General features: G+C 73.4%; 40 protein-coding genes and 1 pseudogene. 8 read left to right on the forward strand and 33 right to left on the reverse strand.

Annotated elements, in window-relative coordinates; translation table 11 throughout:
* Window positions 1–4: 4 nt before the first annotated feature.
* The gene (locus tag ACH4LD_RS34445; protein ID WP_398058052.1) at window positions 5–1,639 is read left to right on the forward strand and encodes a phosphodiester glycosidase family protein; all 1,635 of its coding nucleotides are present in this window, start codon (window positions 5–7) and stop codon (window positions 1,637–1,639) included.
* A 235-nt stretch (window positions 1,640–1,874) separates the two neighbouring features.
* Here the strand turns inward: ACH4LD_RS34445 and ACH4LD_RS34450 are convergent, their stop codons facing one another.
* Complete coding sequence (locus tag ACH4LD_RS34450) at window positions 1,875–3,206, reverse strand: MFS transporter (protein WP_398058053.1); 1,332 nt, start codon at window positions 3,204–3,206, stop codon at window positions 1,875–1,877.
* Between the two features lie 106 nt (window positions 3,207–3,312).
* Here ACH4LD_RS34450 and ACH4LD_RS34455 point away from each other — a divergent pair, with 106 nt between their 5' ends.
* Window positions 3,313–3,810 carry a winged helix-turn-helix transcriptional regulator gene (locus ACH4LD_RS34455; RefSeq protein ID WP_398058054.1) on the forward strand — a complete coding sequence of 166 codons (498 nt, stop codon included), beginning with the start codon at window positions 3,313–3,315 and terminating at the stop codon, window positions 3,808–3,810.
* 219 nt (window positions 3,811–4,029) lie between these two features.
* Here ACH4LD_RS34455 and ACH4LD_RS34460 read toward each other — a convergent pair whose 3' ends face one another.
* Window positions 4,030–4,965 carry a LysR family transcriptional regulator gene (locus ACH4LD_RS34460; protein ID WP_398058055.1) on the reverse strand — a complete coding sequence of 312 codons (936 nt, stop codon included), beginning with the start codon at window positions 4,963–4,965 and terminating at the stop codon, window positions 4,030–4,032.
* Between the two features lie 133 nt (window positions 4,966–5,098).
* Here ACH4LD_RS34460 and ACH4LD_RS34465 point away from each other — a divergent pair, with 133 nt between their 5' ends.
* A complete protein-coding gene (locus ACH4LD_RS34465) occupies window positions 5,099–6,367 on the forward strand; it encodes an MFS transporter (RefSeq protein WP_398058056.1) in 1,269 nt (422 codons plus the stop codon).
* Window positions 6,368–6,622: 255 nt separating this feature from the next.
* On the opposite strand, the gene ACH4LD_RS34470 is transcribed toward ACH4LD_RS34465, so the two are convergent.
* Window positions 6,623–7,591 carry an alpha/beta hydrolase fold domain-containing protein gene (locus ACH4LD_RS34470; RefSeq protein WP_398058057.1) on the reverse strand — a complete coding sequence of 323 codons (969 nt, stop codon included), beginning with the start codon at window positions 7,589–7,591 and terminating at the stop codon, window positions 6,623–6,625.
* 271 nt (window positions 7,592–7,862) lie between these two features.
* On the opposite strand from ACH4LD_RS34470, the gene ACH4LD_RS34475 reads away from it, so the two are divergent.
* Entirely contained in the window at window positions 7,863–8,612 is a 750-nt protein-coding gene (locus ACH4LD_RS34475) for an SDR family oxidoreductase (RefSeq protein ID WP_398058058.1), read from the forward strand.
* Here ACH4LD_RS34475 and ACH4LD_RS34480 read toward each other — a convergent pair whose 3' ends face one another.
* Entirely contained in the window at window positions 8,613–10,301 is a 1,689-nt protein-coding gene (locus tag ACH4LD_RS34480; protein ID WP_398058059.1) for a tetratricopeptide repeat protein, read from the reverse strand. It abuts the gene before it with no gap.
* Between the two features lie 427 nt (window positions 10,302–10,728).
* On the opposite strand from ACH4LD_RS34480, the gene ACH4LD_RS34485 reads away from it, so the two are divergent.
* Window positions 10,729–11,142 carry a YciI family protein gene (locus ACH4LD_RS34485; RefSeq protein WP_398058060.1) on the forward strand — a complete coding sequence of 138 codons (414 nt, stop codon included), beginning with the start codon at window positions 10,729–10,731 and terminating at the stop codon, window positions 11,140–11,142.
* A complete protein-coding gene (locus ACH4LD_RS34490) occupies window positions 11,142–12,287 on the forward strand; it encodes an RNA polymerase sigma factor (RefSeq protein ID WP_398058061.1) in 1,146 nt (381 codons plus the stop codon). Before ACH4LD_RS34485 ends, ACH4LD_RS34490 begins: the two co-directional genes overlap by 1 nt.
* 45 nt (window positions 12,288–12,332) lie before the next feature.
* Here ACH4LD_RS34490 and ACH4LD_RS34495 read toward each other — a convergent pair whose 3' ends face one another.
* Window positions 12,333–13,397, reverse strand: a complete 1,065-nt coding sequence (locus tag ACH4LD_RS34495) for a hypothetical protein (protein ID WP_398058062.1) — start codon at window positions 13,395–13,397, stop codon at window positions 12,333–12,335.
* A 632-nt stretch (window positions 13,398–14,029) separates the two neighbouring features.
* Between ACH4LD_RS34495 and ACH4LD_RS34500 the strand changes: the two genes are divergently transcribed.
* Together ACH4LD_RS34500 and ACH4LD_RS34505 are read left to right on the forward strand one after the other, a co-directional pair.
* Window positions 14,030–14,863, forward strand: a complete 834-nt coding sequence (locus tag ACH4LD_RS34500) for a helix-turn-helix domain-containing protein (protein ID WP_398058063.1) — start codon at window positions 14,030–14,032, stop codon at window positions 14,861–14,863.
* A gap of 117 nt (window positions 14,864–14,980) precedes the next feature.
* Complete coding sequence (locus ACH4LD_RS34505; RefSeq protein ID WP_398058064.1) at window positions 14,981–16,027, forward strand: PhlD; 1,047 nt, start codon at window positions 14,981–14,983, stop codon at window positions 16,025–16,027.
* 226 nt (window positions 16,028–16,253) lie between these two features.
* Here the strand turns inward: ACH4LD_RS34505 and ACH4LD_RS34510 are convergent, their stop codons facing one another.
* The 28 genes and pseudogenes from ACH4LD_RS34510 to ACH4LD_RS34645 all read right to left on the reverse strand — a co-directional run.
* Window positions 16,254–17,405: a sugar phosphate isomerase/epimerase family protein gene (locus tag ACH4LD_RS34510; protein ID WP_398058065.1), complete on the reverse strand. Its 1,152-nt coding sequence runs from the start codon at window positions 17,403–17,405 to the stop codon at window positions 16,254–16,256.
* Entirely contained in the window at window positions 17,402–18,817 is a 1,416-nt protein-coding gene (locus tag ACH4LD_RS34515; protein ID WP_398058066.1) for a nucleotide pyrophosphatase/phosphodiesterase family protein, read from the reverse strand. The genes ACH4LD_RS34510 and ACH4LD_RS34515 overlap by 4 nt, the downstream gene beginning before the upstream one ends.
* Window positions 18,814–19,983, reverse strand: a complete 1,170-nt coding sequence (gene eboE, locus ACH4LD_RS34520) for a metabolite traffic protein EboE (protein ID WP_398058067.1) — start codon at window positions 19,981–19,983, stop codon at window positions 18,814–18,816. Before eboE ends, ACH4LD_RS34515 begins: the two co-directional genes overlap by 4 nt.
* A 3-nt stretch (window positions 19,984–19,986) precedes the next feature.
* Window positions 19,987–20,835, reverse strand: a complete 849-nt coding sequence (locus ACH4LD_RS34525) for a TatD family hydrolase (RefSeq protein ID WP_398058068.1) — start codon at window positions 20,833–20,835, stop codon at window positions 19,987–19,989.
* Window positions 20,835–21,479 carry an EboA domain-containing protein gene (locus tag ACH4LD_RS34530; protein ID WP_398058069.1) on the reverse strand — a complete coding sequence of 215 codons (645 nt, stop codon included), beginning with the start codon at window positions 21,477–21,479 and terminating at the stop codon, window positions 20,835–20,837. Before ACH4LD_RS34530 ends, ACH4LD_RS34525 begins: the two co-directional genes overlap by 1 nt.
* Complete coding sequence (locus ACH4LD_RS34535; RefSeq protein WP_398058070.1) at window positions 21,476–22,378, reverse strand: sugar phosphate isomerase/epimerase family protein; 903 nt, start codon at window positions 22,376–22,378, stop codon at window positions 21,476–21,478. The genes ACH4LD_RS34530 and ACH4LD_RS34535 overlap by 4 nt, the downstream gene beginning before the upstream one ends.
* Window positions 22,375–22,731: a hypothetical protein gene (locus ACH4LD_RS34540; protein ID WP_398058071.1), complete on the reverse strand. Its 357-nt coding sequence runs from the start codon at window positions 22,729–22,731 to the stop codon at window positions 22,375–22,377. The genes ACH4LD_RS34535 and ACH4LD_RS34540 overlap by 4 nt, the downstream gene beginning before the upstream one ends.
* Complete coding sequence (locus ACH4LD_RS34545; RefSeq protein ID WP_398058092.1) at window positions 22,728–23,600, reverse strand: SCO3242 family prenyltransferase; 873 nt, start codon at window positions 23,598–23,600, stop codon at window positions 22,728–22,730. The genes ACH4LD_RS34540 and ACH4LD_RS34545 overlap by 4 nt, the downstream gene beginning before the upstream one ends.
* 125 nt (window positions 23,601–23,725) lie before the next feature.
* Window positions 23,726–24,850, reverse strand: coding sequence for an inositol-3-phosphate synthase (locus ACH4LD_RS34550; protein WP_398058072.1), 1,125 nt, complete (start codon window positions 24,848–24,850; stop codon window positions 23,726–23,728).
* 124 nt (window positions 24,851–24,974) lie between these two features.
* Entirely contained in the window at window positions 24,975–26,303 is a 1,329-nt protein-coding gene (locus tag ACH4LD_RS34555; protein WP_398058073.1) for a ThuA domain-containing protein, read from the reverse strand.
* 12 nt (window positions 26,304–26,315) lie between these two features.
* Window positions 26,316–28,802: a PQQ-dependent sugar dehydrogenase gene (locus tag ACH4LD_RS34560; protein ID WP_398058074.1), complete on the reverse strand. Its 2,487-nt coding sequence runs from the start codon at window positions 28,800–28,802 to the stop codon at window positions 26,316–26,318.
* Between the two features lie 94 nt (window positions 28,803–28,896).
* A complete protein-coding gene (locus ACH4LD_RS34565; RefSeq protein WP_132787735.1) occupies window positions 28,897–29,895 on the reverse strand; it encodes a sugar phosphate isomerase/epimerase family protein in 999 nt (332 codons plus the stop codon).
* Window positions 29,896–29,909: 14 nt separating this feature from the next.
* Window positions 29,910–31,181 carry a Gfo/Idh/MocA family protein gene (locus ACH4LD_RS34570; RefSeq protein ID WP_398058075.1) on the reverse strand — a complete coding sequence of 424 codons (1,272 nt, stop codon included), beginning with the start codon at window positions 31,179–31,181 and terminating at the stop codon, window positions 29,910–29,912.
* A gap of 66 nt (window positions 31,182–31,247) precedes the next feature.
* A complete protein-coding gene (locus ACH4LD_RS34575) occupies window positions 31,248–32,288 on the reverse strand; it encodes a substrate-binding domain-containing protein (protein WP_398058076.1) in 1,041 nt (346 codons plus the stop codon).
* 17 nt (window positions 32,289–32,305) lie between these two features.
* The gene (locus ACH4LD_RS34580) at window positions 32,306–33,322 is read right to left on the reverse strand and encodes an ABC transporter permease (RefSeq protein WP_398058077.1); all 1,017 of its coding nucleotides are present in this window, start codon (window positions 33,320–33,322) and stop codon (window positions 32,306–32,308) included.
* Complete coding sequence (locus tag ACH4LD_RS34585; RefSeq protein ID WP_398058078.1) at window positions 33,319–34,836, reverse strand: sugar ABC transporter ATP-binding protein; 1,518 nt, start codon at window positions 34,834–34,836, stop codon at window positions 33,319–33,321. The genes ACH4LD_RS34580 and ACH4LD_RS34585 overlap by 4 nt, the downstream gene beginning before the upstream one ends.
* A gap of 389 nt (window positions 34,837–35,225) precedes the next feature.
* Window positions 35,226–36,407, reverse strand: a complete 1,182-nt coding sequence (locus ACH4LD_RS34590; RefSeq protein WP_398058079.1) for an ROK family protein — start codon at window positions 36,405–36,407, stop codon at window positions 35,226–35,228.
* A gap of 321 nt (window positions 36,408–36,728) precedes the next feature.
* Window positions 36,729–37,412 carry a TetR/AcrR family transcriptional regulator gene (locus ACH4LD_RS34595; protein WP_398058080.1) on the reverse strand — a complete coding sequence of 228 codons (684 nt, stop codon included), beginning with the start codon at window positions 37,410–37,412 and terminating at the stop codon, window positions 36,729–36,731.
* A 46-nt stretch (window positions 37,413–37,458) separates the two neighbouring features.
* On the reverse strand, window positions 37,459–39,537 hold the full coding sequence (locus tag ACH4LD_RS34600; RefSeq protein WP_398058081.1) for an allophanate hydrolase: 2,079 nt from the start codon (window positions 39,535–39,537) through the stop codon (window positions 37,459–37,461).
* Window positions 39,534–43,166 (reverse strand): urea carboxylase, encoded by a 3,633-nt coding sequence (gene uca, locus ACH4LD_RS34605; RefSeq protein ID WP_398058082.1) that lies wholly within the window; start codon window positions 43,164–43,166, stop codon window positions 39,534–39,536. Before uca ends, ACH4LD_RS34600 begins: the two co-directional genes overlap by 4 nt.
* Window positions 43,163–44,008, reverse strand: a complete 846-nt coding sequence (locus ACH4LD_RS34610; RefSeq protein WP_398058083.1) for an urea amidolyase associated protein UAAP2 — start codon at window positions 44,006–44,008, stop codon at window positions 43,163–43,165. The genes uca and ACH4LD_RS34610 overlap by 4 nt, the downstream gene beginning before the upstream one ends.
* Before the next feature lies 1 nt (window position 44,009).
* The gene (locus ACH4LD_RS34615) at window positions 44,010–44,921 is read right to left on the reverse strand and encodes an urea amidolyase associated protein UAAP1 (RefSeq protein ID WP_398058084.1); all 912 of its coding nucleotides are present in this window, start codon (window positions 44,919–44,921) and stop codon (window positions 44,010–44,012) included.
* Window positions 44,922–45,012: 91 nt separating this feature from the next.
* Window positions 45,013–46,617, reverse strand: coding sequence for an amino acid permease (locus ACH4LD_RS34620; RefSeq protein WP_398058085.1), 1,605 nt, complete (start codon window positions 46,615–46,617; stop codon window positions 45,013–45,015).
* A 121-nt stretch (window positions 46,618–46,738) separates the two neighbouring features.
* On the reverse strand, window positions 46,739–48,031 hold the full coding sequence (locus tag ACH4LD_RS34625) for a phosphatase PAP2 family protein (protein WP_398058093.1): 1,293 nt from the start codon (window positions 48,029–48,031) through the stop codon (window positions 46,739–46,741).
* Window positions 48,032–48,242: 211 nt separating this feature from the next.
* Window positions 48,243–49,010, reverse strand: a complete 768-nt coding sequence (locus ACH4LD_RS34630) for a restriction endonuclease (RefSeq protein WP_398058086.1) — start codon at window positions 49,008–49,010, stop codon at window positions 48,243–48,245.
* 189 nt (window positions 49,011–49,199) lie between these two features.
* A complete protein-coding gene (locus tag ACH4LD_RS34635) occupies window positions 49,200–49,697 on the reverse strand; it encodes a MaoC family dehydratase (protein WP_398058087.1) in 498 nt (165 codons plus the stop codon).
* Window positions 49,698–49,744: 47 nt separating this feature from the next.
* Window positions 49,745–50,755, reverse strand: a complete 1,011-nt coding sequence (locus ACH4LD_RS34640) for a hypothetical protein (protein ID WP_398058088.1) — start codon at window positions 50,753–50,755, stop codon at window positions 49,745–49,747.
* 167 nt (window positions 50,756–50,922) lie between these two features.
* A pseudogene (locus ACH4LD_RS34645) lies at window positions 50,923–51,156 on the reverse strand (oxidoreductase); the annotation flags it as partial.

The raw sequence follows: 51,156 nt of genomic DNA on the forward strand, positions 1-51,156 counted from the left end.
GCACATGCGTCAGATCCGTGTCCGGGGTGCCGAGCGGCGCTCCGCCCGTGTCCGGGCGAGACTCGCGACCGCCGTGGTGCTCGCCCTGACGGCCCCGGCCCTGCTGTCGGGTACGGCGCGGGCGGACGGTTCCGCGCACACCGCGGCGACCGAGCAGTGGACGACGCGGATCCTCGCTCCCGGGGTCACGGTCCGCACGGGTGTCGTCCAGCACCCCGGTGCGGAACACGCCTGGACGGTGACCGTGCAGGCGCCGGCGAAGACCCGGTGGACCGCGGACGACCCGGACGCGCCCGTCACCTGGGCCGAGGTCTCCACCCGCGCCTGGGCCGACGACACGGCGCGGAAGCTGACCGACGCGGGCCTGCGGCCACGGGTGGAGAGCGTCCGCTGGCCCCTCTACGCCGACACACCGCACGGGCTCATGGGGTACCGGGTCCGTGTCGGCCGTTTCGCCACCCAGGCGGAGGCGCGGACGGCCGCGTCGGCGGTCACCGCGGCCGGCTTCCGTACGGCCCTGTCCTGGACCGGGTACGACATCCAGGAGCCGGCGGACCGGGAGAACATCCACGTCGCGGTGATCGACCCGAAGACCTTCGACGGAACGGTCGAAGCCACGCACGACGGCAATGTGGCACAGCGGGAGACCACCTCGGCGGTGGCGCGCAAGCTGAACTCGCTCGTCGGGGTCAACGGCGGCTTCTTCGTGCTGTCACCGGGCGACGGCGTACCGGGCACCATGTCCGGGATCGGCGCCTACGACGGCGAGTTGGAGTCGATGGCGGCCGGCTCCCGCTCCGCGCTGGTCATCGAGGACGGCGGTCACCGGGTCCGGATCGCGGACCTGACGAGCACCGTCACCGCCCGGGCGGGCAAGGCCGCGTACCGGATCCAGGGCGTCAACCGGGTGCCCGGTACCGTCCGGGACTGCGGCCGGCCCGGCAGCACGCCCAGTGAGCTGCCCTGGCAGGACGTCACCTGCCGACTCGCCGATGACATGGTCCAGTTCACCGACGCCTTCCAGGCCGACCTGCCGACCGGGCCCGGCGCGCAGGCCGTACTGGACGCCACCGGGCGGGTCGTCTCCGTCGGTGCGCGGGGCGGTCGCGTCCCGGTGGGCGGGCACGTGCTGCAGGGCATCGGCAGAGCCGCCGACTGGCTGACGGCGCACGCCGGGCCGTCCGGCCGTGTCAGGGTCGACGAGGCCGTCCGCACGACCGACGGCCGGCGCGTCACGCTCGGGCCCGGCGATTCCATCGTCAGCGCCGCTCCGACGCTGGTGAAGGACGGTCGTATCGACATCGACGCCGCCGCCGAGGGCGTGGTCGACCCCGCGTACACCTCCTTCGGATACGCGTGGGCCGACGTCCGTCAGCCCCGCACCCTCGCGGGCGTCGACAAGCGGGGCCGGCTGATCCTCGCCACGGTGGACGGGCGGCTGACGAACGGCAGCGAGGGCTTCACCCTCTACGAGGCCGCCGCCTTCATGAAGTCGCTCGGCGCCGTCCAGGCGATGAACCTCGACGGCGGCGGCTCCACCGCGATGGCCGTGGACGGCACGCTGGTCAACACCCCGTCCGACGCCTCCGGCGAACGCCCGGTCGGGGACACCGTCCAGGTCCTGCCGACGGCTCACTGACCGGGGCACGGCCCGGCAACCGGCCGCGCCGGGCAGCCGGGGCCGGCCGGAAGGCGGTCCGCGAGGTCCGGCAGATCGGTCAGCGGCGGCACCCGCCGCCGCACCCTGGCAGGGGGACCTGGAACGGTCCGGTCCAGGCCGGTGTCCTCCGGCCCGGCCGCCCGAACGCGGAGGGCATCCGGCGCGTCCCCCGCCGCCGGCCCCACGGCGGCCGCGAGGGCGTCGTTCACGGGCTTCAGCCGCGCAGGCTCTCCGCGTCACGCGGAGGCGTCCCCGTGTGCCGGGTCGTCGCCCACAGGAGCAGGGCGGCGAGGCTGAACGACGCGCCGAGGGCCGTCACGGCCGGCCAGCCCGCCGTCGCGTAGGCGAGGGAGGAGCCGAGGGCGCCGAGGCTGCTCCCCGCCGAGTAGAAGACCATGTAGCCGCCGATGATCCTGCTGCCCGCGTCGGGCCGGACGGCGTGGATCAGGGTCTGGTTGGTGACGTGGACGGCCTGCACGGCGAAGTCCAGCACCACGGCGCCGATCGCCAGCGCCCACAGCGACCGCGGGGTCAGCGCGATCGGGAGCCAGGAGAGCGTCAGCAGGGCCAGGCCGGCCCCGGTCGTGCGCTGGGCGAACCCCCGGTCGTTCCAGCGCCCGGCCGCCTGCGCGGCGACGGCCCCGGCAGCCCCGGCCAGCCCGAACGCGCCGATCGCGGTGTGCGACAGCGACCACGGCGGACCGCTCAGGGGCTGCGTCACACCGCTCCACAGGGTGCTGAAGGCGGCGAACACCAGCAGGGCGAGCCCGCCCCGGACCCGCAGCAGCGGATCGCGGACGAACAGGGTGACGGTCGAGGCCACCAGCCGCCCGTACGACACCGGGCGCACCCTCGGGGACGGCGCGCCCGGGGGCAGTACCCGGCGCAGCAGCAGGGCGAGGACGGCGGTGGCACCCGCGGACGCCAGGTACACCGCCCGCCAGCCGGCGAGGTCGGCGAGGAGACCGGCGGCGGCGCGGGCCAGCAGAATGCCGGTGACGATGCCGCCCGTGACGGTGCCGACGGCGCGGCCGCGCCGGGCGGGCGGGGTCAGGGCGGCGGCCGCCGCGACCATCGTCTGGGCGACTACGGCGAGCAGCCCGACCGCGGCGAGCGCACCGAGGAGCGCCGCCACGTCCGGCGCCAGCCCGGCGGCCAGCAGGGCGAGTGCCAGCAGGCCGAGCTGGCCGGTGACCAGCCGCCGATGGCCGAGCAGGTCGCCGAGCGGTACGAGCGTCAACAGGCCGACCGCGTATCCGAGCTGGGTCACGGTGACGATCGCGCCGAGCAGCCCCGCGCCGAGCGCGAACCGCTCGCCCAGGGTCACCAGCAGGGGCTGGGCGAAGTAGACGGTGGCGACGGAGCTGCCGCAGGCCAGGGCGAGCAGGGGGATGAGCCGGGTGGGTGGCGCGGTCTCGGTCGCCGGAGCCGTGGGCGGTGCCGCGCCCGGCACCGCCCCCGCGGTGTGCGCTCCGTGGCCGCCGGTTGCCGTGGTTTCCCCGGCCCCGCCGCACCCGCCGGCCGTACCGGAGCACTGGATCGCCATGTCCGACCCCTCCCGATCGGTTGCATCTTGCTACCGACGTGACCGTAGCCGTGCGCGGTAGCATGTTGCAACCACGCCGGCCCGGGGTGGAGGAGAGGAGCCACGGATGGTCGCCCGCACCCGTTTCGACGCCGACCCCTGTCCCGTCGCCCGGTCGGTGAACGCCATCGGCGACTGGTGGTCGCTGCTGATCGTGCGGGACGCCTTCGACGGCAGCCGCCGCTTCGGCGAGTTCCAGCGCAGCCTCGGCATCGCCAAGAACATCCTCGCGACCCGGCTGCGCGCGCTGGAGCAGGCGGGGGTGCTGCGCGGCGAGCCCGCGCCGGAGGGCGGGTCCCGCCGCGAGTACGTCCTGACCGAGAAGGGCCGCGCCCTGTTCCCGGTGATCGTCGCCCTGCGCCAGTGGGGCGAGGACCAGTGCTTCACCTCCGGTGAGGACCACTCCCGGCTGCTGGACCGCCGGACCGGCCGCCCGCTGCGCCCCTTGCAGATCCGGGCGGCGGACGGACGGCTGGTGGGGCCGGAGGACACCGTCGTGCGGAAGGTGCGGGAGGCGGAGGGGGACGGGAAGGAGTCCTCGGGGGAGGTTGACGAGGTGAGCTGAACGGGGCCGTGGCGCGGTGAGGCGGGAGTGGTGGCCTCTCGTCGTAGCTGATGCGCCGGCCCTGTCGAGGTGGGTGTGCCGGCCGCGTCGTAACCGGTGTACCGGCTGCCTCGCAACCGGTGTTGTGCAGGCCGCCTCGCAACCGGTGTACCGGCCGCGTCGCAAAGGGTGCGGGCGGCCTCGTCGTAACGGGCTCTCCGCCGTGTCGTGGCCGGCGTGTCAGCGTGGGATCACCCAACCCGGCGTCCACGTCCCGGCCGTGTCGTGGCCGGCCGTCGTCGTGGCGAGGTGGTCGCGGAGGGTGGCCAGTGCCGGGTGGGGGTTGTCGCGGTGCCAGAGCAGTGAGTGCGGGTAGACGGGCGTTGGGTCGGTCACCGGGATGCGGCGCAGGCCGAGGCCGGCGGGCCAGACGAGCCGAGTGTGCTCGCCGATGAAGGTGGCCAGGGCCGGAGAGTCGGCGACGGTGTCGAGGAGCGCGTCGGAGCCGAAGTTGGGGCCGGTCGCCTCGATGGTGAGGCCGAACTCGGCGGCGAGGTCGTCGTAGTAGGCGGCCCACTCGGTACCGGCGACGATGCCGGGCATCCAGATCCGGTGCCCGGCGAGCTGGGCGAGGGGTACCGACCGGGCGCCCGCCAGCGCGTGGCCGGGGCCGGTGAGGAGCTGGAGCGGTTCGTCGAGCACCCGGACGGACTCGATGTCCTCGGGGAGAGGCCGGCTCGGCGCGGCGACGGCACGGAAGGACGCGTCGATCGTGCCGGAGCGGAGGGCGGCGACGGCCGTCTCGACGTCGAAGAGCATCACCACGTCCAGGTCGATCCCGGGGTGCGCGCGGTGGAAGCCGCGCATCAGGCCCGACGGTGCGACGCGTGAGGCGATCACGTCGACGCGCAGCGGGCGGTGGCCGGTGCGTACGGACGCGACCGCGCGCTCGGCGACGCGCAGCAGTTCGCGCGCGTGGGGCAGGAACGCCTGCCCGTCGATGGTGAGCCCCACGCCGCGCGGAGTACGCGTGAACAGCCGTACCCCGAGGGTGCGCTCCAGCGCGGCGATGCGCTTGGAGACGGCCTGCTGTGTGACCGCCAGTTCGGCGGCGGCCTCCTGGAACTGCCCCGCGTCGGCGGCGGCGACGAAGGTCCGGACGGTGTCGAGGTCCATGCCGACACCCTAGGGACACAACCAACGGTTGTGGCGGACGGCACCATGGTTGTTTGATCCCTGCTCGCCGTACTCGCTTTGATGCTCCCGGTCGCGGATCGGTTGTGCGGATGAGGTCGAGGGGACGTCGGGCATGAGGAACTCCCACTGGCCGGACCGTCTGCTCGGGCACCGGCTGGGGCGGCGGTTCGGCTGGCTCTGGGGAGCGTACGGGACCAGCGCGCTCGGCACCTGGCTCGCCTTCGGCGCCTTCCCGCTGATCGCCGTCCGCGTGCTGCACGCCGGACCGGCCGAGGTCGCGGCACTCTCCTCCGTGGGCGCAGCGGTGGGGGCGGCCGTGGCGGTGCCGCTCGGCCCGTGGGTGGAGTTCCGCCGCAAGCGGCCCGTGCTGATCGCGACGGACCTGGTGCGGTGCGCGGCCCTGCTGACGGTCCCCGTCGCGTTCGCGCTCGGCGCGCTCACCTTCCTCCAGCTCCTGCTGGTCTCGGTCGTCGTCGCGGCGGCCGACATCACGTTCCGCGCCGCCTCCGGCGCGTACCTGAAGACACTGCTGCCGGCCGAGGACCTGCTCGTCGCCAATGCGCGGTTCGAGTCCACGACCTGGACGACCACGATCATCGGACCGCCGCTGGGCGGCGCGGCGACCGGGCTCCTCGGTCCGGTGGCGACGGTGGTGGCCGACGCGGCCAGCTACCTGCTCTCGGCCCTGGGCCTTCGCGCGATGGGCGGGCAGGAGCCGCCGCCCGAGCGCCGGCGGACCGCGCGCATGCGGGCCGGGGACCTGCTCGACGGCTGGCGGTACATCCTCGCCGACGCGACGCTGCGTCCGCTGTTCCTCAACACCGCCTTGTTCAACGGCCTGCTGATGGCCGCCGAGCCGCTGCTGGCCGTCCTGATGCTCGGCCGGCTCGGTTTCGCGCCGTGGCAGTACGGCCTCGCCTTCGCCGCGCCCTCCATCGGAGGGCTCCTCGGCTCCCGGCTGGCCCGCCCGCTCGCCACCCGGTTCGGGCAGCACCGCGTCCTGGTCGTGTCCGGGACGCTGCGCGCCCTCTGGCCGGTCGGCCTGGCCTTCACCGGGCCGGGCACCGGCGGGCTGCTGGTGGTGATGGGCGTCGAGCTCGGCCTCATCTTCTGCTGCGCGGTGTTCGGCCCCGTCTACGCCACCTACCGCCTGGAGCGCACCGCGACCGACCGGGTCGCCCGCACGCTGACCGCCTGGACGGTGACGACCAAGGCCGCGACCGCGCTCCTGACGGCCGTCTGGGGCGTCCTGGGCAGCCTGCTCGGCCCGCGCACGGCCATCGGTCTGGCCGGCGCGCTCCTGCTGGCGACCCCGCTGCTGCTCCCGCACCGCGCGGCGACACCTCTCCCCGAACCGGAACCGACACCGAGCCGCCCCTGACGGACGACCCCGGCGGTCACCGCGACCGAGCCGCGCTGCGTCGTGTCGGGGCCTGGGTGCCTGGCGGTGGGGCTGTGCTGTCCGGCGTCGGAGCCGTGCTGGGGCTTCGGCCGGTAAGGGAACCGCCCCCGACCGCCGCACCCGCATCCACGCACCCGTACACGCACCCGCATCCACTGCCGCATCGGCACGCACACACGTCCGCACCCGCATCGGCACTCACCCGCATCCGCACCGCGTCCGGCGCCCATCGCCCTACGCGGTGGCGCCCGTGGACAGGAGCCGGCTGAGCCAGGCCGTGCGGGTCCGGCGGGCCGTGGTGGAGAGCTGTGCGGTCGGGTACAGCGCGTCGAAGCCGTGGAAGCCGCCCGCCCAGACGTGGAGTTCGGCCTGCCCGCCGGCCGCCCAGATGCGGGAGGCGTAGTCGGTGTCCTCGTCGCGGAAGACCTCGGCGGAGCCGGTGTCGATGTACGTGGTCGGCAGGCCCGACAGGTCGTCGGCCCGCGCGGGTGAGACGTACGCGGGTACCTCGTCGTCGCTCAGGTCGCCGAGGACGGCCCGCCATCCGAACTCGTTCATCTCGCGGGTCCAGACGCCGGGCCCGCCGGAGTACTGGCGGCTGGAGACGCTGGTGTTGCGGTGGTCGAGCATGGGACAGATCAGCATCTGCGCGGCGATCGCCGGAGTGCCGAGGTCGCGGGCCAGCAGGGTCACACCGGCGGCGAGGCCGCCGCCCGCGCTGGCGCCCGCGACGACGATCCGGGCGGGGTCGACGCCCAGTTCGCCGGCGTGTGCGGCGACCCAGAGCAGTCCCTGGTAGCAGTCGCCGACGAGGGTGGTGCCGCTGGCCTCGGGCGCGAGCCGGTGGTCCACGGAGACCACGACCGCGCCGAGGGCGTCCAGCCACTCCAACGGGATGTCGATCTGGGAGAAGCGGTCACCCATGACCATCCCGCCACCGTGGATCCAGTAGACGCAGGGTGCGGCGGTGGCGTCGGCGGTGTGCGCGGGGCTGAACACCGACAGGGGGATCGGGGCGCCGTCCTCGGCCGGCACGGTGATATCGCGCCGGTCGACCTGCCGGTGCGCGAGGAGCGACTCGACGGGCGTCGAGGGGAGCCGGCGCAGGTGCGCGACGACCTCCGGGCTGAGCCGGGACATGAGGGGCGTGTCCGCCAGCAGCTCACTCAGTTCCGGATCCAGGGCGGGCCGGGCCGTGGTCATGGGCGTTCCTCTCGTGCAGTGGTGCGGACGGTCGGGAGAGTGACTCCAGTCAACGCGTCCGGCCCGCCGGGACGTCAGACCGATGCTCGCTGCTTCTTGCACGATCCTCCTCTTCGGCCGCTGGACAGAAGGAGAGGATCGTGCAAGGGCCAGCGAGGATGTTTCTACTGTTTCCGCCACTCACGGGGGTTCACTGGACGCATCGATTCCTCCGCACGGCAGGAACATGCCTGTCGCTTCGCGGGCCCCACCTCACCGCAAGGGTCACAGCATGAAGACAGTCCTGATCACCGGCGCCTCCTCCGGATACGGCCGGGAGACCGCCCGCCACTTCCACGCACGGGGATGGAACGTCATCGCCACGATGCGCACCCCGCGTCCCGGCCTCCTTCCCGAGTCGGACCGGCTCCGCGTCATCGCGCTCGACGTGACCAGCCCCGACAGCATCGCCGCCGCGTTCGAGGCGGCCGGACCCCTCGACGTCCTGGTCAACAACGCGGGCATCCCCTCGATCGGCGTGTTCGAGGGCACCCCCATGGCCCGGGTGCGGGAGGTCTTCGAGACCAACACCTTCGGCGTGATGGCGACGACACAGGCGGTGCTGCCCCAGTTCCGCGAGCGCGGCTCCGGCGTGGTGGTCAACGTGACCTCCAGCGTGGTGCTGGGCCACATGCCCCTCTCGGCCGTCTACAAGGCGAGCAAGACGGCCGTCGAGGGGTTCACCGCCTCCCTCGCCCTGGAACTCGCGCCGTTCGGCGTGCGGGCGAAGACGGTCGAGCCGGGTGCCTGCCTGACGACCGGCTTCGCGGGCAGGGCGACCGGCGGGGGGTCGGTGGACGAGCTGGTCCCGGCGCCGTACGCGGCGTTCGCCAAGAAGGTCATGGAGGACTTCATGGGCCAGGACGTGTACACCGAGGAGAGCGACGTCGCCGGGACGGTGTGGCAGGCCGTGCACGACACGACCGGCCGGCTGCGCTTCCCGGCCGGTCCCGACGCGGTCCGGCTCGCCGAGGCCAAGTGATCACCCGCAGCAGCCGTGCCGGGGCGCGGAGTCTGCGGCGACGGTCGGGAGGCGGCAGAAGCAGGACGCCTCGACCGGTACGTCCGCCAGCGCGGCGGCGATCTTGAGCTGCTGGGCCACGATCCGTGCCTCCCCCTCCTTGCCGAGCCGCACCAGGCACTCGTGCAGACCGTGCAACGCCCAGACGTTTCCGGGGTGTTGCAGCGGGCGGGGGAGCGTGTCGTCGAGTCCGAGGTCGGCACGGTAGACGGCCTCGGCCTCCGCGACCAGGCCCTGTTCGAGGAGCAGGGCGCCGTAGGCGTGGCGGGTGGGCTGCATCCAGCCCCACGGCTCGTCGTACGGCAGACCGTCGTCCAGCTCGATCGACCGGCGCAGCGCCGCGAACGCCGCCTCGTACCTCCCCTTGCGGTAGTCCAGCTCGCCGTCCAGCATCTGTGCGGCGATGGCCAGGATGTCCGTACAGGTGTTGTTGAACAACATCCGAGTCTCCGGTACCCGGGCGACCGCCTCGTGGAACAGCGCCCGTTCCGTGTCGGCCTCGTCGGTCCGGCCCGTGGCCGAGAGGGCGACCCCGCGCGCGTAGCGCAGCATCGCGGTCGTGACGCAGTAGAGGTGGGCGTCGGCGGGCAGCGGCAGACGCAGGATGTCGTCCCAGCGGCCGAAGCGGATGAGCACGTGCACCCGCATCGCGAGGAAGCCCTCCAGCCAGTCCGCCATGGGCGGGCTCTCCACGCGCAGCAGCTCCTCGGGTACGGCGGCCTCCAGCCGGTCCGCCGTCTCGATCGCGTCCTGGAAGCGGCCGAGGAACATCGCACCGTAGATCTTGAAGTGGAGGTTGTGGCACCGGTACAGGGTGTAGAAGTTCATCTCGCCCGCCCTGGCACGGAACTTCTCGTCGGCCGCGATCGCCCCGGTGTTGTCGGAGACCACCCGGCGGTAGTCACCGCAGAGCACTTCCAGGTGGGACGGCATGTGCTGGAGATGGCCCGCGTCCGGCACCAGGCCGCGCAGCCGGTCACCGGCCGGCAGGGCGGCCTCGGGCGTCGGGGACATCTCCATCAGGTGGATGTACAGGTGGAGCAGCCCCGGGTGCCGTGCCCCGGCCCGGGTGGCGAGGGCCTTCTCCAGGACCGCCTTGGCCTCGGTGGTGCGCGCGCCGGGGGCCGGCCGGCCCGAGCGGATGTCCCAGAGCCGCCAGGGCGTGAGGTTCATCAGGGCGTCGGCGTGCAGGGTGGCCACGTCGAGGTCGTCCTCGGCCAGTCGGTGGGCGGCCCGCATGCTGTCGGCGTAGGCGGCGTTCCACACGGAACAGTCCTCGGCGTCCGGGGCCCGGGACCGTGGATAGCGGGCACCCAGCGCGCCGACGAGGGCCTGTTCGACCGGGGTGGCGCCGGCCGCCTTCGCGTGTGCGCGCCGCACGGCGGCGTGGGCCCGCTCCACGGTCCGCTCCAGGTCCTGTTCGTCGAAGAACTCCCAGGGCTTGTTGTAGTTCGGGCCGAGCGCGTAGGCCAGGCCCCAGTCGGCCATGGCACAGTCCGGGTCCGCCGCGGCGGCGGCCTCGAAGCAGCGGACGGCCTCCTCGTGGTTGAAGGCGTACGTCCAGTTCAGCCCGCGGTCGAACCAGGTCTGCGCCTCGTCGGACGACGTGGTCACGCGCCGGCGGTGGCTGCCGAGGTCGTAGTAGTCCATGAACCGCGCCTCCCTCGTACGGGTTGTCAACGGGTCGTGCGGCGAAGGCTGTCTTCCAGCGAACCGCATGTCGTCACACACCGGCGGCCCGGGTGTTCGGGCGTTCAGCCGATCCACCCGCCTCCGGAGCCGGGACGGCCGCCACCGCACAGGCCCGGTCGTAGTCGTCCCGAGCGGTCCCGTCTCCCGCCATGACCCCGGTCCGCGCGCACCCACGCCATGCGTCCGACGCGGACACCGTGTGCCCAGGAGCCACCCGACGCGGCAGGGCCCCGCAGGCCCCGCCGTCTCCTCGCGGGCTCGCTCAGGCTCCTCCACGAGAACGTGGAAAGAAATTTCGGGCGGCGATGTCGAGAACCCGCGACCGGCTCCGTCCCAGGGGTGAACGCGGCCACAATGGGTCGCACCAGCACCGAGGAGAACCACGATGGCCAAGTACCTGCTGCTCAAGCACTACCGCGGCGCTCCGGCAGCGGTCAACGACATCCCCATGGACCAGTGGACGCCGGAGGAGATCTCGGCGCACATCCAGTACATGCGGGACTTCGCGGCCCGGCTGGAGGAGACCGGCGAGTTCGTCGACGGCCAGGCGCTCGCCCCCGAGGGGACGTGGGTCCGGTACGACGGTGAGGGGCGCCCGCCGGTCACCGACGGCCCCTTCGCCGAGACCAAGGACCTCATCGCCGGCTGGATGGTGATCGACGTCGACACCTACGAGCGCGCCGTCGAGCTGGCCGGGGAGCTGTCGGCCGCCCCGGGCGCGGGCGGCGGGCCGATCCACGAGTGGCTGGAGCTGCGCCCGTTCCTGACCGCGACGCCCGACGTCACCGAGTGCCATTGATGGACGAGGCCCTGCTGAGGAGCCTCACGCCGAGCGCGCTCGCCCTCCTCGTCCGCCGCGGAGCGGACTTCGCGGCGGCCGAGGACGCCGTCCAGGACGCGCTGGTCGAGGCGGTCCGCGTCTGGCCGGCCGACCCGCCGCGGGACCCGAAGGGCTGGCTGGTCACCGTGGCCTGGCGCAGGTTCCTCGACCAGACCCGGGCGGACACCGCGCGCCGCCGGCGCGAGGACCGTCTCGACGAGGAACCGGCCCCCGGACCGACGCCCGCGGTGGACGACACGCTCCAGCTCTACTTCCTGTGCGCCCACCCGTCGCTGACGCCCTCGTCGGCGGTCGCGCTCACGCTGCGCGCCGTCGGCGGGCTCACCACCCGGCAGATCGCCCAGGCGTACCTGGTGCCCGAGGCGACGATGGCGCAGCGGATCAGCCGGGCCAAGCGCACCGTCTCCCAGGTGCGGTTCGACCAGCCCGGCGACGTCGCCACCGTGCTGCGCGTCCTCTACCTGGTCTTCAACGAGGGCTACTCCGGCGATGTCGACCTCGCCGCCGAGGCCATCCGGCTCACCCGGCAGCTCGCGGCCGGGATCGACCATCCCGAGGTGGCGGGGCTGCTCGCGCTGATGCTGCTCCACCACGCCCGGCGCGCCGGCCGGACCGCGCCCGACGGCAGCCTGGTGCCGCTCGCCGAGCAGGACCGCGCCCGCTGGGACACGCGCCTGATCGCCGAGGGCGTCGCGATCCTCCAGGCCGCCCTCGCCCGGGACCGGCTCGGCGAGTTCCAGGCGCAGGCCGCCATCGCCGCCCTCCACGCCGACGCGCCCACCGCCGAGGGGACCGACTGGGTGCAGATCGTGGAGTGGTACGACGAACTCCTGCACCTGACCGACAATCCGGTCGTGCGGCTCAACCGCGCCGTGGCCGTCGGCGAGGCCGACGGCCCGCGCGCCGGCCTCGCGGCACTCGCCGAGCTGGACGACTCACTGCCCCGCCACACCGCCGTAGCGGCCTACCTGCACGAACGCGACGGCGACCTGGCGGCGGCGGCGCGGCTGTACGCCGAAGCGGCCCACCAGGCCCTCAACCTCGCCGAACGCGACCACCTCACGCGCCAGGCCGCCCGCCTCAACACCCGCCTGTGCCGCTGAGGGGCCGCGCCCCAGCCTGCGTCCCGCCCCGGGGCCGGTGGGGCGCTACTGGATGTTCCAGCGGTGCGGATGCTCCGGATGCTCGGGGCAGGCGAAGACGTTGAGTTCACCCCAGCGGCCCACGACGACCTCGGTGGGAGTGGCGGAGCGGCGGCCGGACCGGTCCTCCAGCGGGCGCCAGCTCCCGCTGCCGCCGTCCCACTCGGAGCTGTCGACGGTCAGGAGCAGGTGCATCGGAGTACCGCACGCCGGGCAGTCCATGGGGTACGGGTCGGTGGCGTGCCAGGAGGCGAAGCCGCCGACACGCCAGCCGGGCGGGATGGACAGATCGTACTGGTAGCGCGGTGGCTCCACCGTGTGCCCGTCCCCGGTCTCCCCTGCCTGCCATGTTCCCGCCTGCTCGCCTCCCGCCCGCTCGGCCTCGGCCTCGACGGCGTCCTCCCAGGCGTCGATCCGGGCGCACAGCTCCTCGGGGAGGAGGTCGGCGTACGGGTAGGTGAGCACCTGCTCCGGGTGCAGCACACAGGGTTCGGGCAGGAACCCGTCGGACCCGATGACCGGCGGCTGCGGCGGCGCGGTCAGCACCCGGCCGACCTCCCGCGACCGACGCCAGCGCAGGTGCAGCTCCAGGCCGTAGCCGGTGGGGCCGTGTGCGGTGAAGGGGCACCAGAACACCTGGAGCAGGTCGCAGTCGTCCGGCCCCGCCGGGAGATCGGGGACATCGCGCCGGTAGAGCTGCGCCAGACCGATCATGGGCAGCGGGTCCGTCTCCGCGACCCCGGGCAGCCGGTGCTCGCGGTGCAGCTCGGCGAGCAGCTCCCGTTCCTCGTCCGTGGGGCCCGGGGTGTGTTCCCGGGCCCAAGCGGCAGCCAGCACCCGACGCCGGCGGTGGATGTCCGCCGGACGCCGGCCGCGCCCGCGGGCATGGGCCTCGCCGCACACCGGCCAGGGCTCGTCCGCCGGCCACAGCAGGGGGCCGCCGACGGAACTGTCCGCAGGGCCGGGGTTGCCCGGCCGGGGATGCAGCCGTGTCGTCGTCCCCCGGTGTGCGGCCAGTTCGGGGAAGAGCGTCTCGACATCGAGCGGGCGCGGCGGCGTGGTCCTCGGCATGGACGCGACCTTAGACACGGGACGGCGCCGGCCGTCGAGCACCCCGGCGCACGGCGGCACCGAGGGGAGGCAGCCGTCCTTACGACTGGTGCCGCGGCCGTACTCGGGGATCGACCGCGGCACCAGCCATCCAGGGCACTCCCGCGCACGGCACGAATGCCCCGCGCCGGTGTGCGTATGCGGAGCCGAACGGGTGAACCGCCAGGAGTCCAGGGGCCGGTCGAGGGCTTCCGCGGCCGCTGGCCGGACGGCCGGTGCCGAGGCCCCTGGGGTGGGGCGAGGGGGCACCGGCCGTGGCCTGGCAGCCGGGCGCCGTACCGTGGAGTGCCGCGTCTCGGGCGCCGCACGTCTTCCCGCCGACGGGAAACGGCACCCGAAAACCGGTCGCCCTCCCGGTCCGTCCCGGTCCCCGCTCACGGACACCGGCCGGCGACGCGAGCGATGCCGATCGGTACCCGCGAGGGTGTCACCACGCGGTCACTGATCACCGCATCCGCAGGCCAGCGACCCCGCGCCACTGAGCATGCAGCACGCAACCAGTCGATATCTACGGTGAATCTTTTACATCAATACCGCGTGACACTAATTAAACTGAGCGGCAGTCAACGCCAGCCCCGGGGGACAAGCCACCAGTGAACCGCCAAGCATTGAAGAAACTCCTCAAAGACCGCCGCGCGCTCATATCCCCCGAAACGCACGGACTGACCCGCCCCACCGGCCGCGGGCGCCGCGCCCCCGGTCTGTCACAGGGGCAGGTCGACGAACTCCTCGGCTACTCCGAGCGCACCTATCAGCGTCTGGAATCCGGCAACTACCACCACCCCCCGGTCGACCTCCTCCGCGACGTCGCGCGCCTGTACGGCATGAACGAGCAGGAATGGATCAGCCTCTGCCGGTACGCCCGCGGCGAGGACCCGCCCGGCCCGCTGTACGACACCTCCGGCCACGCCCTGCCCGCGGCCTGGGCCGACGCCGTGGCCGGCATCAACCACCCCGCGTACGTCACCGACGCCTCCTGGAACCTCGTCACCTGCAACGACCGCTTCCACGCCCTGTTCGACAGCGGCCGGGCGCCGGCCAACACCATGCGGTGGATGCTCCTGGACGGGCGTGACCAACTCATCGACTGGGTCACGGCCTGGGCGCCGCTGGTGATGCCCCAGTTGCAGGCCGCGCTCGCCCAGCGCTCCGACGACAAGGTCCTGAGGCAGATCGAGGCGGACATCCTCGCCGACCCGCTCGCCCAGCCCCTGTACGAGAAGGGCGGGGCCTCCATCCACCCCGACGGCGACGAGCGTCCGATCCGTCACGCGGTCGAGGGGCCGGGGTGGGTGACGATGTGTGTGGCGCAGCCGCTCGCGGCGCCCGGGTCCCGGTGCATGATCCTCGTTTTCCGGCCGGGCCCGCGACGGACCGTCAGCCGACCGCGTATGTTGAAAGCCCAGGAGAACGGCATGAACGCCTGAATTTGCCCGCCTTTGGTGCGCGGCCAGGCAGTATTTCGAGGACGGCTGAGGAAACAAACCAGCCAATTTTGCCGTACCTTGACTTAATCAGGTCGCAGCGCCTTCAGGGGGGAACCCATGCCCGCTCATATCGCCCGCCCCACCACCGTCCTCGCCGCACACAAAATCACCACAACCGAGATAGCCGACGACATTCGCGCCCACCATCCGCACCATCCCCGGCTGGGCGCGATCCTCCGCGTCCTCGGCAACTGCGGCGTCGAGACCCGCTATTTCACCCAGCCCCTGGACTCGCCCACCATCAACGGCACGGCGGAGGTGGGCGACCGCGCCGCCCGCGCCTTCGCGGACGGCCTCACCATGGCCGAACAGGCCGCCCGCGCCACCCTCGACCGGTACCGGCTCCAGCCCGGCGACGTCACCGGCCTCATCACCACCCACGCCACCGGCTGGGCCGTCCCGAACCTCGACGTCCACCTGGTGGAACGGCTCGGGCTGCGGCCCACCATCCGCCGCACCGCCCTGACGACCACCGCCTGCGCCGGCGGAGCCCACGCCCTGGTCCGGGCCGTGGAACAGGCCCTGCTGCACCCCGGATCCCGCGTCCTCGTCGTCGCCGCCGAAGTGCTGTCCACCGCCTACAACCACGCCGACACCAAGATCGAGCACATGATCTACAAAGCGCTGTTCGGCGACAGCGCAGCCGCCACCGTCGTCTCCAGCGACCCCCTCGGCCCCGGTCTCGCCGTCGACGCCGACGGGCTGTTCGAGTACGTCCTCCCGGACAGCCTCGCCCTGTACGCGGGCCGCATCGACAGCACGGGTCTGCACTTCGACAGCACCAAACAGGCGACCGGCGGCGCGAGACACGTCATGCCCGCCGTCACCGACTGGCTCGCCGGCCGCTCGGTCGACGTGCCCGTCATCCACCCCGGGTCGAAGCCCATCATCCTCGACACGGCCGACGCCCTCGGCCTCACCGCGACCGACGCCCGCCACTCCCTCGACACCCTCTCCGAAGAGGGCAACCTCGGTGGCGTATCGGTTCTCCGGGTCCTCGAACGCACCCACGACGAGCCCCCGGCCGACGGCGAGAGCGCGCTGGTGGTCGCCTACGGCCCGGGATTCTCCGTCTCGGCCCTCCACGGCACCTGGCAGGACTAGGGCCTCCCGTTCGGATCATGCCGGGCTCGCGGGGTCTGGCACCGCGCCTCGCCGCGTTGTCGTCGGTTGCCATGGCTCCGCCATGGCGCCCTCCTCCGCCTTGCGATGCACGGCACCAGACCCCGCTCCCTGATCCGGCCTGATCCGAACGAAAGACCCTAGCCGGCCGCCGGCGGCGCCGGCCGGGGCACCGCGGCGGGCCCCGGCCGGTGCGGGAGGACGGGCGTCAGCGGCGCAGTGCCGCCAGGTTGCGGTAGCCGATGGCCGCGTGCTCCAGGGACTGGGCCGGGTTGGCCGCGCTCGGGGCGTTGTCCTGCTCGACCATCGGGTTGTGGTAATTGCGGTGGCCCACGCGGGAGAAGAACGTCGTGTAGTCGATGACCCCGGTGCCGAACGGGACCATGTCGTACCCCATGCCGTTCGTGGTGTTCACGACGCCGTCCTTGGCGTGGAAGAGCGGGTACCGCTTGTCGTGGCAGGTGACCAGGCCCGCCGGGTCGAAGACGTCCGTGCGCGTGGAGCCGTCGTGGGCGGTGTAGGTGCGGAACTTGTACTGGGCGACGTGCGCCCAGAAGACGTCCATCTCCAGCCAGACCAGCTTCGGGTCGGTGACGGACAGGAAGTACTCCAGCTTGCGGATGCCGGAGCTGCGGGTCGGCCTGCCCTGGGCGTCCAGCGGGCCGCCGTCCAGCAGGAAGTCGTAGGCCGCGTCGTGGTTGTGGGTGTACAGCTTCAGGCCGGCGCGGCGGGCGATCTCCCCGAGGGCGTTCCACTTGTCGGCGGCCATGTCCCAGTCCGCCTTGTACCGGCTGTTGGTGGGATCGGCGCCGGTGCCCATGTGCGCCATGCCGAGGATGTTCGCGATCTCCAGGTGCTTCTTGAAGGTGTCCAGATCGCCGCTGGTCAGCGGCCAGGAACCAGGGATGAAGCCGTGGTTGCCCTGGGCGCGCAGGCCGTTGTCGTCCAGCCAGCGGCGCAGCAGCCTCGCGCCCTGAACGGACTCCAGGCTCGCCCCGCCGGGCGCGTTCGCGTGCTGGCCGTAACCGGCGAACTCGACCTGACGGTAGCCGAAGCGGGCGAGCTGCTCGAACACGGCGCGGAAACCGGACGGCAGCGAGGTGGACAGCGGGTCCCGGCCGATGGCGTCACGAACGGTGTAGAGGATGATGCCACGCTTGTCCGCGGGCACCAGGGCATGGCCCTCGCCGCCGGCCGCGGCCCGGGGAGCGGCCTGGGGGGCCGCCTGGACGGGGGCGGCACCGAGGACGGGTGCGGCGACGGCGCCGGCCGCGACGGCGGTGCAGGTGCTCAGGAAGCGGCGGCGGCCGATGCCGAGGCTGCGGCGCAGGTCTTCGTCGGTGTGCTGGCTGATGTTCACGGGTGCCTCTCTCTGGACGGGTCGTCGGTGCTGAGACCGGCGAGGTGCAGCAGGAGCGGTTTCACGTCGGTGGCCGCGATGCGGTCGCCGACGGCGCGGGGGGTGGAGCACAACAGGAGCGGACCGTCGTCGTCGCTCGCGGGGAGGCGGCCGTGGCTGCCCCGGATGGGTGAGGGGTCGAGGGGGACGACCGCCATGCGGTAGCGCAGCCCGAGCTTCTTGCGGGCCAGCGCCGTCGCCGCCCTGACCTTCACATAGGGGTCCTCGGGGTCCATGAACAGCTCGACCGGGTCGTAGCCGGGCTTGCGGTGGATCTCCACGAGGCGCGCGAAGTCGGGGGCGCGGGCGTCGTCCAGCCAGTAGTAGTACGTGAACCAGGCGTCCGGCTCCGCGACGGCGACGAGCTCGCCGGAGCGCGGATGGTCCAGGTCGTGGGCCTTCTTGCCCTGGTCGTCCAGGAGTCGCTCGATCCCGGGCAGGCCGTCGAGGGCGGCGCGGGTGGCCGCCAGGTCCTCGGGGCGGTGGACGTACACATGGGCGATCTGGTGGTCGGCCACCGCGAAGGCGCGGGACGCCATCGGATCCAGATACTCCATGCCGTCCTGGGTGTGGACCTCCAGCAGGCCGGCGCGGCGCAGGGCGCGGTTGATGTCGACGGGCCGGCTCACCGGGGTGATGCCGTACTCGGACAGCACCACCACGGTACGGCCCTCCGCGCGGGCGTCGTCCAGCAGCGGGGCCAGGGCCGCGTCGAGGTCGGCGGCGGCCTTCAGGGAGCGCGGGTCGTCCGGGCCGTGGCGCTGCAGGTCGTAGTCGAGGTGCGGCAGGTAACAGAGTGTCAGGTCGGGTCGGCGGGTGCGCAGGACGTGCCGGGTGGCGTCGATGATCCACTGGCTGGAGACCAGGTCCGCGCCCGGACCCCAGAAGCGGAACAGCGGGAACGTGCCGAACCTGTCGGTGAGTTCGTCGTGCAGGGCGGCCGGCCGGGTGTAGCAGTCGGGTTCCTTGCGGCCGTCGGCGTAGTAGACGGGGCGCGGGGTGACGGTGATGTCGGTGTCGGCGCCCATGGCGTACCACCAGCAGATGTTGGCGACCGTGTAGCCGGGGTGGGCGCGGCGGGCGGCGTCCCACAGCTTGTCCCCGGCGACCAGGCCGTTGTGCTGGCGCCACAGCAGGACCTCGCCGAGCTCCCGGAAGTACCAGCCGTTGCCGACGATGCCGTGCTCGGCGGGGAGCGTGCCGGTGAGGAAGGTGGACTGGGCGGCACAGGTGACCGCGGGCAGCACGGTGCCGAGGTGCGCCCGGGAGCCCGCGGCGGCGAGGGCCTCCAGGTGGGGCATGTGGGCGAGGAGACGGGGGGTGAGACCGACCACGTCGAGGACGAGCAGCGGGGTGGGGGTCCGCTCGGTCATGGCAGCTCCTTCAGGCCCAGGTCGGTCAACAGGTCTCGGGCGAGGGCGAGTTCCGCGGCGATGCCGTCGGCGAGCCGGTCCCGGCCGCGCGGGCGCAGGCCGGGCGGGAGCGCCTGCCAGGTGTACGTCTCGACCTCCAGGTGCCGGGTGAGCGGGCGCGGCCCGCCGACGAGCCGGGCGAGGGCCGTGCGGAGCACGGGCAGCGTGCTGGTCAGCGGTGCGGTGGGGGACGCGTGCAGCGGGACGTGGAAGTGGGCGCGCCAGGGTGCGTCCGCCGGCAGCGGGCCGCCGGCCAGGGCCTCGGGCAGGTCGTCGGTGCCGCGCACTCCGGTGTGGGTGAGCGCGCGGGTCTGGTGCAGGAAGCGCGGCTCCGCGAAGCCGGCGAGGGCGGTACGCACCTCGGGCCGGCCGGGGTGATCGGCGTGCAGCGCGGCCGACAGCTGCGCCTTCACCACCGGCACCGGGGACGCGGCCAGGGCGTCCAGGGCGGTCGTCGGGTCCTCGAACGAGGTCGCGAGATGGCAGGTGTCGACGCAGACGCCGACGCGGGGATGGCCGACGGAACCGAGCGGTGCCAGGGCGTCCGCCGTGGTCTCCACGATGCAGCCGGGCTCCGGTTCCAGGCCGACGCGGACCGAGCGGCCGGTCAGCTCCGCCAGCGAGTCCAGGCGCTGCCCGAGGGTGCGCAGTGCCGCCCGGCCCGCTTCGGCTCGGTCGGCGGTCCAGGTGGTGCGCCAGCCGAGCGGCAGGGTGGAGACGCTGCCCTCGGTGACGTCGTCGGGCAGCAGCGCGGCCAGGATCCGGGCGAGCGCCGTGGTGTACTCCAGGCGCTCCCGGTCCGCCCAGTCGGGCTTGTACACCCGGTACTTGACCTCGTCCGCGCCGAAGCCCTCGTACGGGAACCCGTTGAGGGTGACGACCTCCAGACCGCGCCGGTCGAGTTCCCGCCGCAGGGCGCGCAGCGCGGCCGGGTCGGTGTCCACCGCGCGGGCCGCGTCATGGGCGAGCCACAGACCGATGCCGAGCCGGTCGCGGCCGAGCCGGCGCCGGACGGGCTCGCAGTGGTCGCGCAGCTGGGCGAGGACACCGTCGAGGGTCTCGGCGGGGTGGACGTTGGTGCAGTAGGCGAGGTGGACGGTCGTACCGTCCGGGTGGCGGAAGCGCATCGCTCACTCCCCGCCGCGCAGCAGGGAGTTGCCCTCGTGGGTGGCCTCGGGTGGGACGAACTCCAGCTCCAGCCGGCCGCTCATGCCGTAGAACGCGACCGGGTTGCGCCACAGCACCCGGTCGACGTCGTCCTCGGTGAAGCCCTCGGCCAGCATCAGGTCGGCCACCCGGCGGGTCTTCAGCGGGTCGCTGCGGCCCCAGTCGGCGGCCGAGTTCACCAGCACCTTCTCGGGGCCGTAGGCGCGCAGGATGGCCACCATCCGGCGCTCGTCCATCTTGGTGTCGGGGTAGACGGAGAAACCGAGCCAGCAGCCGCTGTCCTTGGCGTCCCGCACGGTCGTCTCGTTGAGGTGGTCGACCAGGACCCGGTCGGCGGGCAGCGCGGAGTCGCGGACGACGTCGAGCGTGCGGCGCAGACCGGCGAGCTTGTCGCGGTGCGGGGTGTGCACCAGAGCGGGCAGGCCGTGGTCCGCGGCGAGCTGGAGCTGGGCGGCGAGGGCCTTGTCCTCGGCCGGGGTCATCGCGTCGTACCCGATCTCGCCCACCGCCACGACCTGGTCCTTGACCAGGTAGCGCGGCAGCTCGTCCAGGACGGGGGCGCAGCGCGGGTCGTTGGCCTCCTTCGGGTTCAGGGCGAGCGTGCAGTGGTGGGCGATGCCGTACTGGGCGGCCCGGAACGGCTCCCAGCCCAGCAGCGAGTCGAAGTAGTCCAGGAACGAGGCGGGGGAGGTGCGGGGCTGGCCCAGCCAGAACGACGGCTCGACCACCGCGCGGACGCCCGCGTCGCGCATGGCCTCGTAGTCGTCGGTGGTCCGGGACGTCATGTGGATGTGCGGGTCGAACAGACGCATCAGGAGGCCTCCTTGCCGGACTCCGCGCGGGCGAGGGCGAGCACGCGGTACAGGCCGTCGGGGACGGGGCGGCCGGCGGCGGTGCGCTCGGCCGCGAAGTCGGTGAGCATCCGGGCGAGTTCGGCGTCGTCGCGGGCCCGCTCGGCGAGACCGGCCACCGCTTCGACGGGGACGCCGGTGAACAGGCACTTCAGTACGGCCTGCCGCCAGCCGTGGGCGTCGAGGTGCCGGGCGGCGTAGGGGCCCACGGCGGCGGCGAGCAGCCGGGTGTCGTTCGTGCGCAGGGCGTCCTCGACGAGGGGGACCGCGTCGGGGCCGGGGACGAGGTGGGGAAGGGCGAGCAGCACGGCCCGGCGTTCGGCGGCGGTGCCCTGCCGGTAGACGCGGGTGAGGGCGGCGAGGTCGGCGCGGGCCGTGTGCAGGATCAGGACACGGGCGGCGTCGGCGTGCCGGCTGCCGCAGCGCCGGCCGGCCTCGGCCAGCCGCAGCTCCCAGGCGGAGATCGGGCCGTGCCCGCCCGGGTGGTCGGCGGCCTCGGCCAGTGCTCCTCGCAGCCAGGCGCGCGCGGGCGGGTCGAGGTGCGCGTCGAGATGCTCGCGCAGCGCGTCGGGCGAGGGCGCCGCGGCGGCGGTCGAACGGGTCACGGAGTACTCCCTTCGGGCACGGTGCCGCTGCCTCCGGGTACGGCGGCCGGGGTACGGGCGGTGGCTCGGCGGAGGAACGGCAGGGAGGTGGCGGCGTGGTGGGGGCCGGCGTGGGAGTGGCGGGGCAGCTCCACGACCGTCAGGCCCCGGTAACCGGTGGCCGCGAGCGCCGCGAGGACGGGTGGGAAGTCGATCTCGCCCTCGCCGAACGGGAGGTGGTCGTGCACGCCCCGCCGCATGTCCTCGATCTGCACGTGCCGCAGCCAGGGCGCGGCGGCGCGTACGCAGTCGGCGGGCGGCAGCGGCTCCAGGCACTGGCAGTGGCCGATGTCGAGGGTGAGGCCGAGCGCGGGCGGATCGCCGAGGAGGCGGCGCAGGTGGTGGAAGTCGGCGAGGGTCGCGAGGAGGTGGCCGGGTTCGGGCTCGACGGCGACGGGAACGCCGGCGGACTCGGCGGCGTCGAGGACGGGGGAGAGGGAGGCGGCGAGCCGGTCCCACGCCGGGGCCGGGCCGGGATCGGTCGGCGGAACGATTCCGCTGAAGCAGTGCACGGCCGTGGCACCGAGGTCGGCGGCCACCCGCACCGCCCGCAGCAGCAGGTCCACGCGGCGGGCGCGGGCCTCGGGTTCGGGGTCGAGCAGCGAGGGACCGTGTTTGCGCCGCGGATCGAGGACATACCGCGCGCCGGTCTCCACGGCCACGTCGAGCCCCAGCCCGGCCAGGCGCCGGGCCACCCGCCGGGTACGGCCGGCGAGACCGGGGGCGAGCGGGTCGAGGTGCATGTGGTCGAGCGTCAGCCCGACACCGTCGTACCCGAGGTCGGCGAGCAGGGCGAGGGCGTCGTCCAGCCGGAGATCGGCGAGACCGTTGGTGCCGTAGCCGAAGCGCGGAGGGTTCACGCGGGGCTCCCTTCCCTGACGGGCGCCTCCACGCGACACGCCCCTTCCTGACCGAGCGGGCCGGGGGTGGCGGTGGGGACGGCGGTGGTTCCGGCTGCGGGCGTGTCGCGGGTCGAGGGGACGGCCGGTGGGCTGAGGGGTGCCGTCACCGGGGCGGTGGTGTGGGCTCGGGCGTGGGTGGTGGGCGTGTTGCCGGTCGAGCGGGTGGCTGGTGGGCCGGCGGATGCCGGGGTTGGGGCGGCGGCGTCGGTTCGGTTGCGGGCGTCGGCGACCGCGCGGGTGGGCGGGCCGGGAGTCGCCGTGGCCGGGGTGGTGACGGCGTCGTCGTACTGGCGGGTGCGGGGGAGGTTCATGTCACGCTCACCCTTCTCGCCGCACGGGCGGCCAGTGGGCCGAGGGCCGCTGTGATCAGGGCGGTCGCACCGGATCCGGCGCGCGCGGCGAGGGCGGCCTGGAGGGGGATGGTGGCGCGGATGCCGGCGCCGACCGCGCGCTGGGTGAGCGAGGGCGACGGGTTGAGGGACGCGTGGAGGTAGGGGCGGGCCGTGGTCCGGGCGTAGCCGAGGGCGAGCGCGGTGGTGAGCGGGCGGTCGGGGAGCAGCCGGGTCACGGCACCGGTGGCGGCCAGCGCGGCGAGCGGGGCGAGCGGAGAGCCGCCGCGGGTCTCCTGGCGGGAGACGGCCGTGACCGCGAGCGTGTGGGTGCCGAGCAGGGCCGCCGACGACAGGGCCGGCCGGACGCGCCCGGCACCGGCGGCGGCGCCGAGCAGCAGGTCCAGGGCGCGGGCGGCGGCCATCGCGGCGGGGCCGGCCGGGGTCCGCTTGAGCAGGAGGTCGTACGACCACACCGTGGCCGCGAGCGGGGTGGCCACCGCCAGCGCCGGGCGCCCCGCGCGGGCGGCCAGGGCGAGCCCGGCGGCCGTCAGGGCACAGGCCGCGGTGAGGGCGGCGGCGGGCCGGATCCTGCCGGACGGCAGGGGCCGGTGCGGGCGCTCCACGGCGTCCTCGGCGCGGTCGGCCCAGTCGTTCAACGCCATCCCGGCCTCGTACAGGCACACCGACGCACCGATGGCGAGCAGGCTTCCGCGACCCGGCCGGGCGCCCACGGCCGCCGCTCCCGCGAGCGCGTCCCCGGGAACGGTGAACAGGGCCGGCAGCCGCAGCAGTTCGGCCCACGCCCGCACCCGACCGCCGGCCCGCGAGCGACCGGAGGAGTACGGCACCCGGCTGCGCGACCTGCTCGGCGCCGGTTCGCCGGGTCCGTGGGGCGTGTGGCCGTGGGGCGTGCTCGGTGCGGGTCGGCCGGGCTCGTGCGGGGCGTGGCTGCAGGTGTCGCTCGGTGTCGTGCTCACTCGGCGTCTCCCAGTTCGTGGGCGAAGCGCAGGAGCGCGGTGTACTGGTCGGCCAGGGCCGCCGGGGCGGTGCCCATCGGGTCCTTGAAGTAGAAGGACAGGGCGGTGAGCGGGCCGGTGCGGCCGGTCTCGTGGGCGCGGGCCGTCAGCCGGGCCAGGTCCAGGACGAGGGGTGCCGCCAGGGCCGAGTCGCAGCCCTGCCAGATGGTCTGCAGGACCATGCGGGTGCCGAGGAAGCCGTCGAAGGCGATGTGGTCCCACGCGGTCTTCCAGTCGCCGAGCGCCGGTACGTCGTCGATGTGGACCTCGCCCTCGGGGACCGTGCCGAGGGTGTCGGCGAGGACGCGCTCCTTGCCGGCGTTCTTGGCCGCCGCGGCGGCCGGGTCGGCGAGGGCGGCGCCGTCCCCGCCGCCGAGGAGATTGGTCCCGGACCAGGCCCGTACGTCCAGCGCCCGCTGGGCGAACATCGGTCCGAGGGCGGAACGCAGCAGCGTCTGCCCGGTCTTGCCGTCGCGGCCGGCGTACGGCAGCCCGCTGGAGGCCGCGGGGCCGGCGAGCGCGGGGTGGTGCAGCCCGGTCGAGGGGGTGAAGTTGACGTACGGGCAGCCGGCGCGCAGGGCGGCCGCCGCGTAGAGGGAGCTGGGCGGGAGGTCCGTACCGGTCGCGGCCGGTTCCGTGGAGGCGACGTTCACCACGACCGCGCGGGCCAGACCGTGCCGTCGGACGAAGCCGCGCAGGTCCCCGGTGAAGGCGGCGATCAGTTCCTCGGCGGTGCGGGTGTCGCCGGGGAGGGGTCCGCCGGTCCTGATCTCCCGGTCCGCGGCGGCCAGTTCGGCGGCGACGGCGGTGGGCAGGCCGGGCGGCAGGACCCCGCCGGCGGCGAGTTGCTCGGCGCGCTTGGGCAGCGGGCAGTCCGTGGTGTCATGGCCGCCGAAGACCAGGGACGACAACGCGGGCAGGCCGCTGCCGGCGAACGCCGGGCCCTCGGTGACCAGGCCCGTCGGCCGGTGCAGGCCCGCCGCCAGCGCGGCGCAGCCCGCGACCACGCTGGTGGCGACGGAGCCGCGGGCCCCGATCAGCCAGACGCCGACACGCGGGGAACGGGCGGGGGGCGCGGACATGGGCAGCCTCCTTGTCGAGCGCGGACACCGGGAGCGGTGGGGGATGACGCCGTACGTGGGGGGGTTGGGGCGTGCGGAGGTGGTGACGGCGGGCGGGAGTCCGGCGTCTCCCGCCCGCCGCCGTTCAGTGGCCCTTGGCGGGCAGTTCCCTGATCCGGATGTCGCGGAAGGACACCTCGTCACCGGCTCCGTGGTTCTGGATGCCGATGTGTCCGTCGGTGAGGCTCCGGGCCGGATCGGTGTTGGTGAAATCGTTGATCTTCACGCCGTTGAGCCAGATGCGGAGGCGTTCGCCCTCGACCCGGATCTCGTACGTGTTCCACTCCCCCGGCGGGTTCAGCGCACGGTCGCGCTTCTTCAGGTCGGCGGAGCGGAAGCCGTAGACGGACCCGGTGGTCTTCTCCGGGACGTCGGTGGCGTCGATCTGGATCTCGTAGCCGTTGTCCACGGCCGACCACGGGTCGTCCGAGGGCGGGAAGCCCACGAACACGCCCGAGTTGTCGTCGCCGGACATCTTCCAGTCGAGCTTCAGGGAGTACGACCCGAAGCTCCGGCCGGCGTACCAGAGCAGGCCCATCCCGCCGGACGAGGTGAGCGTGCCGTCGTCGGACAGGGTGAAGGAGCCGGGGCCCGCCTGTCGCCACCCGTCCAGCGAGTCACCGTCGAACAGGCTGGTGTATCCGCTCTCCGGCCGGCAGTCGGCCTGGACGGCGCCGATCGCGTACCGGATCCCGCCCAGCAGGTGCCGGCGGAACTCCGGGTCGGCGTACGACTCCTTGGTGTGGCCGCCGCCGGTGTAGAAGGCCCGGCCGCCCTGGTACTCCTGGCACCAGGCGATCGGATGGTCGCCGTTCATGGTACCGCCGGTGTACGACGACTCGTCGAGCGAGGCGAGGACGTGGGCCCGGTCCCGGGGGTTGGAGCGGTAGTTGTACCACTCGTCGGTCCGGTTCCAGGTCCGCGCCAGCCCCGAGGTCGCCGGGTGGGCGCGGTCCTCGACCCGCACGGTGGCCGGCTGGATCGCCGGGTGCGACTGGAAGTACGCGCCGACGAGGCCGCCGTAGAACGCCCAGTCGTACTCGGTGTCGGCCGCCGCGTGGACGCCGACGTAGCCGCCGCCGCGGTGGACGTAGTCCTCGAACGCCGCCTGCTGGGCGCCGTCGAGGACGTCCCCGGTGGTCGACAGGAACACCACGGCGTCGTAGCGCCGCAGGGTGGACGGGGTGAACGCGCCCGCGTCCTCGGTGGCGTCGACCGTGAAGCCGCCGCTCTCGCCGAGCTGCCGTACCGCGGCGACGCCCTCGGGGATCGAGTCGTGCCGGAAGCCGGCCGTCTTGGAGAAGACCAGCACTCGCTTGGTGCCGGCCGTGCCGTCCGTGCCGTGCGACGCGGCCGGTGCCGCGGCGCAGCCGAGGAGCAGCGCGGCCGTCGCGACGGCGGTCACTGTGCGCATGTGCCGCTCCTCTCAGCCGGTGGTGAAGGTGAAGTCGTCGACGTCGAACAGGGCTCCGCTGCCGCCCTTGAACACCAGGTAGAGGGTGGTGGTGCCGCGCGGGGCGCGCGACAGGTCGGCCTGGACGTCCTGGAAGGTCTCCCAGCCGCCGGTCACCGGCACGGTCGCCTTGCCGAGCAGGGTGCCGCTCGCCGAGCCGGCCCGGACCTCCAGGGTGCCGCCCGCGCCGCCGGAGGAGACGCGCGCGGTGATCTTCTTGGCGTTCTCCAGGACGTACGGCGTGAAGGAGATCCAGTCGCCGTTGTCGATGTCACCGACGGTCTTGCCGCCGTGCGCCGTGTCCTTGGCGATCACCGAGACGCCGGAGCTGTTGCCGAAGTGCTCGGCCTGGCGGTGGCGGGGCTGCAGCACGCTCTGGTCGTGCGAGGTGAGCGCGGCCTGGCCACCGCCGCCGTTGTCGGTGTACTCGGCGTTCAGGACACCGAAGATGTTGGCGTCCTCGTCGTGGCCGCCGTCGGCGCTGGTCTGGATGGTGCCGGAGCAGCCGGTGGCGGAGGTGAGCGGATGGCCGTGGGTGTCGTGGCCGAGGACGAAGGTGACCTTGACCTTGGAGCAGTCGATCCGGCGGCCGTCCTCGGGGTCGGTGACCTTCACCGTGAAGGGGACGGCGTCACCGAAGCTGAACAGCTGCCCGTCCTTCGGGGTCTGGAGCACCACGGTGGGCGCGGTGTTGCCGACGACGATCTGCACGCTGGCGCCGCCGGTGCGGCCCGAGGGGTCCTTCGCGGTCACGGTCGCCGTGTAGGTGCCGTTCTTGCGGTACGTGTGCGCGGGGTTCGCGTCGGTCGACCGCGTCCCGTCGCCGAAGTCCCAGCTGTAGGTGAGCGCGTCGCCGTCCTGGTCGCTCGTGCCCGCCGAGGAGAACTGGACCTTCAGCGGTGCCTGGCCGGAGGTGCGGCTCGCCGCGGCCCGGGCGACGGGCGAGTGGCCGTCGGTGGCGTTCTCGATGCGGTACAGCGCCGAGTTCTCGTCGCCGCCGAACCAGGAGACGCCGTAGTCGAGGACGTACAGCGCGCCGTCGGGCCCGAACGCCATGTCCATCACCTGGGTGCCGGTCCAGGGCACGTCGTTGATGGACTGCACGGTGCCGTCCGCGTCGCTGCTGATGCGCTTGATCCAGCGGCGGCCGAACTCACCGGCGAAGAAGTCGCCGTCGTAGGCCTCGGGGAACTTGACCGGCGAGTCGAGCGTGGGGTCGTAGTGGTACACCGGGCCGCCCATCGGGGACTCGGAGCCGTCGCCGAACTCGGGCACGGAGGGTCCGTTGTACGGGATCCAGGCGGGCTGGGCCGGCGGCAGGTCGGTCAGGCCGGTGTTGTGCGGGGAGGTGTTCTTCGGGGCCGAGCAGTCGAAGGAGGCGCCGGAGGTCTTGGTCGCGAAATCGTAGTCGACGTAGGCGTCGTTGGCGCCGGTGCAGTACGGCCAGCCGAAGTTGCCCGGCTTGGTCACCCGGGCGAACTCGACCTGTCCGGCCGGGCCGCGCTTGGGGTCGGCCGCGCCGGCGTCGGGGCCGTAGTCGCCGACGTAGAGGATGCCGGTCTCCTTGTCGACGCTGAACCGGAACGGGTTGCGGAAGCCCATCGCGTAGATCTCGGGCCGGGTCTTGTCCGTACCGGGCGGGAAGAGGTTGCCGTCGGGGATGGAGTAGGAGCCGTCGGCGTTGACCTTGATGCGCAGGATCTTGCCGCGCAGGTCGTTGGTGTTGCCGGCGGTGCGCTGGGCGTCGAAGCCGGGGTTGCGGTCCGCGCGCTCGTCGATCGGGGTGTAGCCGTCCGACTGGAACGGGTTGGTGTCGTCGCCCGTCGACAGGTAGAGGTTGCCGGCCGCGTCGAAGTCGATGTCACCGCCGACGTGGCAGCACAGGCCGCGAGTGGTGGGCACGTCCAGGATCTTCTTCTCGCTGGCCGTGTCCAGGGTGCCGTCGGTGTTGAGCACGAAGCGGGAGAGACGGTTGACGCCGTCGAAGGGGGCGAAGTCGGCGGCCGTGCCGGTCTCGGGCGCGTCACCCGCCGGGGTGTTCAGCGGGGGCGCGTAGTAGAGGTAGATGAACCGGTTCGTCGCGAAGCCGGGGTCGACGCCGACGCCTTGCAGGCCCTCCTCGTCGTGGGAGTACACGGTGAGCTTGCCGGCGATCTTGGTGTTGCCGGCCGCGTCCGTCAGACGCAGCTCGCCGTCGCGGGAGGTGTGCAGGACCGAGCGGTCCGGGAGGACGGCGAGCGACATCGGCTCCCCGGTCTCCGCCTCGCCCTTGGCGAGGGTGACCTGCTGGAAGTCCTCGGCCGCCGCGGCCGGGTCCTGGTCGGCGACGGCTGCGCCGGCCTGGGGAGAGGTGAGGGTGAGGGTGGCGCCCGCGAGGAGGGCGCCGCCGAACAGGGCGAGCGCCTTGCGCAGGCGTGGTCTGCGGGTTCCGATGCGGGTGGTGCGGTCGTTCCCGTGCACGAAAGGCCTCCAGAGTGGGGCTGGTTGTACGGGGCGGGTGGGTACGCCGGGACGCGCCGTCGTCCCGGAGTGGTGAACCGACCGGAGTGAACGGTCAGTTGGAGAACGCCGCGTCGAACGAGGCCGACGGCGGCTCGAAGTCGTAGGTCTTCAGGCGGGCCAGCGCCTCGGGTGCGCCCTGGAGCCGGTCCATGCCGGCGTCCTCCCACTCCACGGAGACGGGTCCGCCGTAGTCGATGAAGCGCAGCATCCGGAAGACGTCCTCCCAGGGCACGTCACCGTGTCCGGCGGAGACGAAGTCCCAGCCGCGGCGGGGGTCCCCCCAGGGCAGGTGGGAGCCGAGGCGCCCGTTGCGGCCGTCGAGCCGCTTGCGGGCCTCCTTGCAGTCCACGTGGTAGATCCGGTCGCGGAAGTCCCACAGGAAGCCGACCGGGTCGAGGTCCTGCCACACGAAGTGGGAGGGGTCGAAGTTCAGCCCGAAGGCGGGGCGGTGGCCGACCGCCTCCAGGGCGCGGTGGGTGGTCCAGTAGTCGTAGGCGATCTCGCTGGGGTGGACCTCGTGCGCGAACCGTACGCCCTCCGCGTCGAAGACGTCGAGGATCGGGTTCCAGCGGTCGGCGAAGTCCTCGTAGCCGCGCTCGATCATCGACTCGGGCGCGGGCGGGAACATGGCGACCAGGTGCCAGATCGCCGACCCGGTGAAGCCGATGACGGTGTCGACGCCGAAGGCCGCCGCGGCACGGGCGGTGTCCTTCATCCGGTCGGCTGCGCGCCGCCGTACGCCCTCCGGGTCGCCGTCGGCCCAGACCGCGTCCGGCAGGATGGCCCGGTGCCGCTCGTCGATGATGGCGTCGCAGACCGCCTGGCCGACGAGGTGGTTGGAGATCGCCCAGCACTTCAGGCCGTAGGAGTCGAGGAGCTGGTGCCGGGACTTCACGTACCCGGGGTCGGCGAGGGCCTTGTCGACCTCGAAGTGGTCGCCCCAGCAGGCGAGTTCGAGGCCGTCGTAGCCGAAGTCCCGGGCGAGCCGGCAGACCTCCTCCAGGGGCAGGTCGGCCCACTGGCCGGTGAACAGCGTAAACGGGCGCGGCATGGGGGCGGCCTCCTTCAGCCCGCGACGGGCGTGTAGACGGAGTTCTTCTCGGCGCTCTCCTCCACCGCGGCCAGGACGCGCTGCACCTGGAGTCCGTCGGCGAAGGAGGGGTCGGGGCGGGTGCCCGCGGCGATGGCGTGGACCAGGTCGCGGGCCTGGTGGACGAAGGTGTGCTCATAGCCGAGGCCGTGGCCCGGCGGCCACCAGGCGTCCAGGTAGGGGTGCTCGGGCTCGGTGACGAGGACGCGGCGGAAGCCCGCCTCCGCGCCGGGTCCGGTGGCGTCGTGGAACCACAGCTCGTTCAGCCGCTCCAGGTCGAAGGCGAGCGAACCGCGCTCCCCGTTGAGCTCGATGCGCAGGGCGTTCTTGCGGCCGGTGGCGTACCGGGTGGCCTCGAAGGCGGCGAGGGCACCGGAGGCGAACCGGCCGGTGAACACGGCGGCGTCGTCCACGGTCACCGTGCCGGTGCTCACGCCGGGGGCGCCCGTCGCGGACCCCGCCGCCAGACCGCGGCTCGGGCCGCCGGGCAGCGGGCGCTCCCGGACGAAGGTCTCCGTGAGCGCCGACACCCCGGCCAGCGGCTCGCCCGCCAGGTACTGGGCGAGGTCCACGATGTGCGCGCCCAGGTCCCCGAGCGCACCGGAACCGGCGTGCTCCCTGCGCAGCCGCCAGGTCAGCGGGAAGGCGGGGTCGGCCAGCCAGTCCTGGAGGTACGTGACCCGGACGTGCCGCAGGGTGCCGAGCCGGCCGTCGGCGATCATCCGGCGCGCGAGCGCGGTCGCGGGCACCCGGCGGTAGTTGAAGCCGACCATCGCCACCTGCCCGCGCCCGTACGCCTCTTCGGCGGCGCGCGTCATGGCCTCCGCCTCGGCGACGGTGTTCGCGAGGGGCTTCTCGCACAGCACGTGCTTGCCGGCGGCGAGCGCGGCGACGGCGATCTCGGCGTGGCTGTCACCGGGGGTGCAGATGTCCACGAGGTCGATGTCGTCCCGGGCGATCAGCGCGCGCCAGTCGGTCTCCACGGCGGCCCAGCCGTGCCGCTCGGCCGCCGCCCGGGCGGCGGCGCCGTCCCGTCCGCAGAGCACGGCCAGCACCGGCCTGCGGGGCAGCTCGAAGACGTGGCCCACGGTACGCCAGCCCTGGGAGTGGGCGGCGCCCATGAAGGCGTAACCGACCATGCCGACGCGCAGCGGTGGTCTCCCGGCTCCGGGTGCCGCGTCCGGTGCGGCCCCGGGTGCCGTCTCCGGTGCGGCCTCGGGGCCGGCTGACTGCTGCGGCTGTTCCATGCGCTCGTCCTCCTCGTCGTCGGGGCGCGTTCGTCGTGGCGCGGTGGGGGGTGCGGGCGGGCCGGCTCAGCGGAAGCCGGTGGGCATGTACCGGTCGACGTTGGTCTTGTCGACCACGGCCGAGTAGAGGGTGAGGGACGCCGGGATCTCGAACTCGGCGAGACCGCCGATGCCCTTGCCCTGGCCCAGGGCGCGGGCCAGGTCGATGGCGGAGGCCGCCATGGTGGGCGGGTACAGGACGGTCGCCTTGAGCACGCCGTCGTCCTGCTTGATGGCCTGGAACGCGGAGAGGGCGCCCGCGCCGCCGACCATCAGGAAGTCGTCCCGCCCGGCCTGCTGGATGGCGCGCAGCGCGCCCACGCCCTGGTCGTCGTCGTGGTTCCACAGGGCGTCGAACTTCCGCTGCGCCTGGAGCAGTTGGGCCATCTTGGCCTGGCCGGACTCGACGGTGAACTCGGCCGCCTGCCGGGCCACCTTCTTGATGTTCGGGTAGTTCTTCAAGGCGTCGTCGAAGCCCTGGGTGCGCTGCTTGGTCAGCTCCAGGTTGTCCAGGCCGGCGAGTTCGACGACCCGGGCGTCCGGCTTGTCCTTGAGCTTCTCGCCGATGTAGTGCCCGGCGTTGAGGCCCATGCCGTAGTTGTCGCCGCCGATCCAGCAGCGGTAGGCCTGCGCCGAGTCGAAGATGCGGTCCAGGTTGACGACCGGGATGCCGGCGCGCATCGCCTTGAGGCCGACCTGGGTGAGGGCCTTGCCGTCGGCGGGCAGCACGACCAGGACGTCGACCTTCTTGTTGATCAGGGTCTCGATCTGGCCGATCTGCTGGGCGGTGTCGTTGGAGCCCTCGGTGATCTCCAGGGTGACGTCGGAGTACTTCTTCGCCCGGTTCTTGGCGTTGTCGTTGATGGCGTTCAGCCAGCCGTGGTCGGCCTGCGGTCCGGCGAAGCCGATGGTGACGTGCTTGCCGGGCTTGTCGTCGGCGGCCGGCTGCTCGTTCGCGGCCGTCTTCTCTTCCTTCGTCTCATTGCTCGTGCAACCTGCGAGGAAGGCACCGGCGGAGACGGCGGCGGTCCCGAAGAGCAGTCCTCTGCGGCTCGTCAGCTGTGACATGGTGGTGAACCCTTTCCTCAGGTCGTGCTCGCGGTACGGCGCTGGACCAGGACGGCGGCGACGATGATCGCGCCCTTGGCGATCTGCTGGACGTCGCTCTGGAGGTTGTTCAGGGCGAAGATGTTCGTGATCGTCGTGAAGATCAGCACGCCGAGCACGGAGCCGGTGACGGTGCCGCGACCCCCGCTGAGCAGGGTGCCGCCGATGATGGCGGCCGCGATGGCGTCGAGTTCGTACAGGTTGCCGTTGGTGTTCTGGCCGGAGCCCGAGAGCACGATCAGCAGGAAGGCGGCGATGCCGCAGCACAGCCCGGACAGCAGGTACAGGTAGAGCCGCTGGCGGCGGACGTCGATGCCGGCGAGCCGGGCGGCCTCGGCGTTGCCGCCGACGGCGACCGTGCGCCTGCCGAAGGTGGTGCGGTTGAGCAGCAGCCAGCCGAGAATCGTCACGATCGCGAACACCAGGACCAACGGCGGGACGCCGAGCACATAGGAGTCGCGCTCACCGAGGTTCAGGATGCCGTCGACGGTCACGATCTGCGTCTTGCCGTCGGTGAGCTGCAGGGCGAGTCCGCGCGCCGACGCCAGCATGGCGAGGGTGGCGATGAACGGGACCATCCCGCCGTACGCGATGAGCAGGCCGTTGACGAGCCCGCAGCCGAGGCCGACGACCACCGCCGTGAAGAGGATCCCCGCGAAGCCGTACTCCTGCGTGGCCACCGTGGTCGCCCACACGGAGGCGAGGGCGACGATGGCGCCGACCGACAGGTCGATGCCGCCCGAGGTGATGACGAAGGTCATGCCGACGGTGACCACGCCGATCACCGACGCCTGGGTCAGCACCAGTTGGAGGTTGCGGGTATCGAGGAACTCGTCGGGCTTGGTGACGCCGCCGATGACGACCAGCGCGGCGAGCACCCCGAGCAGGGAGAGGGTACGGAGGTCGGCGCGGGCCGGCAGGCCGCGCCAGACGGGGAGCCGGGCCGGCGGTGTCGGGCCGGCGGTGTCCCGGGGCGGGGAGACGTGCTGCGTCATGACGCCGGGCTTCCTTCCATGACGAGGTCGAGGACTCGGTGTTCATCCAGCTCCTGGGCGGGCGCCGTGTGCACGACACGGCCCTCGCGGAGCACCAGTACGCGGTCGGCGAGGCCCAGCACCTCGGGCACCTCGCTGGAGACCAGCAGGACGGCGAGGCCCTCGTCCGCCAGCCGGCGCACCACCGCGTACAGTTCGGCGCGGGCGCCGACGTCGACGCCGCGGGTGGGCTCGTCCAGCAGCAGCACCCGGCAGCCGCGCAGCAGCCAGCGGGCGAGCACGGCCTTCTGCTGGTTGCCGCCGGACAGGGTGCGCACGGGCACGTCCGGGTTGTCGGGGCGCAGCGACAGCTCCCGGGTCGCGGCCCGGGCGGCGCCGCGCTCGCCGCGCCGGTCGATCCAGCCGCCCCGGGAGAAGCGGGACAGGGACGACACCGACACGTTCCGCGTGACGGACTCCAGCATCAGCAGGGCCTGCGCCTTGCGCTCCTCGGGCGCGAGCCCTATCCCGGCGCGTACGGCGGCACGGACGCTCCCGGTGCGCAACCGGCGGCCGTCGACGACGACATGGCCCGCGGTGGGCCGGCGCGCCCCGTAGACGGTCTCCAGGATCTCCGAGCGCCCGGAGCCGACCAGTCCGGCGAGCCCGACGATCTCACCCGGGCGCAGATCGAGGTCGAGCGGCGCGAACTCACCGTCCCGGGCGAGGCCCCGCACCTGGAGGACGGGCTCGGCCCGAGGCGTCCGGGCGGGCCGCTCGGGGAAGACGTACTCCACGTTGCGGCCCGTCATCAGGGCGACGACGTCCCGGGTCGGGGTGGTCTTCGCGGGCAGCCCGCCGGCGACGGCCCGGCCGTCCTTGAGCACGGTCACCCGGTCTCCGATGCGCCGGATCTCCTCCAGCCGGTGCGAGATGTAGACGACGGCGACCCCGTCGGCGGTGAGATCGCCGACGATCCGGAAGAGGTTGTCGACCTCGTCGGGGTCGAGCGCGGCGGACGGCTCGTCCATCACGATGAGCCGTACGTCGTGGGAGAGGGCCCGCGCCATCGACACGATCTGCTGCTGCGCCGCCGACAACTCCCCGACCGGGCGGGCGGGATCGATCTCTGGATGCCCGAGCCGCTTCAGCAGCGCCGCCGTCGCGGCACGGGCGGCCTTCCCGCGGACGACGAACCCGGCGGCCGTCGGCTCGTGGCCGAGGTGGACGTTCTCCGCCACCGACAGGTGCTCCACCAGGTCGAGTTCCTGGTAGATGGTGGCGATGCCCAGGCGCATGGCGGCGATCGGGGAGCGCAGGGTGACCGGCTCCCCGCGCCAGCGGATGCTGCCGCCGTCCGGCTGGTGGGCACCGGCCAGCACCTTGATGAGCGTGGACTTCCCGGCGCCGTTCTGGCCGAGCAGACAGTGCACCTCCCCGGCCTGGACGTCGAGGTCGACGCCGTCCAGAGCGCGGACTCCGGGGAACGACTTGGTGATTCCGGACATGCTGAGCAGCGGTGGTTCTGGAGCCATGTGAGTCCCCTCGGCGGACGTGCGGACCGGTGTCAGGGCGTAGCGGGGCGAGCGCCCTGCGGCCAGGGAGCGGCGTTACACGAGTAAGCGGGGTGGTGCGGGAAAGGTCGCTGATGCGGACGGGGGCGCGTGGGCGGACGGAACGGTGGTCGCTTGCGCGGGCGGAACGGTGACGGCTTCCACGGCAGGGCGGTGGTCGCTTGCGCGGGTGCAACGGGTGTGGGCTTGCGCGGGTGGAACGGTGGTCGCCGCTTGCGCGACGGGGCGGTGGTCGCTTGCGCGGGTGGGACGGGTGTGGGCTTGCGCCGGCGGACGGGGGTTCGCTTGCGCGGGCGGGGCGGGCGGTTCGCTTGTGCGGGTGGAACGGGTTCGCTGTGCGGGCGGTGCGTCTACGCGGGTGAGAAGAGGTGGTCGCTGATCAGCCGGGCGGCGCCGATGACACCGGCGCTCGGTCCCAACTCCCCGAGGACGATGGGCAGGTTGCCGGTGGCCAGCGGCAGTGACTGGCGGTAGACCTGGGTGCGGATCGCGGCGAGCAGGGTGTGGCCGAGGCCGGTCACCCCGCCGCCGATCACCACCAGGCCCGGGTTGAAGAAGGACACGAGTCCGGCGATGACCTGGCCGACCCGGGTGCCGCCCTCACGGATCAGTTCGAGCGCGGTGGCGTCACCCGCGGCGGCAGCGGCGGCGACGTCCACGGCGGTCAGGGTGCCGTTCGCCTCCAGCCGGGCCGCGAGTTCGGCGGACAGGCCCTGCCCGGCCGCCTGCATCGCGTCCCGGGCCAGGGCCGCGCCGCTGAAGTGGGCCTCCAGGCAGCCCCGGTTGCCGCAGGCACAGGGCCGGCCGTCGGGCACCGCCTGGATGTGGCCGATGTCGCCGGCGCTCCCGGTGGTGCCCCGGTGCACCCGGCCGCCCGCGACGATGCCGCAGCCGATCCCGGTGCCGATCTTGACGCAGAGGAAGTCGGCCGTGGTACGGGCGACTCCCGCGTGCTGCTCTCCCATCGCCATGAGGTTCACGTCGTTGTCGACCATGACCGGGCAGCCGAGTTCCTGGCTGAGCGCCTCCCGGACGGGGAAGCCGTCCCAGCCGGGCATGATCGGCGGAGCGACCGGTACGCCCTCGGGGAAGCGGACCGGTCCGGGGACGCCGATGCCGGCGCCGTCGAAGCCCTCGGCGAGTCCTGCGGCCTTCAACTTCCCGGCCAGGTCCAGGACTTGCTCGAAGACCGCGACCGGTCCCTCGCGCACGTCCATGGGCTGGTTGAGATGGCCGAGGATCTCCAGTTCCGGGGTGGTGACGGCGACATCGACCGAAGTCGCGCCGATGTCGACACCGAGGAACCTGAGGTCCGGATTGAGCCGGACGTTGTGGGAGCGCCGGCCGCCGCGCGAGGCGGCGAGTCCGTCGGCCACCACCAGGCCCGTCTCCAGGAGCCGGTCCACCTCCACGGCCAGCTTGGACCGGGACAGGTCGACCTGGTCGCCGAGCTGGGCCCGGGAGTTGGGACCCCCGTCACGCAGGAGCTTCAGCAGGCGGGCCTGGTGCGCGTTAGCCGGTCGAGCCGTCATGCGTCTCACGTGCCCCTCCCCGCCATTTTCGGCCACCAGTGTCGGGCTTTCGACAGGGAACGTAGCAGTGGCCGCCGAGCCTGGGAAGAAGTTGTGCATGGATTCCTGTGAACTTCTTCCACTGAGAGGACAAAGATCCGAGCCGGTCACGGCTCGCGCGGTGCGTCAGGGGAGGGGCGTCGACCGGTCAGGCGTACTGCGGGGGCCTCTCGCTCCGCACGCTCAACTGAGCTGTGTCTCCCAGGCGTTGACGTCCCGGAGCCGGATGTCCGGCAAGTGTCCGGCAAGCGCCGGTGACGCGGGCCGGCCGAGCTCCGGCGGTCACGCCAGGAGGCTCATCAGGCTCCGGGCTTCATCGCGGGCGGCGGTCACCGCCGACTCGTTCAGCCCGCACAGCCGTAGGCACGAGGACGCGATGGCCTCCGTGTCGGCCGCCTCCGGCTCACGGGAGCGGCGTATCTGGATGACGACCTCGACCAGCTGGATCAGCAGTTCGCCGAGCTGCTCGGCGGTCAGGCCGCGGGCGACGCCCCCGCTCGCGGCCAGCGCGCCGAGGGCGCCGTAACTCGCCTGCAAGCGGCCCCGCTCGGCGCGGAAGGCGTCGAACCGCTCGGCCCGCACCTCCGGCAGCAGGTAGAGCGTGCCGATGTTGTACGGGGTGCGGGAGAGGGTGTGTACGTCCATGGCGGCCACCGCGTAGAGCGCGGCGGCCGGACGAGCCCGCTCGGGCACCAGCTCCCGGACGCGGTCCACCATGTGGAGGCTGGGCCGCACCGAGGTGGCCAGCAGCTCGGCGAGGATCTCCTCCTTGGTGGGGAAGTGGTAGTACAGCGAGGCCTGCCTGATGCCCACCCGCTCGGCGATCATCCGGGTGCTGGTGCCGGCGATCCCCCGTTCGACGAAGAGGGCCCCGGCGGCGTCCAGGATCTGGTCCCGGGCGGACGTGCCCGGGTCGGACGGCGGTGTGTGCCGGGGCCTGCCTTGGCGGGGACGCGTCATGCTCATGGGTCCCATGCTGCCACCCCTCGTCCCCTCGTCCCCTCGCCCGCCCTCACCCGGACGCCAGGTACGCCCGCCAGCCGCCGAAGCGTGTGATGTCGGGCGCGCCCTCGACGGCGTACGGCTCCACCAGGAAACCGCTGACCCGCCGCCCGTCGGCGAGTTCGACGGTGCCGACGGCCATCGGCGCGGGAACGCCCGCGACGAACACCCCGAACCCGCCGGCCGACAGCCGCCAGACCTCACCTTCGACACCGGATCCGGCGGGGTTGCCCACTCCGGCAGGGTTGCCGGCTCCGGCGGGGGCGCCGACTTCGGCGAGGGCGGGGGCTTCGGCGAGGGCGCCGGCTTCGGTTGGGCTGACCGGTTTGGCAGGGGCGCCGGCTTCGACGGGGACGTTGGCGTCGGCAGGGTCGTCGGCTTCGGCACGGTTGCTCGCTCGCGCGGGGTTGGTTGCCGCCGCGAAGTCGCCCACCCCCGCAGGCTGGCTCGCTCCCGAACCGGCCACTCCCGCAAGGCCGCCCGCTCCCGAGTCCCCGCCCACCCCCGCAGGTTGGCTCGCTCCCGAACCGCCCACTCCCGAAGGACCCCTCGCTCCCGCGGCACCGCCCGCCCCCGCACCCCGGTCCGTCCCCGCGTCACCACCCGGTCCGCTCCCGGTGGTCCGGCGTAGGCCCGGTCCGCTCCCGGTGGTTCGGAGCAGGCCCGGTTTGGGTGGGGTGGTGTTCAGGGCGTACAGGCGGTAGTCGGGGGTGGTGCGTGCCGGGCCCAGTAGGGTGCCGCCCGCCTGGACGAGCTGGGCGTTGAGCGGTTGCCCGGTGAGGTGGGCGCCGACCACGAACAGGTCGAGGGGCGGGGCGGCCAGCCGTTCGGCCAGGGCGGCCAGGGCGCGGTCGGAGAAGGCCGGACCGGTGAGCATCACACCGAAGGGCAGGCCGTCCACGAACCCGGCCGGGACGGCGAGCGAGGCGCAGTCCAGCAGGTTGGCGAAGTTGGTGAAGCGGCCCATCCGGGCGTTGGCACCGACGGGGTCGGCCGCCACTTCCGCGAGGGTGGGGTGCCAGGTGGTGGTCGGGGTCAGGAGCGCCGCGCAGCCGTCGAGCGCGGCGCGTCCGGCAGCGGCCAGCGCGGCGAGCCGGGCGGTGTCCGCGGCCCAGTCGGCGGCGGTCTTGTCCCGGCCGGCCAGCACGATGGAGGCCACGGTGGCGTCCAGTCCCGTACCGATCAGGTCGCGGTGTTCTTCCACGTGCCGGCCCACGGCGGCGTACCGCTCGGCGACGAAGGCCCCGCCGTACAGCAGGTCCGCGGCCTCCAGCAGCGGGGTGACGTCGGCCCGGACGATCTCCGCGCCGGTGCCGGCCAGGCGGGCGACCACGGCGTCGAAGGCCGCGCGCCAGCCGTCGGCCATGCCGTCCAGGTGCTCCGGGGCCGGTACGGCGATCCGGGGGCGCGCGGGCGGCGGCGGGAGCTGGGTGCCGGTGCGGGAGAGCGGGTCGGCCGGGTCGGGGCCCTCGACGATCTCCGCCGCGGTACGGGCGAGCCACAGGTCGCGGGCGAAGACGGTGACGCAGTCGAGGGTGTAGCAGGCGGGGACCACCCCGGTCACGGGCACCAGGCCCTTGGTGGGCTTGACCCCGACGATGCCGTTGAGGGCGGCGGGCACCCGCCCGGAGCCGGCCGTGTCGGTGCCGAGCGCGATGTCGGCGATGCCGAGGGCGACCGCGACGGCCGAACCGGAGGACGACCCACCCGAGATGCGGGCCGGGTCCCAGGCGTTGCGCACCGCGCCGTAGGGGCTGCGGGTGCCGACCAGGCCGGTGGCGAACTGGTCCAGGTTCGTCTTCCCGAGCACCACCGCGCCGGCCGCGCGCAGCCGCGCCACCGCGGGCGCGTCGGCGCGCGGCCGGTAGGCGTACGACGGGGCGCCCGCGGTCGTGGGCAGGCCGGCCACGTCGATGTTGTCCTTGACGGCCACGACCAGTCCGGCCAGGGGCAGCGCCGGATCGATGCCGGCGGCCTCGGCGAGCACCTCGTCACGGGGGCGCAGGTGGATCCAGATCTCGGGCCGGTCGGCGCCGCGCAGACGGTCGTAGGCGGCCTCGACGCGGGCGACCCGCGGGCCGGCGCTCATGCCCGTACCGCCGCGAGCACCTGGCCGGGGGCGACCTGCTCACCGGGCTTGACGTAGATCTCCAGCAGGGTCCCGGCGGTGGGGGCGCTCACCTTGGACTCCATCTTCATCGCCTCCAGGGAGAGGATCGGGTCGCCCTCGGCGACGGCGGCGCCGGGCTCGGCGACGGTCTGCCAGACGGTCGCGGTGAACGGCGCGGTGACCGGCACCGCACCGTCCGGGACGGTGACGCCACCCGGACCGGCGCCGGTGACCGCCGCCTGGGCAGCGTCGTCCCGGTCGAACTCGCCCGCCGCCCGCCAGCGTTGCTTCTCCGCTTCGAACGCGGCGTTCTGCCGATCGCGGAAGGCGGCGATCGAGTCGGCGTTGGCGGCCAGGAAGGCCTGGTGCTCGGCGATCGAGAAGGTGCCCTCCTCGGTCGCGAAGTCACCACGGCCGGCGTCCGTCTCGGCGCGCAGTTCGAGCAGTTCCTCCGCCGTGACGGGGTACCACTCGATGCGGTCGAAGAAGCGCAGCGCCCAGGGCGAGTCCCGGAACAGACCGCCGGTGCGGAAGCGGTTCCAGATCTGCACGGTGCGGCCGACGAACTGGTAGCCGCCGGGGCCCTCCATGCCGTAGACGCACAGGTAGGCGCCGCCGATGCCGACGGAGTTCTCCGCGGTCCAGGTGCGGGCCGGGTTGTACTTGGTGGTCACCAGGCGGTGGCGCGGGTCGAGGGGGGTGGCGACGGGCGCGCCGAGGTAGACGTCGCCGAGGCCGAGCACCAGGTAGGAGGCGTCGAAGACGGTGCGGTAGACGTCGTCGGCGGTCTCCAGGCCGTTGACCCGGCGGATGAACTCGATGTTCCAGGGGCACCACGGGGCGTCGTCGCGCACCCCGGCCATGTACCGCTCGATCGCCAGACGGGTCGCCGGATCGTCCCAGCTGAGCGGCAGGCGCACGGTGCGGGAGGGCACCACCAGCTCGTCGGTGGGCGGCACCTCGTCCTCCAGCTCGCGCAGCAGAACGGCGAGGTCACGGGGTTTCAGCCGGCGGGCGTCGGTGTGGATCTGCAGGGAGCGGATGCCCGGGGTGACGTCGAGGATGCCGGCGGGCGCGTGCGCGGCGAGGGTCTCCTGGAGCGCGTGCACCCGCATCCGCAGACCGAGGTCGAGCGTCATGGGACCGTACTCGACCAGGAGGTTGGCGTCGCCGTCCCGGCGGTAGGTGACGCCGGGGCGGGTGTCGGTGGCGGCCAGGCGGCCGAGCACGCCGTCGTCACCGTCGCCGCCGCCGCTGATCGGCGTGGGGAAGGCGCGGCGGGCTTCCAGGCCGGCCGTCTCGGCCTCCCGGACCGGTACGAAGCGGACGGTGTCGCCGGGGCGGAGCTGGCCCAGCTTCCACAGCTCGCCGCCCGCGACCACGGCGGGGCAGACGAACCCGCCCAGCGACGGCCCGTCCGGGCCCAGGATGATCGGGGTGTCACCGGTGAAGTCGAGGGCTCCCACCGCGTACGGCGTGTCGTGGATGTTGGACGGGTGCAGCCCGGCCTCGCCGCCGTCCTGACGGGCCCACCGGGGCCGGGGCCCGAGCAGGCGGATGCCGGTGCGGGCCGAGTTGTGGTGGACCGTGTAGTCGGTGGCGTAGAGGGTGTCGATGTCCTCGCGGGTGAAGAACTCGGGTGCCGCGTGCGGGCCTTCGGTGACAGCGATCCGCCAGTGCGAGGTGAGGGCGGGGCGGCGCTCGGGCGGGGTGGGGCCGCCGCCGGTGGGGATCGTGCCGGTGCCGGCGTCGGCGGTCGGGGTGTCGGCCTTCGGCCGCAGGACGTCTCCGGCGACGAGGGCCCGGCCGCCGTGGCCGCCGATGCCGCCGAGGGTGAAGGTGGAGGCGCTGCCCAGATACGCGGGTACGTCGATGCCGCCCCGGACGGCCAGGTAACTGCGCAGGCCGGGCCCCTGGCAGGCGCCGAGGACCAGCGTGGCGCCGGCCGGGACCGGCACCGGCTCCCACAGGGCCGCCGTGGCGCCGTCCACGGTGACCGGGACGGGGGCGCCGGTGACGGCGATCACGGTGGCGTCGGAGAAGCGCAGGGTCAGCCCGCCCGCGGTGACCTCCAGCGCGGGCGCCCCGGCCGCGTTGCCGACGGCCAGGTTGGCCTCGGCGAAGGAGACGGCGTCGAAGGGGCCGCTCGGGGGAACGCCCACGTGCCAGTGGCCGAGCCGGCCGGGCAGGTCCTGGACGGTCGTCATCGCGCCCGGCACCAGCACGTCGATGCGCGGCTCGGGATCGGTCGCGGTGTCGAGGGTGCCGGTGCTGTGCACGGCCGCGCGCACCTCCTCCCGCACGGTCAGCGAGCGCAGCAGGCCCAGGTTGGTGACGACACCGTCGACCTTGCAGGCGGCCAGCGCCCGGCCCAGCACGTCGAAGGCGGCGTCCCGGCCGGGGCCGTGGGCGATCACCTTGGCCAGCATGGGGTCGTAGTGGGGGGAGACCTCCAGGCCGGTCTCGGCGAAGCCGTCGACGCGGACGCCGGGCATCTCCTCGGCGCCCTGGCCGGGGAACACCGCCCGGGTGATCAGGCCCGGGGACGGCTGTGAGTCCCGGCCGGGGTCCTCGGCGTAGACGCGTGCCTCCACGGCGTGCCCGGTGGGCGTCCACTCCCGCTCGAACACCACGTCGTCGACCGCGCCGTCCCGGGCCAGGGTGAGCATGAGGGCGACGAGGTCGACCCCGTACGCCTCCTCGGTCACCGGGTGTTCGACCTGGAGCCGGGTGTTGACCTCCAGGAAGGCGGCCTCCTCGCGCACCGGGTCGTAGACGAACTCCACCGTCCCCGCGCCCCGGTAGCCGACCGACGCCAGCAGCCGCCGCGACGAGTCGTGCAGCAGCGCGCGGACGGCGGCGGGCAGGGCCGGGGCCGGGGCCTCCTCGATCACCTTCTGGTTGCGGCGCTGCAGCGAGCAGTCCCGGTCGCCGATGACGGCGATCCGGCCGGTGCCGTCACCGAAGACCTGCACCTCGACATGGCGGGCGGGGCGCACCAGGCGTTCCAGGAAGACGCCGGCCGACCCGAAGTGGGACTCGGCGAGGGCCGCGACGCCGGCGAAGGCCTCGCGCACCTCGCCCGCGGTGGCGCAGGCCCGCATGCCGATGCCGCCGCCACCGCCGGTGGCCTTGACCATCACGGGCAGCCCGATCGACTCGGCGGCGGTGACGGCTTCCCCGGCGCTCGCGAGCAGTTCCGTCCCGGCCAGCAGGGGGACCCCGGCCGCCTTGGCCAGGGCGCGGGCGGTGTGCTTCTCGCCGAAGGCGGTGATCTGGTCGGCGGTCGGTCCGGCGAACCGCAGACCGGCCTCCTCCACGGCACGCGCGAAGGCGGAGTTCTCGGAGAGGAAGCCGTAGCCCGGGTGGATGATTCCGGTGCCGTGCGCGAGCGCGGCCTCGATGATCGCGTCGCCGCGCAGGTACGAGTCCCGGGCGGGCGCCGGGCCCAGGCGGACCGCGTGATCGGCCTCGCGCACGTGCGGGGCGGCCCGGTCGGCGTCGGAGAAGACGGCGACGGTGCCCAGGCCCAGCTTCCTGGCGGTACGGATGACGCGGCGGGCTATCTCACCGCGGTTGGCGACGAGTACGGCGGTGGGGCGGGTCACGCGGCGTCCTCCGGGGTGCGGGCGGGCTGCGCGGACCGTGCGGCGTCCGCGCCGGGGCTGTGCGTGGCGCGGGCGTCCGGGCCTGCGGCGGCCCGCCCCCGCCCCGGGTCCACGACGATCATGCGCAGGGGCGTCGGGTTGAAGTCGTTGCACGGGTTGTTCATCTGCGGGCAGTTGGACACCACGACCAGGACGTCCATCTCGGCGCGCACCGCGACCCGGCGGCCGGGCGCCGACATGCCGTCCACGATCCCCAGCGCGCCGTCCGCCTCGACGGGCACGTTCATGAACCAGTTGAGGTTGGAGACGATGTCCCGCACGCCCAGGCCGTGCCGGCCGGCCTCGGCGAGGAAGTTCTCGCGGCAGCCGTGCTGGAACATCACATGGTGGCCGTAGCGCAGGGTGTTGGACTCCTTGCCGCAGGCGCCGCCGATGGTGTCCTGCCGGCCGAGTTCGTCGGCGACGACGGTCATCAGCGGGCGGCCCTCCCCGCTGCGCAGCACGGTGCCGGTGCGCACATAGGCGTTGCCCTGCCAGGCCAGGGTGTCGGGGACGCTGTAGCGCTCCTCGGGATCGCGGGCGTTGTAGAGCAGGCAGTCGGCCGACTGGTTGCCGCCGACGTCGACGATCGTCAGGACGTGTCCCTTCGCCACCACCGCCGACCAGGGCGCGTTGGGGGCCACCTCCTCGTCCAGCACGACGGCGCCTTCGGCGAGGCTCGCTCCCCGGTCCAGGACGGAACCCTCCGCGTACACGGCGCCGACGGGGACGGTGGAGGCGACGGTGCCACCCGCGACGGTCGGCCGGATGGTCGGTGTGCTCTCGGTCCGCGTGGTCGCCATGTCACAGCCCCCTGGCTTCGCAGTAGTCGGCGGTGTTCAGGTACGCCCGGTGCAGTTCCGGCGTGGCGGTGAAGCGCGGCTCGTCCGGGCCGGTCGGCAGCCCTCGCCAGGCGTGCACCCGCAGCGGCCCGACGACGTAACCGGGGCGCGGGTCCAGCGGATGGGCGACGTTCGCGACCAGCACCAACAGCGGCATCTCCGCGACGAGTTCGACATGCGTGCCGGGACCGGCGCCGCCCCGCCAGGCGAGCGCGCCGTCCGCCTCGACACGTACGCCCTGGAAGAAGGACACGCCGGGCGGCAGATCGCGGCGGCCCAGGCCGTGCTTGGCGGCCGCCTTCAGGAAGAGCCCGCGCCCGGAGGGGGACGGTCCCTCGGGGCGGGCGTCACCGTACTTGCGCTCGTTCCAGGCGTCGGTGGTGGTACCGCAGAAGGCGTCGTGCCGGCCGGAGGAGTCGGCGCTGATCACGGCCAGGACCCGGCCGTCACCGGACAGCAACGGATGGTTCTCGCCCAGGTAGGCCTGCCACGGGACCTTCTGGGTGTCGGCGACGTTGAGCCGCTCGACCGGTTCCAGCGCGTTGAAGAGCAGCAGGTGGGCGCAGGCGTCACCGGTCGGGTCGTCGAAGCGCAGCCGGGTGCCGCGGGCGAGGACCTTGTGGGTGTATCCGCCGGGGGCCACCGTCTCCGCCCACACCAGGGCGGCCGGGTCCACCCCCGGCGGGCGGTACGGGCTGCCGGACGCCGGGAGGTACGGCATCCACGCCCCGGCCCGCCCGGCCTGGGCGCGGGCGTCGTCCCGGGCACTGCGGACACTGTCGGTCAGGTGCTGGTCCCGCACCCGGGCACCGGCCTGTTCGCCGGAGTGCCGGTCGTGCGGCGCGCGGGCCGTCGATCCTTCGGTCCTGGTCATGATGTCCCGCCGTCCTCTCGTCGCTGTGTCGGTACGTGGTGGGTGCGCGGTCGGGCGCCGGGGGAGGGCGCCGCGGGAACCGCCGGACCCGTCAGGCGGGTTCGCCGACGGTCCGGGCCGGGGCGGACGGCTCGACGTGGGTGTGGGGCACGGGCCGCAGCGCGATACGGCGGTGCAGCCGGCGCGCGAGGAAGTAGCCGGCGCCGGCCGCCAGGCTCAGCCCGATGAAGAGCAGCGCGCTCCACCGCAGCCACCACGTGCCGCCGGTGAGGTCGTAGATCTCCGCGCGAGGCCAGACCAGGTTGACCGTCATGCCGGTCTGGAAGAGCACGGCGAGCGCGTTGACCGCCACCCCCCACCGGCCCAGCGAGAACAACGGCCGGCCCGTCTCGTCGACGCCGCCGGGGAGTCCGCCGGTGTCCCGGTGCCGGATGCGGACGGCCAGCAGTGGCACCGTCACGCCCAGATAGGCCAGGTACAGCAGCGCGATGCAGAGGCTGGACAGGGCGGTGAAGACCGCCGACTGGCCGAGGTTCAGCAGCAGCGCGACCGCGGCGCCCACGCCCACCACGACCGACGTGACGACCGGGGTGCCGGTGCGGGCCGAGACCCTGCGCAGGTGCCGGTGGAACGGCAGGGCGCCCTCGCGCGCCATCGAGTACATCATCCGGGCGCCGGAGGTCTGGACGGCCAGGGTGCAGGCGAACACCGCCACCGCGACGCAGCACAGCAGCAGGCGTCCCAGGACCCCACCGAGCCGGTCGGTGAGCACCCAGGACAGACCGCCGGCGGCCAGCTCGCCGTCCGTCAGGCTGCTCGCGGCCGTCAGCCCCGCGAGGATCAGCAGCGCGCCGCCGAGCCCGGAGGTGACCAGCGCCCGCAGGATCGTCCGGGGCGTGGTCCGGCGCGGGCTGTGGGTCTCCTCCGCCAGTTCACCCGCGGAGTCGAAGCCGACCATGACGTACGCCGCCATCAGCGAGGACGCGAGGAAGGCACCGGCGTAGCCGCCGTGGCCCGCCCAGCCGGTGTGCCGGTCCACCACCTGCGGGCCGCGCTCGGGCAGGAAGAAGAGCACCAGCACCAGCGCGATCACGCCGATGATCTCGACCGCGACGCCGACGCTGGTGGCGGCGGCCATCTGGCGGACGCCCAGGACGTTGACCACCGTGGTGACGACCAGCAGCAGGCAGCCCAGCAGAACCGCGTTCCGCGCGCCGGTCGGCGAACCCACCGACGGATCGGCGCCCGGACCGCCGACGATCTGGAAGCCGGACCAGATGCCCGGCAGCACGGCCTGCGCCGCGATGGCGGCCGCCGCCACGGTGAGGATCTGCCCGAGGATCATGATCCAGCCGGCGAACCAGCCCGTCGTGGTGCCGGCCAGCCGGCTCGACCACTGGTAGATCGCCCCGGAGATCGGCCAGCGGGCCGCCAGTTCGGCGAAGCAGAGGGCGACCAGCAGCTGGCCCGCGAAGACCAGGGGCCAGGTCCAGAAGAACGACGCCCCGCCGAGGCCGAAGCCGAGGCCGAAGAGCTGGAAGACGGTGGTGAGGACGGACACGAAGGAGAAGCCGGCGGCGAACGACGCGAAGCCGCCCACCCCGCGGCGAAGCTCCTGCTGGTAGCCGGCGCCGGGGGGACCGGCCGTGACACCACCGTCAGGGCTCTGCCCGAAGACGGGTTCGGGTCGGCTCATCGCCGCACCTCCGATCGGTCGCGAATACCTGTCACTTGACAGGTATGGCGATCGTCGGCCGCACCGGTCTCACCCCCGAGTCGCGGGAGTTAACTTCGTGTGTCCCACGCCCGGGGCGCTGCTAAGGGACGACTCCCAGTTCCGGCTGGGGTTCCGGGTGCGGTACCGGCGGGGCCTTCGGTTCCCACAGCGCGGTGGTCCGTACGAAGCCGTGGACCACGGAGAGCATCGCCAGGAGGAGAAGGGGGCCGAACAGCCACGGATGCGCGGCCATCTGCACCGGCAGAAAACGGTAGGACAGCAGGAGCGCCGTGAATACGGCGGCGCCGTGGGCGACCAATTGGATTCCGGACCGGTCCCAGCCCCGGTCGAACGCGCGGAGCGCTGCCTCGATCGTGAGCGTGAACACCACACCGGCGACGAGATCGGCGCCGTAGTGGTAGCCGAATCCGAGTGTGGCGGTGAGTGTGGCGATCAGCCAGAACGTGCCCGCGTAGCGCAGGAACCGCGGTCCCTTGCGGGAGTGGACGAAAATCGCGGTGGCCCACGCCGTGTGCAGGCTGGGCATGCAGTTGCGCGGGGTGATCTCGTCGAACGGTATGTGGTGCGGGCTGCCGATCGGCGTGGGCGTGTCCGGCCACAGGTCGGCGACCGCCCAGTGCCCGCCGTCGGCGCCGTAGGCGAAGACCGGCCCGACCACCGGGAAGATCATGTAGATGGCCGGCCCGAGGAGGCCGATGACCAGGAACGTGCGCACCAGATGATGGCGCGGGAAACGGCGCTCGGTCGCCACATGGCGCAGCTGGTACATCGCGACGACGACCGCGGCCACCGCGAGCTGGGCGTAGACGTAGTCGAGCGCGTGGGCGCCGATCGTGCCGGTGGCACGGACGATCCGGCCCACCACCCACGACGGGTTGCCCAGCGCGTGATCGGCGGTCGCCACGTACGGGTCGAGCACCGTCGGGCGGGTCTTCGACGTGATGAGGAGCCAGGTGTCGCCCGTCTTGCGGCCGGCCACCAACAGCAGGCCCAGTCCGACGCCTTTGAGCAGCAGGAGGCGTTCCCGGCCGGTGCGGCGCGTGACCGCGATGACCGCACAGCCCACGATGACCCACAACGCGCCGTTGCCGAAGGGATGGCCTTCTTCGGTCAGGTCGGCGCCGGCCGCCCACCGCGCCAGCAGGAAGACGATGTCGATGCCGATCGCGACGCCGATCGCGACGAACCGTTCCCGCCAGGTGAGGACCACCATCGTCAACGCCATGCTGGCGTACAGCAGAAACCCTGATTTAGGTGGAAATACCAGCTCTCGTACCTGATAGGTGACCGGCCCCGGCAGACCGTAATGACGCGCGGCGATCTCCAGCGCGACGAGGAATGCGAGGGTCACCACACCGGCCGCGGCCCACAGCGCCGTCCGGGGTCGGCGCCATGCGGCGAACGAATTTCTGCTCTTTGACGGCGGAATGACCCGCGTTGCTCTAGGTATCAATTGTTTGGCCGATGTGTTGGGTGTTGTTTGGTTTTCCGACGAGGTCGGGCAATGAGGGCGTGCTTGTCGTGAGTTCGATCATGTTATCGGAGCGTCGGCGCATTGTGGATGGGGAAGTGCCCGCGCACGGTCAGCACTCGATGCCCGTTCCGTCCCACGGACTCGGCCCCGTACCGTGGCACCAGGCGTCCAGAGCGCGGCCGTCCACGCACACGATGCCGCACTGGCGCGCGTACTCAAGGGCGGGCGCGGTGAAGTCGCTCGTCGTCACGACCGCGGCGACATCGGCCTCGTGGATGGTGAAGCAGGTTCCCCCGAACCGCTGGAGGTCCTGCGAGCCGACCTTGTTGGCCGCACCGTACTGCTTGCACTGGATCACCACGCGCCGTCCGTCCGGGGTGACCGCGGTGACATCCGCCCCCAAGTCGCCGGCGCCTCCCACCACCTCCACCTCCTGACAGCCGTCACGGGCGCACAGGTCGGCTATGGCCTCCTCGAAACCATCGGGCTCAAGCTCGGCGCAGTCCACCACGCCGCCGGGGAACGCGGTCGTCTCCTCGTCGGCCGGCAGCGGCGGAACGGACGCCTCCGCGGCCGGCAGCGGCGGAACGGCCGCCTCTTCGGCCGGCCGTAGCGGAACGACTGCCTCCGCGGCCGCTTCCTCCAGTGCCCGGGCGGTCCGGCGCGCGTACGCCGCGGCGGAGAAGCGGCGCCACCTGGACCGGCACAGCACAGCGGCCGCGATGCCGAGCACCGCCAGGACCCCGGCCCACAGCGGGCGCCGCTCGACCATGCCCGCGGCCGTCCGCACCACCAGCGCGAGAAGGCACAGCAGCACCGCGAGGAGCAGGAAGAACAGGGCGGTCGTGCGCAGATCGAAACGTCGGTCGTTCCGCACACGTCGAACGGGGCGCAGAGGTACGGACACGCGGGTTCCCTCCCGGACGGCGACGACAAGGGCCGGTCCTCTCCGGATGCCCGAGATCACCGAAAGATCGCACACCGCTCATGGCTCAGCCCTGGCCGGCGACCTCGCCGACCAGGGCTGTCCTCGGTACCGGGAGCCAGGGAGCCCCCTGCCCGGTGTCTATCCGCGCCGGAGCAGGTACTTGTGCTGTCCGGACAGCACCAGCTCGCCGCGCTGGTTGTGGATGGTGGCCTCCGTCACCACGACACCCTCCTCGCCGCGCGGTTCCAGTCCGGTGACGGTGAGCGCCGGGTACAGGGTGTCCCCGGAGTGCACCTCGGCCAGGAACGTGCAGGACAGCTCCAGGAAGCTGATGAACACCTCACCGATGAAGTGGGGGAACAGCGTGGCGCCCGGCGCGGTGAACGCCAGTACCTGCAGGCCGTGCACCACCGGCGCGGAGTGCCCGTGCCGGCGCGCCCACTCGGCGTCGTAGTGCACCGGGTGGTTGTCCGCGGAGACCGTCTGGAAGGCCGCCGCGTGGGCGTCGGTCAGGGTGCGGCTGGGGGCCCGGAACACCTCGCCGACGCGCAGGTCCCCGAAGGTCCTGGGCGGGACGACGAGGAACGCGTCCGGGTCGAACCCGGTCGCCGGCGCCGGCGTGTCCTGTGTGTCCATCGTGCTGTCCTCTCGCTCGTCTCTCGTCGTGCGCGTCACGTCCGTACCTACTCGCCGGGGGCGGGGACGGGGGCGGGAGCGATCCGGGCGGCCAGGAGGTTGGGGTCCTCGTCGGTGAAGTAGGCCGCGCTGGCGACGTACGCCGTGCGGCCGCGTACGGCGAGGGAGGTCGGACCCTCAAGTCCGTCGGCGGCGGTGAGCACGACGGTGTGCCGGCCGCCGGGTTCGACCCGGGCCACCTCGTTGTCCTTGTTGATCGCGGCCAGCAGGGTGTCTCCGCGGCCGGTGAACGCGAAGTCGTCGATGTCCACCAGGCCGGTGGCCCGCGTCGAGACGGGGCCGGCCGCGCCGTGGGCCGTGACCGGTATGCGCAGCACGGTGCCCCGGTCCAGGTTCGACACCCAGACCGCGCCGCGGTGCACCTTGATGCCGTTGGCGCCCAGGAACCCGTCGGCGGCCAGCTCGGGTGCCGTGGACCACGCGGTGGCGGCCCCGCCGGTCAGCGGCACGCGCCAGACCGTGCCCAGGACCGAGTCCGCCGCGTACAGCAGACCGGCGTGCTCGTCCAGCGCCAGGCCGTTGGGCAGACCGTCGGCCGGGAGGGCGGCGATGCGGTGCGGGGTCCCGCCCGGCCGCAGGCGCCACAGGCCGGTCAGGTCGCTGCTGCCGGTGGCGTACAGGAAGTACAGCGTCCCGTCGTGCGTACGGACGATCCCGCCGAGGAACGGCGAGGTGAGGGCCGGGGTGACGGAGCCCGCGGGCGGCTCGGGCAGCGTCGCGAGGACGTGCACCCGGCCGTCGGGGGTGACACGGGCGACCTGGCGGCCGTAGGCGAAGGTGACGACCGCGCTGCCGCCGGGCTCCAGAGTGATGTTCTCCGGGCGCTGCCCTTCGCTGACGTCAAGGTGCGCGAAGAAGCGCGTGTGGGAGGCCGGGCCGACCGGGGTGGTGGATGCCGGGACGGCCGTGGCCGGACCGGTCGCCGTGACAGCGAGGGCCGCGACCACCGTCGTGGCCAGGAGACCGGTGCGCGTCCGCGTCGTCATAGGGCTGGTCATGTCGTTCCTACTCTGTGAGGTGGACAAGCGGTACTTGAGGTGCGGTGAGGTGAAGAAGGGCGCGCTCGGCAGGGTCCTGACCGACGGTGAGCCCCGTCACATGACGCCGGTCCATCGGCCTCGGACACCTGACAGGCGGGCCGGTGCGGGCGCGCTGCCGGACCTGGTCACCGGCCCCTCGTGGTCGGTGCCGCGGGCGCGGGAGGGCGGAACTCGAAGGCCGGCTGGGCGGGTCGGGCGATGACGGGCGGTCCGGTCATCAGCGCGACGAGTTCTCCCGCGGCCCGGTCGATCCGTTCGGCGAGCCCTTCGGCGCCCCAGTCCTCGGAGGCGGCGTAGACCCCGGTGGGGACGACGACGGCCCGCAGGTAGGCGAACAGCGGCCGCAGCGCGTGTTCCAG

This window comes from Streptomyces sp. NPDC017676 (genome assembly GCF_044329325.1).
In the GTDB taxonomy this organism is placed as follows: domain Bacteria; phylum Actinomycetota; class Actinomycetes; order Streptomycetales; family Streptomycetaceae; genus Streptomyces.

Coding starts and splice junctions, on each gene's coding strand:
- ACH4LD_RS34590 (WP_398058079.1), bottom strand. CDS start 36,407: ATGACGGCTCGACCGGCTAACGCGCACCAGGCCCGCCTGCTGAAGCTC.
- ACH4LD_RS34615 (WP_398058084.1), bottom strand. CDS start 44,921: ATGACCAGGACCGAAGGATCGACGGCCCGCGCGCCGCACGACCGGCAC.
- eboE (WP_398058067.1), bottom strand. CDS start 19,983: ATGCGCTTCCGCCACCCGGACGGTACGACCGTCCACCTCGCCTACTGC.
- ACH4LD_RS34640 (WP_398058088.1), bottom strand. CDS start 50,755: ATGACCAGCCCTATGACGACGCGGACGCGCACCGGTCTCCTGGCCACG.
- ACH4LD_RS34515 (WP_398058066.1), bottom strand. CDS start 18,817: ATGACCGAGCGGACCCCCACCCCGCTGCTCGTCCTCGACGTGGTCGGT.
- ACH4LD_RS34555 (WP_398058073.1), bottom strand. CDS start 26,303: ATGCGCACAGTGACCGCCGTCGCGACGGCCGCGCTGCTCCTCGGCTGC.
- ACH4LD_RS34540 (WP_398058071.1), bottom strand. CDS start 22,731: ATGAACCTCCCCCGCACCCGCCAGTACGACGACGCCGTCACCACCCCG.
- ACH4LD_RS34485 (WP_398058060.1), top strand. CDS start 10,729: ATGGCCAAGTACCTGCTGCTCAAGCACTACCGCGGCGCTCCGGCAGCG.
- ACH4LD_RS34620 (WP_398058085.1), bottom strand. CDS start 46,617: ATGAGCCGACCCGAACCCGTCTTCGGGCAGAGCCCTGACGGTGGTGTC.
- ACH4LD_RS34460 (WP_398058055.1), bottom strand. CDS start 4,965: ATGGACCTCGACACCGTCCGGACCTTCGTCGCCGCCGCCGACGCGGGG.
- ACH4LD_RS34480 (WP_398058059.1), bottom strand. CDS start 10,301: ATGGACTACTACGACCTCGGCAGCCACCGCCGGCGCGTGACCACGTCG.
- ACH4LD_RS34635 (WP_398058087.1), bottom strand. CDS start 49,697: ATGGACACACAGGACACGCCGGCGCCGGCGACCGGGTTCGACCCGGAC.
- ACH4LD_RS34575 (WP_398058076.1), bottom strand. CDS start 32,288: ATGTCACAGCTGACGAGCCGCAGAGGACTGCTCTTCGGGACCGCCGCC.
- ACH4LD_RS34525 (WP_398058068.1), bottom strand. CDS start 20,835: ATGCGTCTGTTCGACCCGCACATCCACATGACGTCCCGGACCACCGAC.
- ACH4LD_RS34470 (WP_398058057.1), bottom strand. CDS start 7,591: ATGACCACGGCCCGGCCCGCCCTGGATCCGGAACTGAGTGAGCTGCTG.
- ACH4LD_RS34550 (WP_398058072.1), bottom strand. CDS start 24,850: ATGTCCGCGCCCCCCGCCCGTTCCCCGCGTGTCGGCGTCTGGCTGATC.
- ACH4LD_RS34585 (WP_398058078.1), bottom strand. CDS start 34,836: ATGGCTCCAGAACCACCGCTGCTCAGCATGTCCGGAATCACCAAGTCG.
- ACH4LD_RS34570 (WP_398058075.1), bottom strand. CDS start 31,181: ATGGAACAGCCGCAGCAGTCAGCCGGCCCCGAGGCCGCACCGGAGACG.
- ACH4LD_RS34465 (WP_398058056.1), top strand. CDS start 5,099: ATGAGGAACTCCCACTGGCCGGACCGTCTGCTCGGGCACCGGCTGGGG.
- ACH4LD_RS34595 (WP_398058080.1), bottom strand. CDS start 37,412: ATGAGCATGACGCGTCCCCGCCAAGGCAGGCCCCGGCACACACCGCCG.
- ACH4LD_RS34490 (WP_398058061.1), top strand. CDS start 11,142: ATGGACGAGGCCCTGCTGAGGAGCCTCACGCCGAGCGCGCTCGCCCTC.
- ACH4LD_RS34475 (WP_398058058.1), top strand. CDS start 7,863: ATGAAGACAGTCCTGATCACCGGCGCCTCCTCCGGATACGGCCGGGAG.
- ACH4LD_RS34450 (WP_398058053.1), bottom strand. CDS start 3,206: ATGGCGATCCAGTGCTCCGGTACGGCCGGCGGGTGCGGCGGGGCCGGG.
- ACH4LD_RS34455 (WP_398058054.1), top strand. CDS start 3,313: ATGGTCGCCCGCACCCGTTTCGACGCCGACCCCTGTCCCGTCGCCCGG.
- ACH4LD_RS34505 (WP_398058064.1), top strand. CDS start 14,981: ATGCCCGCTCATATCGCCCGCCCCACCACCGTCCTCGCCGCACACAAA.
- ACH4LD_RS34600 (WP_398058081.1), bottom strand. CDS start 39,537: ATGAGCGCCGGCCCGCGGGTCGCCCGCGTCGAGGCCGCCTACGACCGT.
- ACH4LD_RS34445 (WP_398058052.1), top strand. CDS start 5: ATGCGTCAGATCCGTGTCCGGGGTGCCGAGCGGCGCTCCGCCCGTGTC.
- ACH4LD_RS34565 (WP_132787735.1), bottom strand. CDS start 29,895: ATGCCGCGCCCGTTTACGCTGTTCACCGGCCAGTGGGCCGACCTGCCC.
- ACH4LD_RS34610 (WP_398058083.1), bottom strand. CDS start 44,008: ATGGCGACCACGCGGACCGAGAGCACACCGACCATCCGGCCGACCGTC.
- ACH4LD_RS34495 (WP_398058062.1), bottom strand. CDS start 13,397: ATGCCGAGGACCACGCCGCCGCGCCCGCTCGATGTCGAGACGCTCTTC.
- ACH4LD_RS34580 (WP_398058077.1), bottom strand. CDS start 33,322: ATGACGCAGCACGTCTCCCCGCCCCGGGACACCGCCGGCCCGACACCG.